The sequence below is a fragment of the Arthrobacter sp. JDC6 genome (assembly GCF_056484025.1).
Map to the genome: position 1 here is coordinate 167,875 of NZ_CM151278.1, position 57,671 is coordinate 225,545.

At 65.1% G+C, this 57,671-nt stretch carries 41 protein-coding genes and 6 rRNA genes (2 of these 47 only partly in view); 35 read left to right on the plus strand and 12 right to left on the minus strand.

The features are described from left to right. Together ACV095_RS00830 and ACV095_RS00835 are read right to left on the minus strand one after the other, a co-directional pair. Positions 1-16, minus strand: the 5' end (the start) of a protein-coding gene (locus ACV095_RS00830; protein ID WP_478222688.1) for an acyl-CoA dehydrogenase family protein. The gene continues 1,985 nt to the left of window position 1, outside the view; only the first 16 of its 2,001 coding nucleotides appear in the window; its start codon is at positions 14-16; the stop codon falls past the left edge of the window. A gap of 61 nt (positions 17-77) precedes the next feature. Then, complete coding sequence (locus ACV095_RS00835) at positions 78-380, minus strand: hypothetical protein (RefSeq protein WP_026266177.1); 303 nt, start codon at positions 378-380, stop codon at positions 78-80. 269 nt (positions 381-649) lie between these two features. Between ACV095_RS00835 and ACV095_RS00840 the strand changes: the two genes are divergently transcribed. From ACV095_RS00840 to ACV095_RS00855, 4 genes are all read left to right on the plus strand, one after another. Further along, entirely contained in the window at positions 650-2,107 is a 1,458-nt protein-coding gene (locus tag ACV095_RS00840) for a DUF3375 family protein (RefSeq protein WP_268002180.1), read from the plus strand. Continuing rightward, the gene (locus ACV095_RS00845) at positions 2,100-2,912 is read left to right on the plus strand and encodes a DUF4194 domain-containing protein (RefSeq protein WP_478222689.1); all 813 of its coding nucleotides are present in this window, start codon (positions 2,100-2,102) and stop codon (positions 2,910-2,912) included. Before ACV095_RS00840 ends, ACV095_RS00845 begins: the two co-directional genes overlap by 8 nt. Continuing rightward, positions 2,909-6,382 (plus strand): ATP-binding protein, encoded by a 3,474-nt coding sequence (locus tag ACV095_RS00850; RefSeq protein WP_478222690.1) that lies wholly within the window; start codon positions 2,909-2,911, stop codon positions 6,380-6,382. Before ACV095_RS00845 ends, ACV095_RS00850 begins: the two co-directional genes overlap by 4 nt. 217 nt (positions 6,383-6,599) lie before the next feature. Further along, the gene (locus tag ACV095_RS00855) at positions 6,600-7,229 is read left to right on the plus strand and encodes a hypothetical protein (protein WP_478222691.1); all 630 of its coding nucleotides are present in this window, start codon (positions 6,600-6,602) and stop codon (positions 7,227-7,229) included. Between the two features lie 54 nt (positions 7,230-7,283). Here the strand turns inward: ACV095_RS00855 and ACV095_RS00860 are convergent, their stop codons facing one another. Continuing rightward, on the minus strand, positions 7,284-7,778 hold the full coding sequence (locus tag ACV095_RS00860) for an FBP domain-containing protein (RefSeq protein WP_478222692.1): 495 nt from the start codon (positions 7,776-7,778) through the stop codon (positions 7,284-7,286). Between the two features lie 353 nt (positions 7,779-8,131). Here ACV095_RS00860 and ACV095_RS00865 point away from each other — a divergent pair, with 353 nt between their 5' ends. The 7 genes from ACV095_RS00865 (at position 8,132) to ACV095_RS00895 (ending at position 16,561) form a co-directional block, all read left to right on the plus strand. Beyond that, positions 8,132-9,220, plus strand: a complete 1,089-nt coding sequence (locus ACV095_RS00865; protein WP_478222693.1) for an iron-siderophore ABC transporter substrate-binding protein — start codon at positions 8,132-8,134, stop codon at positions 9,218-9,220. Between the two features lie 13 nt (positions 9,221-9,233). Then, positions 9,234-10,313 carry a FecCD family ABC transporter permease gene (locus ACV095_RS00870; RefSeq protein WP_478222694.1) on the plus strand — a complete coding sequence of 360 codons (1,080 nt, stop codon included), beginning with the start codon at positions 9,234-9,236 and terminating at the stop codon, positions 10,311-10,313. Next, positions 10,313-11,344: a FecCD family ABC transporter permease gene (locus ACV095_RS00875; RefSeq protein WP_156400195.1), complete on the plus strand. Its 1,032-nt coding sequence runs from the start codon at positions 10,313-10,315 to the stop codon at positions 11,342-11,344. The genes ACV095_RS00870 and ACV095_RS00875 overlap by 1 nt, the downstream gene beginning before the upstream one ends. A 1-nt stretch (position 11,345) precedes the next feature. Continuing rightward, complete coding sequence (locus ACV095_RS00880) at positions 11,346-12,158, plus strand: ABC transporter ATP-binding protein (protein ID WP_478222695.1); 813 nt, start codon at positions 11,346-11,348, stop codon at positions 12,156-12,158. 59 nt (positions 12,159-12,217) lie between these two features. Continuing rightward, positions 12,218-13,240 (plus strand): siderophore-interacting protein, encoded by a 1,023-nt coding sequence (locus tag ACV095_RS00885; RefSeq protein WP_478222696.1) that lies wholly within the window; start codon positions 12,218-12,220, stop codon positions 13,238-13,240. A gap of 180 nt (positions 13,241-13,420) precedes the next feature. Continuing rightward, positions 13,421-15,616, plus strand: a complete 2,196-nt coding sequence (locus ACV095_RS00890) for a CBM96 family carbohydrate-binding protein (protein ID WP_478222697.1) — start codon at positions 13,421-13,423, stop codon at positions 15,614-15,616. A gap of 99 nt (positions 15,617-15,715) precedes the next feature. Then, on the plus strand, positions 15,716-16,561 hold the full coding sequence (locus ACV095_RS00895) for an SGNH/GDSL hydrolase family protein (protein ID WP_026266174.1): 846 nt from the start codon (positions 15,716-15,718) through the stop codon (positions 16,559-16,561). A 14-nt stretch (positions 16,562-16,575) separates the two neighbouring features. Here ACV095_RS00895 and ACV095_RS00900 read toward each other — a convergent pair whose 3' ends face one another. Continuing rightward, a complete protein-coding gene (locus ACV095_RS00900; RefSeq protein WP_018771909.1) occupies positions 16,576-16,881 on the minus strand; it encodes a YciI family protein in 306 nt (101 codons plus the stop codon). A gap of 60 nt (positions 16,882-16,941) precedes the next feature. Here ACV095_RS00900 and ACV095_RS00905 point away from each other — a divergent pair, with 60 nt between their 5' ends. Continuing rightward, positions 16,942-17,439, plus strand: coding sequence for a MarR family winged helix-turn-helix transcriptional regulator (locus tag ACV095_RS00905; protein ID WP_026266173.1), 498 nt, complete (start codon positions 16,942-16,944; stop codon positions 17,437-17,439). 43 nt (positions 17,440-17,482) lie between these two features. Beyond that, complete coding sequence (locus tag ACV095_RS00910) at positions 17,483-18,244, plus strand: SGNH/GDSL hydrolase family protein (protein WP_018771907.1); 762 nt, start codon at positions 17,483-17,485, stop codon at positions 18,242-18,244. Positions 18,245-18,274: 30 nt separating this feature from the next. On the opposite strand, the gene ACV095_RS00915 is transcribed toward ACV095_RS00910, so the two are convergent. Genes ACV095_RS00915 through ACV095_RS00925 form a run of 3 tightly spaced genes read right to left on the minus strand, consistent with a single transcriptional unit; the run spans position 18,275 to position 20,998 of the window. After that, on the minus strand, positions 18,275-19,051 hold the full coding sequence (locus ACV095_RS00915) for an FAD:protein FMN transferase (protein WP_478223492.1): 777 nt from the start codon (positions 19,049-19,051) through the stop codon (positions 18,275-18,277). Positions 19,052-19,079: 28 nt separating this feature from the next. After that, positions 19,080-19,529 carry an FMN-binding protein gene (locus ACV095_RS00920; protein ID WP_018771905.1) on the minus strand — a complete coding sequence of 150 codons (450 nt, stop codon included), beginning with the start codon at positions 19,527-19,529 and terminating at the stop codon, positions 19,080-19,082. Continuing rightward, positions 19,526-20,998 (minus strand): ferredoxin reductase family protein, encoded by a 1,473-nt coding sequence (locus tag ACV095_RS00925; protein ID WP_026266171.1) that lies wholly within the window; start codon positions 20,996-20,998, stop codon positions 19,526-19,528. Before ACV095_RS00925 ends, ACV095_RS00920 begins: the two co-directional genes overlap by 4 nt. 318 nt (positions 20,999-21,316) lie before the next feature. Here ACV095_RS00925 and rpmB point away from each other — a divergent pair, with 318 nt between their 5' ends. The 15 genes from rpmB to ACV095_RS01000 all read left to right on the plus strand — a co-directional run bounded on the left by rpmB (position 21,317) and on the right by ACV095_RS01000 (position 44,423). Then, positions 21,317-21,553 (plus strand): 50S ribosomal protein L28, encoded by a 237-nt coding sequence (gene rpmB, locus ACV095_RS00930; protein ID WP_013602738.1) that lies wholly within the window; start codon positions 21,317-21,319, stop codon positions 21,551-21,553. Beyond that, positions 21,553-21,720, plus strand: a complete 168-nt coding sequence (rpmG, locus tag ACV095_RS00935; RefSeq protein WP_013602737.1) for a 50S ribosomal protein L33 — start codon at positions 21,553-21,555, stop codon at positions 21,718-21,720. Before rpmB ends, rpmG begins: the two co-directional genes overlap by 1 nt. Positions 21,721-21,722: 2 nt before the next feature. Further along, on the plus strand, positions 21,723-22,028 hold the full coding sequence (gene rpsN / locus ACV095_RS00940) for a 30S ribosomal protein S14 (RefSeq protein WP_009358853.1): 306 nt from the start codon (positions 21,723-21,725) through the stop codon (positions 22,026-22,028). 642 nt (positions 22,029-22,670) lie between these two features. Next, positions 22,671-24,193: ribosomal RNA gene (locus tag ACV095_RS00945) — 16S ribosomal RNA — on the plus strand. A gap of 540 nt (positions 24,194-24,733) precedes the next feature. Beyond that, positions 24,734-27,863: ribosomal RNA gene (locus tag ACV095_RS00950) — 23S ribosomal RNA — on the plus strand. 173 nt (positions 27,864-28,036) lie between these two features. Next, a 5S ribosomal RNA gene (gene rrf / locus ACV095_RS00955) occupies positions 28,037-28,153 on the plus strand. Together the 16S, 23S and 5S rRNA genes form the textbook arrangement of a ribosomal RNA operon. A gap of 103 nt (positions 28,154-28,256) precedes the next feature. Beyond that, positions 28,257-29,264, plus strand: coding sequence for a LacI family DNA-binding transcriptional regulator (locus ACV095_RS00960; RefSeq protein WP_478222698.1), 1,008 nt, complete (start codon positions 28,257-28,259; stop codon positions 29,262-29,264). 93 nt (positions 29,265-29,357) lie between these two features. Further along, positions 29,358-32,390, plus strand: a complete 3,033-nt coding sequence (locus ACV095_RS00965) for a glycoside hydrolase family 2 TIM barrel-domain containing protein (RefSeq protein ID WP_478222699.1) — start codon at positions 29,358-29,360, stop codon at positions 32,388-32,390. A 597-nt stretch (positions 32,391-32,987) separates the two neighbouring features. After that, positions 32,988-34,510, plus strand: a 16S ribosomal RNA gene (locus ACV095_RS00970). Between the two features lie 540 nt (positions 34,511-35,050). Continuing rightward, positions 35,051-38,180, plus strand: a 23S ribosomal RNA gene (locus ACV095_RS00975). Positions 38,181-38,353: 173 nt separating this feature from the next. Further along, positions 38,354-38,470: ribosomal RNA gene (gene rrf, locus ACV095_RS00980) — 5S ribosomal RNA — on the plus strand. 283 nt (positions 38,471-38,753) lie between these two features. After that, a complete protein-coding gene (locus ACV095_RS00985; RefSeq protein WP_011693739.1) occupies positions 38,754-39,038 on the plus strand; it encodes an HU family DNA-binding protein in 285 nt (94 codons plus the stop codon). A gap of 163 nt (positions 39,039-39,201) precedes the next feature. Further along, on the plus strand, positions 39,202-41,379 hold the full coding sequence (locus tag ACV095_RS00990; RefSeq protein WP_478222700.1) for a bifunctional copper resistance protein CopD/cytochrome c oxidase assembly protein: 2,178 nt from the start codon (positions 39,202-39,204) through the stop codon (positions 41,377-41,379). Further along, positions 41,379-43,385 carry an NHL domain-containing thioredoxin family protein gene (locus ACV095_RS00995; RefSeq protein ID WP_134164963.1) on the plus strand — a complete coding sequence of 669 codons (2,007 nt, stop codon included), beginning with the start codon at positions 41,379-41,381 and terminating at the stop codon, positions 43,383-43,385. Before ACV095_RS00990 ends, ACV095_RS00995 begins: the two co-directional genes overlap by 1 nt. Positions 43,386-43,553: 168 nt before the next feature. Then, positions 43,554-44,423, plus strand: a complete 870-nt coding sequence (locus tag ACV095_RS01000; protein WP_478222701.1) for a type IV toxin-antitoxin system AbiEi family antitoxin domain-containing protein — start codon at positions 43,554-43,556, stop codon at positions 44,421-44,423. A 57-nt stretch (positions 44,424-44,480) separates the two neighbouring features. Here the strand turns inward: ACV095_RS01000 and ACV095_RS01005 are convergent, their stop codons facing one another. The 4 genes from ACV095_RS01005 to ACV095_RS01020 form a co-directional block, all read right to left on the minus strand. Continuing rightward, the gene (locus tag ACV095_RS01005; protein ID WP_196804800.1) at positions 44,481-45,473 is read right to left on the minus strand and encodes a hypothetical protein; all 993 of its coding nucleotides are present in this window, start codon (positions 45,471-45,473) and stop codon (positions 44,481-44,483) included. 167 nt (positions 45,474-45,640) lie between these two features. Next, on the minus strand, positions 45,641-47,413 hold the full coding sequence (locus ACV095_RS01010; protein ID WP_478222702.1) for a helicase HerA-like domain-containing protein: 1,773 nt from the start codon (positions 47,411-47,413) through the stop codon (positions 45,641-45,643). Between the two features lie 48 nt (positions 47,414-47,461). Continuing rightward, a complete protein-coding gene (locus tag ACV095_RS01015) occupies positions 47,462-48,013 on the minus strand; it encodes a GNAT family N-acetyltransferase (protein WP_018772073.1) in 552 nt (183 codons plus the stop codon). A gap of 36 nt (positions 48,014-48,049) precedes the next feature. After that, complete coding sequence (locus ACV095_RS01020; RefSeq protein ID WP_478222703.1) at positions 48,050-49,999, minus strand: FAD/NAD(P)-binding protein; 1,950 nt, start codon at positions 49,997-49,999, stop codon at positions 48,050-48,052. Between the two features lie 391 nt (positions 50,000-50,390). On the opposite strand from ACV095_RS01020, the gene ACV095_RS01025 reads away from it, so the two are divergent. The 7 genes from ACV095_RS01025 to ACV095_RS01055 are packed head-to-tail and all read left to right on the plus strand — an operon-like array spanning position 50,391 to position 56,698. Beyond that, the gene (locus ACV095_RS01025; protein WP_051081460.1) at positions 50,391-51,356 is read left to right on the plus strand and encodes an amino acid ABC transporter permease; all 966 of its coding nucleotides are present in this window, start codon (positions 50,391-50,393) and stop codon (positions 51,354-51,356) included. Next, the gene (locus ACV095_RS01030) at positions 51,356-52,165 is read left to right on the plus strand and encodes an amino acid ABC transporter ATP-binding protein (RefSeq protein WP_478222704.1); all 810 of its coding nucleotides are present in this window, start codon (positions 51,356-51,358) and stop codon (positions 52,163-52,165) included. The genes ACV095_RS01025 and ACV095_RS01030 overlap by 1 nt, the downstream gene beginning before the upstream one ends. A 10-nt stretch (positions 52,166-52,175) precedes the next feature. Then, positions 52,176-53,237 (plus strand): transporter substrate-binding domain-containing protein, encoded by a 1,062-nt coding sequence (locus tag ACV095_RS01035; protein ID WP_478222705.1) that lies wholly within the window; start codon positions 52,176-52,178, stop codon positions 53,235-53,237. Beyond that, complete coding sequence (locus ACV095_RS01040; RefSeq protein ID WP_478222706.1) at positions 53,234-54,070, plus strand: DUF1684 domain-containing protein; 837 nt, start codon at positions 53,234-53,236, stop codon at positions 54,068-54,070. The genes ACV095_RS01035 and ACV095_RS01040 overlap by 4 nt, the downstream gene beginning before the upstream one ends. Next, a complete protein-coding gene (locus ACV095_RS01045; RefSeq protein ID WP_478222707.1) occupies positions 54,067-55,158 on the plus strand; it encodes an LLM class flavin-dependent oxidoreductase in 1,092 nt (363 codons plus the stop codon). Before ACV095_RS01040 ends, ACV095_RS01045 begins: the two co-directional genes overlap by 4 nt. An 11-nt stretch (positions 55,159-55,169) precedes the next feature. Further along, the gene (locus ACV095_RS01050; RefSeq protein WP_478222708.1) at positions 55,170-56,543 is read left to right on the plus strand and encodes an NtaA/DmoA family FMN-dependent monooxygenase; all 1,374 of its coding nucleotides are present in this window, start codon (positions 55,170-55,172) and stop codon (positions 56,541-56,543) included. After that, entirely contained in the window at positions 56,540-56,698 is a 159-nt protein-coding gene (locus ACV095_RS01055; protein WP_478223494.1) for a hypothetical protein, read from the plus strand. The genes ACV095_RS01050 and ACV095_RS01055 overlap by 4 nt, the downstream gene beginning before the upstream one ends. A 256-nt stretch (positions 56,699-56,954) precedes the next feature. Here the strand turns inward: ACV095_RS01055 and dctA are convergent, their stop codons facing one another. Continuing rightward, on the minus strand, positions 56,955-57,671 hold the 3' portion of the coding sequence (dctA, locus tag ACV095_RS01060; protein ID WP_134164971.1) for a C4-dicarboxylate transporter DctA. 594 nt of this gene lie beyond the right edge of the window; only the last 717 of its 1,311 coding nucleotides appear in the window; its start codon lies off the right edge, out of view; it ends in the stop codon at positions 56,955-56,957.

The following is a 57,671-nucleotide window of genomic DNA, read 5'->3' on the forward strand; positions in this document are numbered from 1 at the left end:
CAGTTGCGGAGGTCATGGGTTATCTCCTTGGCCGGAGTGGCCGGTGTAGCCATGGATCCGCCGGGTTGGAGAACCCTTCAGCTGTCCCTCAAGATTACCCGCGGGTAGGTTCCGGTGCTAGGGGATGGCTGCGCCTGGAAATCGCCGGGCAGTTCCACGGTGGAGGCCCGGTGGACCAGCCGGTCCCAGCCGGAGTTGATCCCGTGGACCACCGCCAGGAGCGTATTGGCCACCACCATCCAGGTGAGCTTGCCCACCCCCAGCAGCGCCAGGGCAACCAGCCCCGCCGAGAGGACGAATGCGGCCAGGACTGCGCCGAACACCAGCGTCCCGATAAAGACCAAGGTGGCTGTTTCCACTGAGCTTAGATCGAACTGCATGAATCCCCCTGCTGCGACGTTGCTTTGCATAAGACTGCGGTGGCGAAGACCAGTAGCAGAAGCGTAGGGGGACAGCTGCGCGGCCAGCCAGACCCGGCACGGGCGGGGGAGCCTGTTGATATGGGATCGAAATGCTACCGGCAGGTAGGTCACGGAGCGGTCGCGGCGGCTGCGTTAACCTTGTAGTTGGCAGTTTTCCGGTTCGTCCCCTGCGTGCCGCCCCTGCCCGGTCCCCGTTCAGCCCCCGTTCAACAGTCCAAGGAGAGTGCGTGCCCCGCTCCGCCAGGTCATCCGCTGACGCCATCAGCGCCCGGCTCCGGGACCTCGAACTCCTCACCAAGGGGCCCGCGTGGGCACTGACGCGTTCGGCGCCCTGGGTGATCGCCGTGCTCCAGGCTTCCTTCACCCGCACCCGGCCGCAGGTGCCGCTCGAGGAATTCCATGCCGACGTCGACTCCTTCCTTGAGGAGCTCCGGCGCCAGGATCCGGGCCTGGGCGGAGGGGCCAGCGGAAAGGCGTTCGGGGATGAGTGGACCCGGCGGCAGTTCCTGACCCGGCGGAACCAGTCAGGCCAGATCGTCTACGAGGCCACCGAGCCTGCAGCACGCGTGCTCGCCTTCCTTGACAGCCTTTCCAGCGAGCGGTCCACGTTGAACGGTTCCCGGCTGGGCACCCTGCTGGGGGACGTGGAAAAGCTCGCCAACGAGACCAACCCGGACCAAAGTGCGCGCCTCGAAGCCCTGGAAGAGGAAATCGAAGAGCGGCAGCAGCTGATCCAGGACATCAGCACGGGCGACTTCGACGGCCTGCTTGACGACGACGAGGCCGTGGAGGCCGCCGGAAACATCCTGGACCTGGCCGCCAGTTTGCCCGCGGACTACAAAAAGATGCGCGACCGGATCGAGGAACTGGTGGGCGGACTGCGCAACCAGATCATCGAGGAGTCGCTGACCAAGGGCGCCACCATGGCCCAGGTCCTGGAGGCGGACAAGCGGCTCCGCCAAAGCCCGGAGGGCAGGACGTTCCGGTCCTTTACCGCCTTCCTGGAGGACCCGCAGCAGCAATTGCGGTTCCGGTCCGCGATTGGGGAGGTCCTGAGCCGCCAGTTCGCGGATGACCTGTCACCTGACGACCGGGAGACACTGAAGAACCTGGTGGCCGAGCTCCGGCAGCAGCACAGCCAGATCCAGCGCATCTACGGCAAGCTCAGCGAAAGCCTGAACACGTACGTCCAGAGCGACGACTTCCGCCAGTCGGTCCGGCTCCGGAAGGTCCTGCGTGAGGCAGAACAGGCCATCCGTTCACTCCCGTACGAGCGTGAACGGCCCGGCCTGGTTCCCGGCCCCGTCCTGTACAACGCAGGGTTTGAGTCACTGTCCATGGTGAAGCTCTTCGACCCCGACGAGTTCGCGGCACCACCCAGGCTGGCCGATCCCATTGCGTTTACCGACTCGGACCGGGTGCGCTCGCCGCGGACGGGCAAGGCCAGGCCCGACGTCGTCCGGTCCGCCATGGCTGGGGCTGCCACGCTCGCCGACGCCTGGCAGCAGCTGCCGCCCGAAGAGCAGCACATCAACACCATCCGCGCGCTGCTGTCCGAGGCCCTGCACGCCGGGGCCGACTTCAACCGCAGCGCCTGGGATGGCCTGGACTTCGAACAGATAGACGGCTCCACCCGCAGGGCCTACCTGCCCGTGGTTACGCTCGCAAAGGATCCACATGACTGAAGTTTCAAACGCTGAGGGCCCAGAGCTGATCGAAGACCAGCCGCGCGGCGAACGGGCGGGGGCGGCACCGGGCGTTGAGCGCACCTTCGCAGTGTCCCCGCGCGATACCTTCGTCGACGGCGCTGCCCTGTTCCCCGGCGATACCGGCGTCCTGTCCATGAAAGTGCGCCAGGCCCTGGTGAAGCTGTTGAAGGGCCCGTACATCGACGGCGGCCGGGACGAAAAGCTCTGGACGGTACTGCTGGACAACCAGGTGATCCTGCGCAGCCGCCTGTCCGAGCTGTTCCTGACCCTGCAGCTGGACCACGAGCGGAAAATCGCGGTCCTTCGCCCCGTGGACCCGGACGTCATCGGCGGGAGCGCCCGGTCCAGCATCCTGCGCCAGCAGCGTGCCCTCAGCCGGGTGGAAACCATTGTGCTGCTCCGGCTCCGCCTGCTGCTGGACCGGCACGTCACGGCCCAGACCGACCCCACCATCACCCGCGAGGAGATCACGGACCTGGTGGCGCACTACCAGCCCGCCGGCCAGCAGGACGCCCTGCGCGACTCCGATGTGGTCACCCGTGCCATCACCAAGCTCCTGGCCCGCCAGCTCCTGCTCCCCACCGGACTGGACGACGTCTACACCATCTCCAACGCCCTGCCCCTGGCCCTGCCGTTCGAAAACATCGGCGACATCCCGGCCCACATCGAAGCCCTTGTAGCCGCCTCGGCTGACCAATCAGGAACGGAGCCGCTCCTGGACCTGGAGGACACGGCCGCCGCGGAGACGAACGGAACCACGTCCGAGGAGGATGACCAGTGACCATCGCAAGCATGCTCCCGCTGGGGGATGTCACCAACCCGGGCCAGATGCGGCTTGCGTTGGTGCAGGTGGTCAACTGGGGGACGTTCCATGGAGCGCACACCATGCATGTTGACCGGAACGGAACCCTGCTGACCGGTAACTCGGGCGTGGGTAAATCCACGCTGTTCGACGCGATGCTGCGGGTCTTCGATGCGCGGCCGCGGTCAAACGAGGCGGCGGCGCAGCGGTCGGGCGGTGCCGTGGAGGACAAGCGGACCACCTTCACGTACATGCGCGGCAAGGTGGGGGACAAGGCGGTGGGGGAGGGCTCGGCGAGTGCGTTCCAGCGCCCGGGTGCCACCTGGTCCGCCGTCGCCCTGACCTTCGACAACGCCGCCGGGACGCGGGTGACGGTGTCGGCGCTGTTCGACCTGCCCAAGAACGGCACGGAGTCCAGCGTGGGCCGGTTCTACCTGATCGACAACGTGCCCCTGGACCTTGAGGCGGTTGAGGGCATCGCCGACAAACGGTTCACCAAGGGCGCGCTTGAGGCGATCTTCCCGCACGCCCAGGTCTTCGACGTGCACAAGGCGTTCGCGGAGCGGTTCCGCCGGCTGCTGGGGATCAACTCGGACCAGGCCCTGCCCCTGCTGCGCGTCATCCAGGCCGGCAAGGGCCTGGGCGGCAGCGTCAACACCTTCTTCCGCGACCAGGTGCTGGATGCCCCGGCAACCCTTGCCGCCGCCGATGACGTGGTGGAGGAGTTCAGCAACCTGATGTCCATCCGCCAGCGGCTGGAGGATGTCCGGCAGCAGCGCGACCAGCTGGCGCCGGTGCCGGGACTGAACCGCGAATATGCGCAGTCGCTGCTGGACGCGAACCGGCTGCGGGAGCTGGTGGGTGGGGAGTTCGAGGCGTACAGGCAGCAGCTCGCCGTCACCGTGCACCAGAAGACGCTGGTCCGTTTCCGCGAGCTGGCGCAGGCGAAGGCGAAGGAACTCGGCGCCGAGCGTGCGGTCCGCGACAACCTGGCCAAGGAACTGCGGCAGCTGGAAACCGAGTACAACAACCAGGGCGGCAACGCGATTTCCGCGATTGAGCAGTCGCTGGAGAACGCCCGGGTTGGCCTGAAGCTGCGGCGCCAGGTGGAGGAGGCGGCGCAGCAGGCATTGGCCGACGCCGGGCTGCAGCTTGAGTGGAGCGCGGCCGGCTGGGAGCAGGCACACGAGCAGGCGGCGGCACGGTCGGCCGAGCTGAAGGATGATTCGCAGGCCCTGCAGGAGCTGCGGTTCGAGGCCTTCGACGCCCACGCCAGCCGCAAGCGGGAGCTGGCGGCTGCCGAGCAGGAACTCGTGTCGTTGAAGACGCGCAAGTCCCTGCTGCCGCCGTCGAGCATTGAAAACCGTGCCGCCATCGCCGCTGCCACCGGTATTGCGGAAGACCGCATGCCCTTTGCCGGCGAGCTCATGGACCTCGCAGACGGCGAGGAACGGTGGCGCCCCGCTGCCGAGCGTGCGCTCCGCAGCCTGGCCACCACCCTGCTGGTGCCCGGTGAGCACTTCGGCGCAGTCACCCGCTACCTGAATGACCACAACGTCCGCGGCGCGCTGCGGGCAGTGGACGTCTCCAAGCCGCTCGCCGGCGGCGCGCTCGCTGTGGAGGACGTGCGCGACGGCGACCTGCTCACCAAGCTGGATATCCTCGAGTCCGGCGCGGCGGCCGAAGCCGGCGGGTGGGTCCGTGAGCGCATCGCGCTGGACTTTGCCTACCCCTGCGTGGAGGACCCGGACGAGCTGGCAGCCCTGGACAAGGGCCTGAGCCTGGGCGGCGTGGTCAAGCGGAACCGCCACACGGTGGAGAAGGACGACCGCTTCACCAGCCGCCAGGACTACGTCCTGGGCTTCGACAATGCCGCCAAGCTGGAACTCGTGGCCGGCCAGGTGGAGGACCTCCGGCAGGAAGTGGCCAAGGCCGCCGAACTGGCGCAGAGCCGCGAGGACTCGCACCAGGGCATGAGCCGCCAGCTCGACGCCCTGCGCCGGATTGCCGAAGACGACCGGCCCTGGGAACAGGTGTCCGCGGCCGTTGCTGCCGATGAGCTCACCAGGATCGAGCAGCGGCTCAAGGACGCACTTGCCGCGCAGGCGGACCTGGAGCCCCTGCGCGCCACCATCGAGGAGGTCCGGCAAAAGCACCAGACCAGCACCGAGTCCGCGGCCGTCCTGCAAAGCGAATACAAGGCATTGGACCGCCAGCTCACGGCTGCGGATTCACTGCTGGAAGCGGCGCGTGACCGCCTGGCCCAGGCGCCGCCGTCGGACGCTACCGTGACGGCGCTGGAACCGTACTTTGCGGAATTCGGCGACGTGACCGAAATGCACGAGCTGGACAACCTTGCCAACCGCGTCCGGACCACCCTGCTGGGCGAACTGCACACTGCTGAATCACGGGGGCAAGGGACAGCCGAGCGGCTCACCCGGATTTTCGAAGGCTTCGTCCGGGAGTGGGGCAGCGCCATTTCGGCGGACCACGGCACCAGCATCGGCGCGGCCAGCGAATTCGAAGCCCGCTACCATGCCATCGTCAACGACGGCCTGCCGGCGCAGGAGGCGGAGTTCCGGCAGTTCTTCAACCAGCGCACGCACGAATCCTTCAGCACCCTGCTGCACCTGCTGGACGAGGAACGCCGCTCCATCACCAGCCGCATCCTGCCCCTCAACGGCATCCTCTCCCAGGTGAACTTCCATGAGGGCAGTTACTTGGAGCTGGATATCAAGCAGACGCTGCCGCCCACTGCCAAGCAGTTCAAGGACGCCATCCAGAACGCCTTGAAGGCCCGCCACGCTCGGCCGGCCAGGACGGACGCCGCCAGGGGGGAGGGGCCGGACGGTGACGACGCCGAGCTCACCGCGCGCTACAAGTCCCTGGAGACCCTGGTCAAGAGGCTTGGCTCGCAGGCGCCGGAAGACCGGCGGTGGCGGGCGGAGGTGCTCGACGTCCGCGGCCACCTGTTCATCCAGTGCAAGGAGCACCGGGAAGTGACCGGCCCGGCGGCTGGCAAAAAGAAGGGCGGCGGCACGAAGACCGAGGTCTTCATGCACGCAGACACCGGTTCCATGTCCGGCGGCGAGCGGCAGCGGTTCACCGCGTTCATCATGGCCGCGGCCCTGAGCTACCAGCTGGGGATCGCCGAGCAGGGCTTCACCACCTACGGCACCGTGATGATGGACGAAGCGTTCGTGCTCGCCTCCGAGGAATTCGCCGGCGCCGGCATCAAGGCCCTCCACGAATTCGGGTTCCAGCTGCTGCTGGCTGCCCCGGAAAACGTCATCGATCTGTCCCGGCACCTGGGCTCCGTCACCGAGATCCTCCGTGACCGCCGCACCAACCGCTCCGGCGTCCTCACGGCCCCGGTGATCCGGCCGCGTCCGGGGGAGGAAGGAGCCTGGCGCTCCGAGGCAAACCCGGTGGATATCGTCCTGCGCTGAAACCGGATCCAGCAATATAACAAATTGATGGATTTATCGCTCCGGCCGTGGTGGCCGGTCTTTTCGCTGTGCCACTCTGGGCTTTACCAACTCACCTCGCCAGAGTAAATCCCATAGGTACTGCAGGATGCTGGGTCCGCACTTTCTCCGAGAGAACGATGGCGTCCTCTTGAAAGGCACCCCCATGCGCCCACGGCACCCCGCTCCAATCCTCCTTGTGATAACAGCCGCAGCGGCGCTGTCCCTCGCCGCCTGCGCGGACTACGCCCCCGCAGGTAGCGGGGGCGCGTCCACGGAGACTGCCGTTCCGCCGCCCTCGCCTGCTCCCACGTCCGCGCCCACTCCTGCCGGGATGGTGACCTATACCTTCCCCGAGGGCCGGCTGTCCTTTGCCCATCCGGCGGACTGGCGCGTGGTACATGAGCAGGTTTCCGCATCACCCCCGGTGGAAACGGCCGCCGTCATTGATGCCAACGGCGCCGGGCGGGTCAACATCTACTACAGCCAGGTGGGTGACGCCGTTGCCGGTCCTGATGCCAGGTTTGTCCTTGCGGCGGACCCTGTGCCGGGACTGGTGGGCCACGCAGTTCCCACGCCCCATTCGTCGTTCTTCACCGATCACGTCAAGGGTGCCGTTGAGTACCGCATGGGGCTGACGGCGGGATTGCCGGTGTCACCGGACGGCAAGGTGCAAAACGGGCCCGTCATGCTCGGCGACCGCATTTTGGCCGCAGACGTGCTGTTTACCGGTCCGCCGTTTGCCAATGACGAGGCGGCGAAGGCGTGGTACTGGGGCGGGGACGGCCAAAAACTGAAGGCGTTGCTGATGAGCTTCTCCTACCGCTGAGGCACATGGGGAAGCCCTCCGTCACCGGAGTGATGGAGGGCTTCCGCTGCCCGCCTACTTATTCTGCACGCGGGCCAGGAACTGCGCGGTGCGGTCCTGCAGGCCCTGGATCTGGCGTACCACGACGGCCGCCGGATCGGGGTTGATCTCGTTGGCCGGCGGTTCCTTGCGGACGTTGCCACAACACAGGAAGTCGGCGCAGATCAGGGTCCCCACGGTGTTGCCGTCGCGTCCTGACTGGCCTGCGCGCCTTGCGACCCAAAGGAGCACGTCCTCCTTCGAGAACACATCCCGGCACAGTTCGCACAATACCGAGCGGTTCTTCCCGGCTCCTCCTTCGGGCGCCCGGAGCAGGATGCCCGTGAGGCCCTTGGGGCCGGGAACCACCAAGTACCCGCGCAGCGGCATCTTTTCATCGCGCCAGCCCAGGAACTCCAGGCTGTCCCAGTCCAGGGCGTCGAAGTTCCTGGGCAGTGTCAGCTTGGCTGCTTCTGAGCGGCTGGCGTTGACGAAGGATGAACGGATTTGTTGGGGCGTGACTGATTGCATGGCTGAACTTTCGTAAAGGGTGGGCGGCCCTAAGCCGGGCCGGGGTAACAGGGGAGTCAGTCAGTCTCCGCGGAGCAGGCCAAAGCGGCCACCCCGCTTCCCATGGCAGCGGCGGCCGGAACGACCTTTTGCATGCGCATTGTTCCCGTTGTTCCGTTTCTGTTCAGCGTGCCCTGGTAAGGGTGCCCTGCCGGCAAGGCAATCCTGCCAAATGTGCCCCGCCCTGTCCAAGAACCTGATGGCGGATGTGGCCTTTGTCACGTTGCGGGATTAGGTGACAAAAATGTTGCGTAATCGACATTTACATAGGTTAGCCTTACTTAAGTTTCCAGCAGCCTGATCCAAGGAGCCCCGTGACGTCCCCCCTCTTTTCCGGCCCTCTCTCCACCCGCCGGACGCTTTTCTCTTCCGCCGGCAAGGCGGCTGCGGTGCTCGCCGCGGCAGCCTTGACCCTGTCCGCCTGCAGCACGGGTCCGGCCTCTTCAGTGGCTGGCACGGGCGGCACCGGCAGCAGCACCCAGTTCCCGGTGACCATCGGCCATGCATTCGGCCAAACCACCATCGAGAAGCAGCCCGCGCGCGTGGCGACGGTTTCATGGGTGAACGACGACGTCGCGATTGCCCTCGGCGTGGTGCCCGTCGGTATCCCCAGGAACGAGTGGGGTGGCAATGACAAGGGGTCCACCCCCTGGAAGGACGCGGCGCTCGAAAAGCTGGGGGCCGGATTCGGATCGGCCAAGGCCCCCGTCCAGTACTCGGAGGCGGACGGCATCAACTTCACGGAAATCGCCAAGCTCGCCCCGGACGTCATCCTCGCCGCCTACTCCGGCCTCACCGAGGAGGACTACAGGAAGCTCAGCGAAATCGCCCCCGTGGTGGCGCACCCGGAAGTGGCCTACGGAACCTCGTGGCAGGACTCCACCACCATCATCGGCAAGGCCCTGGGCAAGGAAGCGGAAGCGGCCAAGCTGGTCTCCGACACCGAGACCACCGTTAAGGACAAGGTCTCCCAGTACCCGCAGATCCAGGGCAAGAGCTTTATCTACGGCAACCTGGAGCCCGCCCGGGGTGACGGCGTCAACGTCTACACCGCCAACGACAACCGTCCCCGCTTCCTCACCGAAATCGGCATGACCCTGGCCCCGGTGGTCGCGGAGAACTCCAAGGGTTCCAAGGAGTTCTACCTTTCCTGGTCCGCCGAGAAGACGAACGAACTGCAGTCGGACATCTTCGTCACCTGGGTTCCCGACGCGTCCACCGCGGAGGCCATCAAGGCTGATCCGCTGCTCGGGCAGATCCCGGCCATCAGGAAGGGCGCCCTGGTGGCCGACCAGGACAACACCCTGACCCTGTCCATCTCGGCGTCGTCGCCGCTGAGCCTGCCGTGGTCGCTGGATACGTTCCTGCCGCAGTTGGCCACGGCGGCGGATGCAGTGAAGTAGGGGCCGCGCCTTCATGGGTACGACGACGGTACGTCCGGCCGCCGGCACGGGCACCCAGGTGCGGGCCGGGGCAGCCGCTGCTCCCGTCTGCGGTGTTGCGCCGGGAACGCGAGCCGCCTGGCTGACCGGCGCCGTCGTCGTGCTGGCGCTGGTGGCCGGGGCATCGCTGGCCGTGGGGGCCCGGGAGGTTCCCCTTGCGACGGTATGGCAGGCCCTTTCCGCGTTCGATCCCGCCAACGGTGACCATGCCGTGGTGCTGGCCCGCATTCCGCGCACGGTCCTGGGCCTGCTGGCCGGCGGCGCGCTGGGCCTGGCCGGGGCCGCGATGCAGGGAGTTGCCCGCAATCCGCTGGCCGACCCCGGCATTCTTGGCGTCAACGCCGGAGCCGCCCTGGCGGTGGTCGCCGGCATTTACATCTTCGGTGTGGCCACCTTCTCCGGCTACGTTTGGTTCGCCTTGATTGGGGCCGCTGCTGCCGCAGTGGTGGTATACCTCATCGCCTCGCTGGGCAGGGAGGGAGCCACCCCGGTCAAGCTCGCGCTGGCCGGAGCCGCGCTCAGCGCCGGACTGTCCTCGCTCATGAACATCATCCTGGTCTCCAGCCAGGACACCCTGGACAGGTTCCGCTTTTGGCAGGTGGGCGGCATCGCGGGCCGTGACTGGACCGTACTCCTGCCCGGCCTGCCGATCCTGGCCGCCGGTGCGCTCATCGTGCTCCTGGCCGGCCGCACCCTCAACAGCCTGGCGCTGGGGGACGACATCGCGCGGGGGCTTGGCCGGCGCGTCGGGCCCTCGCGGGCCCTGGTGGCCCTGGGCATCGTCCTGCTCTGCGGCACCGCCACGGCATTGGCGGGCCCCATCGGCTTTGTGGGCCTGGTGGTACCGCATGCCGTGCGTGTCCTCACCGGGCCCGACTACCGCTGGATCCTGGCCTTCTCCCTGGTGGCGGCTCCGGTCCTGCTCCTGGCCGCCGACATTCTTGGGCGGGTGGTGCTGCCGCCGGGCGAAGTCCCGGCCGGCATCATGACCGCCCTCATCGGTGCGCCGGTGTTCGTGTGGCTGATCCGCCGCGGAAAGGGGGCCGGGCTGTGATGGCCAAGGGGGCCGGCAACCGGACCGCCGTGCTGGGCGCCGCCGTCGTGCTCCTGTTTTTCGTATCCGTCCTGCTGGGCAGCTACACGGTGACCGTTCCGGACTTCTTCGCCATCGTCTTCAACCATGTGACGGGCGGCGCCAGGATTCCGGGCGCCAGCTTCATCGTGATGGAGAACAAGCTTCCGCGGGCCGTCATCGGCACCATGACCGGGACTGCCTTCGGGCTGGCCGGCGCCCTGTTCCAGACCATGCTGCGGAACCCCCTGGCCAGCCCCGACGTCATCGGCATCAGCTCCGGGGCCAGCGCGGCGGCGGTGGTTGCGATTGTCATCTTCGGCGCCTCCGGTGCGCTGGTTTCCGGGGCGGCGCTGGCGGGTGCACTGGCCGTGGCAGGCCTGATCCATGCGATCTCCAGCGGCGGTGCCACCCGCAGGGCAGGCCGGGGGAGCGCCGCCGGAAACCGGCTGGTCCTTGCCGGCGTCGGGATCGCTGCCGCCCTGCACGCAGTGGTCAGCTTCCTGATGACCCGCGCTGACATCCGCACTGCCGCCGACGTCCTGGTCTGGCTCAATGGATCCCTGAACTCCGCCAACTGGGACCGGGCCGGCGTCCTGTTCCTGGCGCTCGCGGTGCTGGTTCCCGCCGTTGTGCTCATCGCCGGTCCGCTCCGCATCCTGGAACTGGGTGATGATGCCGCGGCCGGGCTGGGGGTCCGCGTCAATGCCGCACGCCTGGCGCTGGTGGCCATCGCGGTATCGCTCGCGGCAGTGGCGACGGCGGCCGCAGGGCCGGTGTCGTTCGTCGCCTTCCTGGCCGCTCCCATCGCGCGCCGCTTCGCCGGCAAGGCCAGCCTGCCGGCGTCGGCCCTGGTGGGCGCCCTGATTGTCCTGGCGGCAGACTATGTTGCCGCCAACCTGGCACCCCTGTTCCTAAACGGCACCGTCCTGCCGGTGGGTGTTGTCACCGGCGCGCTCGGCGCCCCCTTCCTGCTGTGGCTCCTGGTCACGGCCAACCGAAAGGATGCCTGACGTGGCACTTCTCGAAGCACGCGACCTGACGCTCACGTACGGCCAGCGCTGTGTGGCGGACGGGCTCAACGTCCGGATTCCCGAGGGCAGGGTGACCATGATCGTGGGTGCCAACGCGTGCGGAAAGTCCACCCTGCTCCGCGGGCTGTCCCGGCTCCTGAAGCCCGCCGGCGGCACCGTGACCCTGGACGGCAGGGACATCCACACCCGTCCGGCCCGTGAACTGGCCCGGACCCTCGGCCTGCTTCCCCAGCACCCCACCGCCCCGGACGGCATCACCGTCCGAGACCTGGTGGGACGCGGGCGCTACCCGCACCAGGGTTTCTTCCGGAGCAGGAGTGACAAGGACGACGCCGCCGTGCAGCGCGCGCTGGAAGCCACCGGGACGCTGGACCTCGCCGGGCGTGACGTGGACGAACTGTCCGGCGGCCAGCGGCAGCGGGCCTGGATTGCCATGGCACTCGCCCAGGAAACCGACGTCCTGCTGCTGGACGAACCCACCACCTACCTTGACCTGGCCCACCAGGTGGAGGTCCTGGACCTGGTAACGGACCTCAACCGCAGACGGGGTATCACCGTGGCAATCGTCCTGCACGACCTCAATCTGGCGGCCCGCTACGCGGACCACGTCATCGCCATGAAGGACGGCACCGTGACAGCGGTGGGGTCCCCGCGCGAGGTGGTGACGGAAGGACTGGTCCGCCACGTCTTCGGCCTGGAGAGCCGGGTCATCCCGGACCCCGTTTCGGCCACCCCGCTGATCATCCCCATCGGCCGCCACCACACTGCCTACGAACTGGAGCCCGTCCCATGACGACCCGCGACACCGCCCGAGCACAAACGGCAACTGCACAACCGGCAAGTGCCCAGCCGATGACCACCCAGCCGATGAGTCTCGCCTTTGAGGTCACCGTTTCCTCCGTCCAGCAGCTCAGCCCCACCTTCCGCAGGATCACGTTCGGTAGCTACGCGCTGCGTGACTTCGGCGTCCAAGGCCACACCCTGGACCTCCGGATCAAGCTCCTGATTCCGTCCCTGGCCCCGGACGGCTCGCAGCTGCCGCTGCCGGCCGTCAACACCGGCCAGCCCGGCTGGTATCGGGATTGGCTGGCCATGGACCCGGAGGTGCGCGGCTCGATGCGGACCTACACCGTCCGTGAGGCGCGGCTGGACGCGGTCTATCCGGAGATCGACGTGGACTTTGCGATGCACAAGGACGGGCCGCACAACAGCGGGCCGGCCGCGGACTGGGCCCTGAAGGCCAAACCCGGTGACGCCCTCACCATCATCGGGCCCAACAACCGTGCCGCCCACTGCATCACCGCCGGGACATACTCCGGCATCGAATGGCGGCCCGGCCTGGCCCAGCGCATCCTCCTTGCCGGTGACGAAACCGCAGTTCCCGCCATCTCCGCCATCCTCGAAACCCTCCCGCCGTACATGAGCGGGCACGCCCTCCTGGAGGTTCCCCAGGCCGGCGACTTCCTTGAACTGCAGTCCCCGGCGGACATCGAGATCACGTGGCTTGCCCGCGGCGCCGTCATCGGCCGCTCCCGGCCGCACGGCCAGCTGCTGCAGGAGGCCGTACGCACAGCAGTCCCCGTGCCGGGCTGGGTGGGCATCAAAGCGGACGGCGGCGGCGCCGGCCCGGAGCCCGAAGACGTCAACGTGGACACGGACATCCTCTGGGAAACCCCCGCACGCCTCGAAACGGGGGACATCGGCGCCGCCGGCAACCCCGGAATGCCCGCCGGCGCCATGCCCTTCTACGCCTGGATCGCCGGCGAAGCCGCCGTCATCAAGGACCTGCGGCGCTACCTGGTGCGCGACGTGGGGATGGACCGGAAACAGGTGGCCTTCATGGGTTACTGGCGGCAGGGCAAAGCCGAAGGCTAACCCCGGCCCGCTCGGCGCCTCCGCGCAGTAACACAAATTTTCAGCAATTGCCAATTAAGGAAATTGCTGTGTCATAGGGTGTGACACGCGTATGCTTCGGATATTTCAACTGGAACATTAAGGTCTCATTCCATGAAAACTATCCTGCGGCCAGCTGTTTCCGTCCTGACACTCTTAGTCATGCTCGCCTCACTTGCCGTAGTGGGCAGCGTGGCGAACGCGGTGGGAGCGCTGACATTCGCGCCGACCGCCGACAGTTATGTCCAGGCCGACCGGCCAACGGAGAACTTCGGGACCAGTGTGCGTTGGTCCACGGAGGGCCGGACAAGCATCTCGCGGAGCAGTCTCCTGCGGTTCAACGTCCAGGTCCCCGCCGGGGAACACGTCGTCTCGGCAAAGCTGCGGGCATATTCTGAGGCGGCGGCAACGTCGACCGAGTTTGTGGACGTTTACACCACCAGCGGCACATGGGCCGAAACGGGCGTCACCTGGAACAACGCACCGGCCCGCGGGAGTTGGCTGGCCAAGGCCGGCGGGTTCGCCACGGGGGCCTGGGTGGAATGGGACGTTACCAAGGGCGTCGGCGCCACCGGCGGCGAGCAGAACTTCCGGCTCGAATCCAGCGCGCAGAAATGGCTGGGCTTCAAATCGAACCAGGCCCTGGACGCGGCACTCCGCCCAAAGCTGGTTGTCACCACCGCCGCTGACGCCGTGGTGACAAGCCCCGCCCCGACGCCAACCCCCACCCCTACCTCCACCCCTGCGCCCGCGCCCGTTGATGCGGGCGGAGTCCAGGCTGCTGCCACGCAGAACTGGGGCGCACCTGTGGCCGGGGACGAGTTCAACTACACCGGAGCCCCGGACGCCACCAAATGGAGCGTGTACAACAGCGCAGGGCACGCCGGCCAAGGCATCCGCAGCCCGCAGCAGGTAACAGTGGACGGTTCCAAGATGGTCATGAGCGGGACCCCGGACGGGACCACTGCCGGCATGTCCGCGAAGTTCGCCAAACAAAAGTACGGGCGGTGGGAAGTCCGCGCCGCCGGGTCGGGCGACAATGAGTACCATATGGTTTCGATCCTGTGGCCGGACAGCGGAAACTGGCCTTGCGACGGCGAAGTGGATTACGCGGAAACAACGGGCGCCTGGAACGTGATCAACTTCTTCCAGCACTTCTCCTGCAGCAACTCCCAGACCAGGGCCAGCAAGACGCTGGACGTGACCCAGTTCCACAACTACGCAGTGGACTGGTCCCCCGCCGGGATGGTCGGATACGTGGATGGCGTGAAATGGTTCGAGGACACCGACCCCACCCACCAGCCTCCGGGCAGTATGCACCAGACGCTGCAACTGGACTGGTTCCCTGATTCCACTGCTGACGGTGCTGCGGAAATGCGCGTGGACTGGATACGTGTCTACCCGGCCGCCGGCGGGACGAGCCCCACCCCGACTCCAACCCCCACCCCGACTCCAACCCCGGCGCCTACCACGCCGCCGGCGGGTGATTCCTTCGAGTTCGCCGCTGTTGGCGACATGAACCCCTCAGGAAATACGTCCACGAGTTCGGCGTCCGGCAAGAACGCTGCCAGCATCATCAGCGGCCTCAACGATGGTTCGTTGGATAATTTCCTTGCCATCGGCGATTTCCAGTACGACAAGGGGACCTGCTCGGCGCTTGGAGCGTGGAACACGCTGTGGGGCGGGTTGAAAGCCAAGACGTACTGGACCACGGGCCCCAACCACGATGTGGAGCCGGGTGTGAACGATGACGTGGACCGGTTCATGGACGGCCAGTGCGTCAACACCACCAAGTCCGCTACCAGCACCACTCTGGGCCGGTTCCAGGATGCGCTGGAGTGGTATTCGTTCGATAAGGGGAACTGGCATATCCTGGTGGCGCCCACGGCCACATGGCGCTACAACGTGGCCCGGGCGCAGGCGATGACCGCCGAAATGGACGCTGACCTGAAGGCGGCCAAGGCCGCGGGGAAGCATCTGGCGGCCGTCTACCACGACCCGTATTTCACGTCCGACACATCCAGCCACACACGCTTCACCCAGGCGAAGCCCTGGATCGACATGTTCTGGAACAACCGGGTGAAAGTCCTGCTGTCCGGGTCCCAGCACAACTATGAGCGGACCTGCCCGGTGAACAACGCCGACCAATGCGTCCCCGACGGCATGCAGCAGTTCCAGGTGTCCACCGGCGGTATCGGCCTCCGATCGTTCGCGAGCAACCCGGCCTACGTCCAGCGGAAGTTCAGTGATACCTGGGGCCACCTGAGGATGAGCCTGAAAGCGGACGGCTCCTACACCTGGGAGTTCCGTCCGGTTTACGGAGGAATGCAGACGGACAGCGGGTCCCGGACGCCATAAGCGCTCCACCGGATCCCGCAACGCTTTCCCAGGCTCCCGCTCACTTACTGTTCATCCCGGCGTCGTCCTTGCTTTTCCCAGCGCCGCTACGTTGGGGCGGTGGTGACTGGATCCTTGCTTCCTGACTCCGGGCGGCGGGTGTTTGTGGCCCTTGGCGACTCCTTCACCGAAGGCGTGGGGGACCGGGATGAGCGGCTGCCCAACGGGGTGCGGGGGTGGGCCGACAGGGTTGCCGAGAAGCTCGCCAAGGCGCAGCCGGGGTGGAAGTACGCCAACCTGGCCATCAGGAGCAAGCGGCTGCGGCACATCATCGACGAGCAGCTGGAGCCGGCACTGCGGATGCGGCCAACACTGGTGACCTTGTACGCCGGCGGTAACGACATCCTGGACCTGAAGACCGATATGCCCGCGCTCATGGCGGACTATGAACAGCTTGTTGCCCAGCTCGCCGGCACGGGGGCCACAGTGGTCCTCTTCACGGGGTTCGACGTCAAGGTTTCCGCGCTCCTGGAGCCGTTGAAGAAACGCAACGCCTACTACAACCAGCGGGTGCGGGACATCGCGGAAAAGTACGGGGCCGTGCTGGTGGACTACTGGTGCCTGGATGCCTTCCACGACGCCAGGATGTGGGACTCTGACCGGCTCCACATGTCCAAGGCCGGGCACAAATACCTGGCCGGGCAGGTGCTGGACCAGCTGGGCGTGCCGCACAAGATCAAACCCAGGGACTGGGAGCCACCACCAAGGTTGGGCCTGCGCGAATGGGAACGGCGCCAGCGGCGCTGGGTCCATGACTGGGTCCTGCCGCTCTTTGGCCGCAAGCTCCGCGGGGTGACGCTGGGGGACAGGCTCAGCCCGCGCTGGCCCAAGCCTGTGAAGGTGCCGCGGAAAGGTGGCCTGAAGAAGCTCGCCGCAGAAGGGTACGACGGCGGCAGCCCACCCTAGCGGCCTGCGTCACCTTAGGTGGTTTGCGCGGGCGGGGTGTCCAACAGGTTTTCGAACCCCGGGGCCACCCGGCCGGCGTGGAACTCCAGCACCTCGAAGTCGGCCACGCCGTTGATGTAGAACGGGTCCTGCGCAAGGCTCGCGTCAAGGGTTTCCCGTTCAGCCTGCGAGAGCAGCAGCCCTCCAGTGCGGGGAATCTTGCGGCCGGCGGCAATGAAGACACCGTCGTCGAACGCCTTTTGCAGCCAGGCGATGTGGGCGTCGTTGTGGAAGTCGACGATCTCCTGCGGCACGCGGTAGGTGAGGGAGACAACATACATGGGGCAAGCCTACCGGTGCCGCTTCCAGCTACTTGAAAGATCAATCGTAGAATGGGGGCCATGACCGAACCCCGCTGGCTCAACGCTGACGAACGCCGCGCCTGGCTGGCGCTGGTGAGCATCAATACGCTGCTGCCGGCGGCCCTCGACACCAGGCTGCATGCGGCCGGGAAGCTGTCGCTCTTCGACTACACGGTCCTTGCCATGCTGTCCGAGGCAGACGACCGGTTCCTGCCCATGAGTGAGCTCGCCGCCCGCAGCAGCGCTTCACTGTCCCGGCTTTCGCATGTGGTGACCAAGCTGCAGAAGCGCGGCTGGGTGGAGCGGCGTCCCCACCCCCATGACGCAAGGGTGACCACCGCGCACCTCACGGAGGAAGGCATGGCCACCATCGTTGGGCTGGCCCCGGGCCATGTTGAGGACGTCCGCGACCTGTTCCTCGATGCCCTGACCGGGCAGGATGTGCTGGACCTGGCGCGGATCGGCGAGAAAGTGGTGGGACGCCTGGACAAGGACCACTGGATCCTGCGCGAAACCCAGCCTGACCAAGCGACATAACCGGCGATTGGTTGCTTCCGGCAACGGATGGCAAACTAACCGCATGGATTTCACTTCCCGGTTCGTGGCCCTTGGCGACTCGTTTACCGAAGGCGTCGGTGACGACGACCCCACCCGCCCCAACGGGGTCCGCGGCTGGGCGGACCGGGTGGCGGAGCAGCTCTGCGCCGCTGATCCGGATTTCGGCTACGCCAACCTGGCCATCCGCGGCAGGAAGCTTCGGCAGATCGTGGCCGAGCAGGTGGACGCCGCCGTCGAACTTAAACCCACGCTGGTGAGCATCTACGCCGGGGCCAATGACATCCTCCGCCCGCGCGTGGACATCGATGACCTCCTGGTGGAGTACAACGACGCCGTCGGGAAGCTGGCGGCCACCGGCGCCACTGTGGTGATGTTCACGGGTTTCGATGCCCGGGGTTCAAAGGTGTTCGGCACCATGCGCGGCCGCACCGCCATCTACAACGAACTGGTCCGCGGAATCGCAGGGGACCACGGCGCCCTGCTGGTGGATTACTGGCGCTTCAGCGAGTACTACGACTGGGGCATGTGGGCCCACGACCGGATGCACATGTCCGCCGCCGGCCACGCCAACATGGCCAAGCGCGTCCTCGAGGTCCTTAAGTACGACCATTCCATCGACGTCCCGCCGATGACCCCTGTTCCGGAGTTGAGCGGCGCCGACGCCCTCCGCGCCAACGCCCGGTGGTTCCGCGAGTACGCCGCGCCGTGGGTGGTCCGGCGCGTCACCGGCAAGTCGTCCGGCGACAACCTGCAGCCCAAGTACGCCCAGCTCACCCGGCTGTAGCGGTTGTAGCGGCGGTGGGGCGCGGGCGGTTCAGGCGGGATGGAAGGCCGGAGTCGCCAGCGTGGAGCCGTCAGCGCGGATCGCCAGCACGGCAACATCCCAGGTGTCCGTGGCGCGGTTCAGCATCTGTGTTCCGCCGGCGACGATCGCCGTGGCCAGCACGTCGGCGGTGACAATGTCCGCGGCGGCCACGGTGACCTGGACAAACCCGGCGCCGCGTCCCACCCGCCAAATGTGCTCACCGCGTTCAGCGGAGCCGGAGGTGGCGATCGCACTGTGCCGGCTGCCCGCGCCCAGTGCGTAGCCGGTAATCAGGGTTTGGCGGTCCGCCGGATCCACGATGCCGGCTTTCCAGGGCTCGGCGCTGCCGGGGCGTGGTGAGCCGCTGACCAACACGTCGCCCCCGGCATTCAGGCACCAATCGTGCCGGCCCAGGGCCTTGAGCGACGTGCCCACCTCGCGGATGGCATGACCCTTGATGATCCCGGACAGGTCCAGGACGCCGTCAGGCCGTTCCGGGGTGAAGGCGCCCTCCGTGCGCAGCCGCCATTCGTGCGCCTCGGCGTACCGCTCTCGCATCCGGGCTGAGGCGCCCCGCAGCATCAGCTCGCCGCGGGCCAGCCTGGCCGCTTCCGAATCCGGGCGGTACAGGCTGAATTGTTCGTCCAGGTCGCGGAAAAGGCGTTCGACGACGGCGGTGGCGGCAGCCAGCTCATCGAGCCCAGGCTGCCCTTCCGCAGGGGAGCTGACGGGCAGCGTCAGCCCGATGACCGTGCCCATGCATTCAAAGGTGCGGGCCTTCAGCATGGCGGCGGGGGTTGCGGCGTCCAGGGGGCTAGAGGTGGGCTGCATCGATGGCCGCCTGGACTGAGGTCAGGTACGCGTCGCTGGTAATGGTGGCGCCGCTGACGGTCTGGACATCCGCCGACTGCGCCGCGAGGACCTTGCTCCGGAGCAGGGGTGCCGCGCGGTTGCTGATCTGGATGGATTTGCCATCGGTGTTGGTGAGCTGGAGGGCGGTGATATCCGTGATCTTCCCGTTGGCCACCGTAATCTGGACCTGCACGGGACCGAACCGGGTCTGCACGGCGGTTCCCTTATAGGTGCCGGAAGCCGAGGTGCCCGAAGAGCCGGACGTACCCGTACCCGTCGAGCCCGTGGTGCCTGTCGCCGTCGTGCTTGATGCGACGGTGCTGATGCCGCCTGCCTGGGTGCCTGTTTGCCATCCCGCCAGGAGGATCCCGGCGGAGGCCAGGGCCGCTGCAACTGTTCCGCGTATTTTCACCAGTCAAACCTTTCGTGATGGATCTGTTCCCCGGAGACGCCGGCTTTCCCGGCATCCGCCATGACGTTGGCCGCCCACGCCGCCGGGCCGCAGACGTAGACGTCCGCATCCGCGATGTCAGGCACGTAGGAGGTGAGGCTGTAGCCGTTCCGCACGGCGTCCCCGGGAAGCCAGGTGGAGTGGCCGTGGGCCCTCGGCCCGGTGAGGTGGAAGAGCCGGACCCCCCTGGCCTGGCAGAGGTCGAGGATTTCGCTGCCCAGGTACAGCTCCTGGTCGGTGTGGCCGCGGAGCAGGACTGTCGCCTCGCCGGGAGCAAACGGCGTGGTTTCCAGCAGTGCGCGCAGGGGTGTGATGCCGATGCCGGCCCCGATCATCACCACCTTGTTCCTGGTCCTGGCAGCCGTGCTGAGCAGTCCGTAGGGACCCTCCAGCGCCACCTTGGTCCCCTTCCGCAGCCGCAGGAGCTGGGCGGAGCCGCTGCCAAGGTTCCGTACGGTGACCCGCAGCGTCCCCTGGCCGTCCGGGCCCTGGAAGACGGGTTCGGCGGACAGGCTGAACGGGTGGGGATGCCACCACAGTCCCGGAGCCAGGAAGCGCCAGATGAAGAACCGTCCGCCCGTGCCCGCCAGCTGGTCCAGTTTCCGGCCATTCATGACGATGTTCACCACGCCCGGCGCCACGGCCTCCACGCGGGCCACCGACAGTTGGTGCCGCGCCGTGGCCAGTACCGGTTCCAGTACCCGGAAATACACCAGGGCAGCGCCGGTGTAGATGCAAATGGCCAGCCAGTACCAGCGCTGCCATGTGCCTGCCGCAAAGAGGCCTCCCACGCTGAACTGGTGGGGCAGCGACGTTGCCACCGCGGCGTAGGTCAGGAGGTGCACCACATACCAGAACTCGTACGGGAAACGACGCCGCACAGCCACCAGGGACGTGACGACGACCGCGATGAACAGCGCCATGGAGACAAACGCCAGCCACATGTCCGGCACCTGCACCCAAAGGTTGACGGACTCGGTGAACGGATCCAGTCCTTCGGCCATGCCGTACCCAGCCGCGACCAGGAGGCCGTGTGCCAGAAGCAGGTACAGCGAAGGCTTTCCCAGCTTCCCGTGGAACTCCAGCGCGCGGTCGTGGCCGATGGTGCGGTCAATGAAGGGAATCCTCGCGGCCAGCAGCAGCATGAGCAGGACCAGGTCCATGCCCGCCAGCCCGGCCACGATGCCCGCCGCCGTGAACAGGGACGCCGGCGACGTGATCGCGGTGGCCCCGCCGTCGGCAAGCCAGAGGGCAATTGCGGCGGCAACGGAGGCCCAGGCAATGACCGTCAGGAGGTCCGTCCGCAGCATGCGCTGCCGGTACTGCCGGGCAAACCAGCCACGGGCGGGCCTCTTCGCTGAAGGTGATGAAGGCTCCGGGCGGCCGGAGCTGCTTGCGGCCGGAGATGCCGGCAGGAGCTGCGTGTTCATGTATCCAAGGTGCTTGGCGAAGCTATGTGCCTGCTGTGAAAAGGACCAACCTGTGGCTGTGACCTTCCGGCGGCCCTTATACACCCGATGACCCCCGATTGGTCTTTAATTGCGCCAACTCGTAGACTTGGTAGGCGCTAAGTGCGCGGAGCGTGCGCAATTGCTCCGGTTGCCCGGTAATTTTCTCCAGGGTGGCCGGTAGTTAGGGGCTCAAGTTGCGTGACTAACCGTTGCCCTTCTGCATTTTTGGGTCGCCCTTAGCAGCATGGTCCAGCAGCAGATATGCGGATCATTACTTTCAATTCTTGAGGAGAAGTCATGGCAGCACACTGCCAAGTGACCGGGGCCGAGCCGGGCTTTGGGCACAGCATTTCGCACTCGCACCGCCGCAACAAGCGTCGGTTCGATCCGAACATCCAGAAGAAGCGCTACTGGGTTCCGTCCCTGCGCCGTAACGTCACGCTGCAGGTCTCTGCACGTGGCATCAAGACCATCGACGTACGCGGCATCGACGTAGTCGTCGCCCAGATCCTGGCTCGTGGGGTGAAGCTCTAGTGGCTAAGGACAAGGACGTACGTCCGATCATCAAGCTCAAGTCGACCGCGGGTACGGGTTACACCTACGTAACCCGCAAGAACCGTCGTAACGATCCGGACCGCATGGTCCTGAAGAAGTACGACCCCAAGATCCGCCAGCACGTCGAATTCCGAGAGGAGCGCTAAACATGGCTAAGAAGTCCAAGATTGCTCGCAACGAGCAGCGCAAGGTCATCGTTGAGCGTTACGCTGCAAAGCGCCTCGAGCTGAAGAAGACCCTGGTTGACGAGAACGCAACCGACGAAGCACGCGAAGCAGCCCGCCTGGGCCTGCAGAAGCTGCCCCGCAACGCGTCCCCGATCCGTCTGCGTAACCGCGACATCATCGACGGCCGCCCCCGCGGTACCTTCCAGAAGTTCGGCATCTCCCGTGTCCGCTTCCGCGACATGGCCCACAAGGGCGAACTCCCGGGCATCACCAAGTCTTCCTGGTAATCCAGCACCGCTGAATCCAGCTGCTTGAGAAGGGCCGGCAACCTTAGGGTTGCCGGCCCTTTTGCTGTCTGCCGTGATGGCTGCCGGATGTGCGGCAGCGCACACAGCGGAATTACGACGGCGGGAGGCCGGCGGGTGCCCCGCATGGCCGTTCCTGCCCCGGAATCCCGGGGAATTGCAGCCATTGGATGAGCGGTTTGCGGTGGGCCACGAGTGCGTGTATTGTTTTCTAAGTCGCCGCGGGGGAGACAGCCAAGAGCTGGTAACCGCGGGTGGCCAAACCCCCAAATTCAAGACCAAATTCTGGTCGCTCCTTAGGGCGCCGGAAATTGGTGGGGGACCGTCTTCTGGTCTGATGGGAATCCTGAGAAATGGATTTGCGTCGGGGTGGTTGATCGGGTAAGTTTGGAAAGTTGCTCCGGAGCGAGCCTGGACGTTGGTTTGGGTGGTGCCGGGTGTGTCTGTTGTTTGAGAACTCAATAGTGTGCCAAGTTTGTTGATACCGATTATGTATGTAATTGGTTGATTGTGCTGTGCCGCCACCCCGTGGTGTGCATGGTGTTTTTAGCTGGTTTCAAATTTTGTGCAGCTGTTTCTGCCGTTATTTCCGGTGGTTGTGGTTGTGTCTGTTTTTGTTTTACTTCAACGGAGAGTTTGATCCTGGCTCAGGATGAACGCTGGCGGCGTGCTTAACACATGCAAGTCGAACGATGATGCCAGCTTGCTGGTGGATTAGTGGCGAACGGGTGAGTAACACGTGAGTAACCTGCCCTTGACTCTGGGATAAGCCTGGGAAACTGGGTCTAATACCGGATATGACCTTCCATCGCATGGTGGTTGGTGGAAAGCTTTTGTGGTTTTGGATGGACTCGCGGCCTATCAGCTTGTTGGTGGGGTAATGGCCTACCAAGGCGACGACGGGTAGCCGGCCTGAGAGGGTGACCGGCCACACTGGGACTGAGACACGGCCCAGACTCCTACGGGAGGCAGCAGTGGGGAATATTGCACAATGGGCGAAAGCCTGATGCAGCGACGCCGCGTGAGGGATGACGGCCTTCGGGTTGTAAACCTCTTTCAGTAGGGAAGAAGCGTAAGTGACGGTACCTGCAGAAGAAGCGCCGGCTAACTACGTGCCAGCAGCCGCGGTAATACGTAGGGCGCAAGCGTTATCCGGAATTATTGGGCGTAAAGAGCTCGTAGGCGGTTTGTCGCGTCTGCCGTGAAAGTCCGGGGCTCAACTCCGGATCTGCGGTGGGTACGGGCAGACTAGAGTGATGTAGGGGAGACTGGAATTCCTGGTGTAGCGGTGAAATGCGCAGATATCAGGAGGAACACCGATGGCGAAGGCAGGTCTCTGGGCATTAACTGACGCTGAGGAGCGAAAGCATGGGGAGCGAACAGGATTAGATACCCTGGTAGTCCATGCCGTAAACGTTGGGCACTAGGTGTGGGGGACATTCCACGTTTTCCGCGCCGTAGCTAACGCATTAAGTGCCCCGCCTGGGGAGTACGGCCGCAAGGCTAAAACTCAAAGGAATTGACGGGGGCCCGCACAAGCGGCGGAGCATGCGGATTAATTCGATGCAACGCGAAGAACCTTACCAAGGCTTGACATGAACCGGACCGCTGCAGAAATGTGGTTTCCCCTTTGGGGCTGGTTTACAGGTGGTGCATGGTTGTCGTCAGCTCGTGTCGTGAGATGTTGGGTTAAGTCCCGCAACGAGCGCAACCCTCGTTCTATGTTGCCAGCACGTGATGGTGGGGACTCATAGGAGACTGCCGGGGTCAACTCGGAGGAAGGTGGGGACGACGTCAAATCATCATGCCCCTTATGTCTTGGGCTTCACGCATGCTACAATGGCCGGTACAAAGGGTTGCGATACTGTGAGGTGGAGCTAATCCCAAAAAGCCGGTCTCAGTTCGGATTGGGGTCTGCAACTCGACCCCATGAAGTCGGAGTCGCTAGTAATCGCAGATCAGCAACGCTGCGGTGAATACGTTCCCGGGCCTTGTACACACCGCCCGTCAAGTCACGAAAGTTGGTAACACCCGAAGCCGGTGGCCTAACCCCTTGTGGGAGGGAGCTGTCGAAGGTGGGACTGGCGATTGGGACTAAGTCGTAACAAGGTAGCCGTACCGGAAGGTGCGGCTGGATCACCTCCTTTCTAAGGAGCACCTCCAACTCTTCTGTGCTGGTGAATGCCGGTGTGGGGGGTTGTCAGGAAGCAAGCCCGCAGCATGGACGATTGTTCCGTGGCGGGTGCTCATGGGTGGAATATCAACAAATAGGTGCCTGGTGGCACGGACCGGTGTGGTTAGTACGAATGTTTTGTTCTTCTCTTCGGGGGAGGGCGGGTGTTCTGGAACGCGGCTGGTTTGGGTTGCTGGGTAGTGTTTGGCACACTGTTGGGTCCTGAGGCAACAGGGCCGGGGAGGGGTTGCTGCGGCTTTGGTCGTGGTGGTTCCTTGTCGGGTTTGTTTGTTTCTGGTTTCCCTGCCGTGACGTTCCGTGCGCCTGTTGTGGGTGTGTGGGGTGTGTGGTGTGGGGTTGTTGTTTGAGAACTACATAGTGGACGCGAGCATCTTGTATAAGAAGCAATTTCCAAGATTAATGAACCTGGATCTGGCTGCGCTGTTGATGCCCTTTGGGTGTTGGGGTGTGGTTGGTTTCTGTGGTTCTCTCGAGAAATGTTTTTGATCTTTGTGGTCAAGTTTTTAAGAGCACACGGTGGATGCCTTGGCATTAGGAGCCGAAGAAGGACGTAGGAATCTGCGATAAGCCTGGGGGAGTCGATAACCGGACTGTGATCCCAGGGTGTCCGAATGGGGAAACCCCGCCGAGCGCGCGAGTGACTCGGTGACCCGTACCTGAACACATAGGGTGCGTGGGGGGAACGCGGGGAAGTGAAACATCTCAGTACCCGCAGGAAGAGAAAACAATAGTGATTCCGTTAGTAGTGGCGAGCGAACGCGGATCAGGCTAAACCGTTCCATGTGTGATAGCCGGCGGGCGTTGCATGGTCGGGGTTGTGGGACTTTCCATACCAGTTCTGCCGGGCTGGTGGGGTGTGATGTGCGCGCATAGGTGAACGGTTTTGAAAGGCCGGCCAGAGAGGGTGTTAGTCCCGTAACCGTAATGTGTTTGTACCGCCTGTGAGAGTATCCCAAGTAGTACGGGGCCCGAGAAATCCCGTGCGAATCTGTCAGGACCACCTGATAAGCCTAAATACTCCCTAATGACCGATAGCGGACCAGTACCGTGAGGGAAAGGTGAAAAGTACCCCGGGAGGGGAGTGAAACAGTACCTGAAACCGTGTGCTTACAATCCGTCGGAGCCAGTCTGATTCTGGTGACGGCGTGCCTTTTGAAGAATGAGCCTGCGAGTTAGTGTTACGTCGCGAGGTTAACCCGTGTGGGGCAGCCGTAGCGAAAGCGAGTCTGAATAGGGCGTGTGAGTGGCGTGATCTAGACCCGAAGCGAAGTGATCTACCCATGGCCAGGTTGAAGCGACGGTAAGACGTCGTGGAGGACCGAACCCACTTCAGTTGAAAATGGAGGGGATGAGCTGTGGGTAGGGGTGAAAGGCCAATCAAACTTCGTGATAGCTGGTTCTCCCCGAAATGCATTTAGGTGCAGCGTTGCGTGTTTCTTGCTGGAGGTAGAGCTACTGGATGGCTAATGGGCCCTACAAGGTTACTGACGTCAGCCAAACTCCGAATGCCGGTAAGTGAGAGCGCAGCAGTGAGACTGTGGGGGATAAGCTTCATAGTCGAGAGGGAAACAGCCCAGACCACCAACTAAGGCCCCTAAGCGTGTGCTAAGTGGGAAAGGATGTGGAGTTGCCCAGACAACCAGGAGGTTGGCTTAGAAGCAGCCACCCTTAAAAGAGTGCGTAATAGCTCACTGGTCAAGTGATTCCGCGCCGACAATGTAGCGGGGCTCAAGTACACCGCCGAAGTTGTGGCATTCACATTTTAGCTAAGCCCTTGTGGTTCAGGCGTGTGGATGGGTAGGGGAGCGTCGTGTGGGCGGTGAAGTCGCGGTGTAAACCAGCGGTGGAGCCTACACGAGTGAGAATGCAGGCATGAGTAGCGAAAGACGGGTGAGAAACCCGTCCGCCGAATGATCAAGGGTTCCAGGGTCAAGCTAATCTGCCCTGGGTAAGTCGGGACCTAAGGCGAGGCCGACAGGCGTAGTCGATGGACAACGGGTTGATATTCCCGTACCGGCGAAAAACCGCCCATGCTGAGCGGGGGATACTAACTGCCCGAAGCCTGCCCGAGCGCCCTTGTGGTGTGAGGGTTTTGGTGGAGCGCAGGACCTGATCCCGGGAGGCAAGCGTATTAACAGGTGTGACGCAGGAAGGTAGCCGAGCCGGGCGATGGTTGTCCCGGTCTAAGGATGTAGGGCGAGTGGTAGGCAAATCCGCCACTCATGGTGCCTGAGATCTGATGGGACCCCCGTTTGGGGGGATTTGGTGATCCTATGCTGCCGAGAAAAGCATCGACGCGAGGTTTTAGCCGCCCGTACCCCAAACCGACACAGGTGATCAGGTAGAGAATACCAAGGCGATCGAGAGAATTATGGTTAAGGAACTCGGCAAAATGCCCCCGTAACTTCGGGAGAAGGGGGGCCCCAACCTTGATACACCCTTTGCGGTGTGGAGGGGATCGGGGCCGCAGAGACCAGGGGGAAGCGACTGTTTACTAAAAACACAGGTCCGTGCGAAGTCGCAAGACGATGTATACGGACTGACTCCTGCCCGGTGCTGGAAGGTTAAGAGGACCGGTTAGCCGCAAGGCGAAGCTGAGAATTTAAGCCCCAGTAAACGGCGGTGGTAACTATAACCATCCTAAGGTAGCGAAATTCCTTGTCGGGTAAGTTCCGACCTGCACGAATGGAGTAACGACTTCCCCGCTGTCTCAACCATAAACTCGGCGAAATTGCAGTACGAGTAAAGATGCTCGTTACGCGCAGCAGGACGGAAAGACCCCGAGACCTTTACTATAGTTTGGTATTGGTGTTCGGAGTGGCTTGTGTAGGATAGGTGGGAGACGTTGAAGCCCGGACGCCAGTTCGGGTGGAGTCATCGTTGAAATACCACTCTGGTCACTTTGGACATCTAACTTCGGCCCGTAATCCGGGTCAGGGACAGTGCCTGATGGGTAGTTTAACTGGGGCGGTTGCCTCCTAAAAAGTAACGGAGGCGCCCAAAGGTTCCCTCAGCCTGGTTGGCAATCAGGTGTCGAGTGTAAGTGCACAAGGGAGCTTGACTGTGAGAGAGACATCTCGAGCAGGGACGAAAGTCGGGACTAGTGATCCGGCGGTACATTGTGGAATGGCCGTCGCTCAACGGATAAAAGGTACCTCGGGGATAACAGGCTGATCTTGCCCAAGAGTCCATATCGACGGCATGGTTTGGCACCTCGATGTCGGCTCGTCGCATCCTGGGGCTGGAGTAGGTCCCAAGGGTTGGGCTGTTCGCCCATTAAAGCGGTACGCGAGCTGGGTTTAGAACGTCGTGAGACAGTTCGGTCCCTATCCGCTGCGCGCGCAGGAAATTTGAGAAGGGCTGTCCTTAGTACGAGAGGACCGGGACGGACGAACCTCTGGTGTGTCAGTTGTACTGCCAAGTGCACCGCTGATTAGCTACGTTCGGATGGGATAACCGCTGAAAGCATCTAAGCGGGAAGCTCGCTTCGAGATGAGATTTCCATACACCCTCGGGTGTGAGAGGCCCCCAGCCAGACCACTGGGTTGATAGGCCGGATGTGGAAGCGAGGACTAACGACTCGTGAAGCTGACCGGTACTAATAGGCCAACAACTTACACCACACAGATACATACAAACTCTGCTTGCGTCCACTATGTGGTTCCCAACCAACAACCCCCCAACACACGGGGTTGTCACGGCACGGAACCACCACAACTGAAGAACAACACCACAATGTTGTAACCACGAGTCTTCCCACCCCCGAACAAAACACTGGGCGGGCGGGTACAAGGGTTACGGCGGTCATAGCGTGGGGGAAACGCCCGGTCCCATTCCGAACCCGGAAGCTAAGACCCACAGCGCCGATGGTACTGCACCCGGGAGGGTGTGGGAGAGTAGGTCACCGCCGGACACACATTGGTCGAGGCCCCAACCACCAGGTTGGGGCCTCCCACATTTAACCCACCAACACCGGTATCAATACGGGCCTTCACCACCGCCTAGACTTACCGTTTATGACCCCCCGAACGCCGAGTCCCAGGGACCGGCGTGCAACCATCCTGGATGTGGCAGCCGCTGCAGGCGTATCGCGCCAAACCGTCACCCGGGCCATGAATGACATGGCAGGCATCAGCGCGGAAACCCGCGCCCGGGTCCAAAAGCTCGCAGCAGAAATGGGCTACAGCCCCAGCCGCTTCGCCAAGGGCCTTGTGCAGGGCGCGCGGATCTCTGTTGGCCTCGCCATCCCGGACCTGACCAACCCCTATTTCCCGGCCTTTGCCTCAAGCGTGGTGGAGGCCGCCACGGAGCGCGGTTGGAACGTGGTGGTGGACGACTACGGCCACGGGACCGGCAGCGCCGTTGACGCCGCCGCGCGGCTTGCGCCCCAGGTCGATGCACTGATCGGATACCTTGCACCCCACCAGGACGAGGCGCAGGCGCTGATGGGCCGCCGTCCCGTCGTCGCCCTTGACTCCCCGGACGCCGGCACCGCCGGCAGCATCTCCTTTGACTACCGTCACGCTGGCAGGCTCGCCCTCCGCCATCTCGCGTCCCACGGGTGCAGGAGCATCCTCTTCCTGGACTCGGACCAGGGCGGCCCCGCCGGCAGCCGGAGCGCGGCCGCCGCCGCGGTGGCAGCGGAGGCAGGCATCCAGCTCGCCCGCCTCCAGGCACAGCCATCGGCGGCCGCGGCACGGTCGGCGGTGGCCCTCTATCTGGCCGGAGGCGGGAGCCCCGATGGCATCCTCGCCTTCAACGACCTGATGGCAGCCGGCGCCTTGAAGGCACTGCGGGAGTCAGGCACCTCCGTCCCCAATGAGTGTGCCGTCATCGGCATGGACGGAATACCGCTGGGGGAACTGCTCACACCTGAGCTGACCACCCTCGCACTGGACCTGCGCGCCGTGGGCCGCGCCGCCGTCGGACTCCTGGATGGTTTACTCACAGGTGCCATCCAGGACCGCACCCCAGGCGCCCACCTGACCCTGCAGCACCAGCTGGTCGTCCGGCAATCAGCCTGACCCCTACTCAAATCATGACCGAGCGGATAGGCTGGCTGTGCCGCTACGTGAACGTTCACGTAGGCCCTTCCGAAACTCCCCTCAAGGACCTCCATGCCAGCCCACACCCCTGCCGCAACTGCCGGCCACGGCTCCGCTCCGGCGACCAGACCCTCCTACCGCAGACTCGATCCGGCTGCCGCAGACGTCGCAGAATTAGCCTCGCTGGGACCCGGCCGGGGAAGCCTCCCGGCGCGGGCCTACCTGGAGTCCGACGCACCCCGGCTCCTACTCAACGGAGAATGGCAGTTCCGGCTGAGCCCGGGAATCCGGACGGCCCCACACGACGACTGGCAGCAGGGCAATGACCTCTCCGGCTTCACCCCGCTGCCCGTCCCCTCCAGCTGGAACATGCACGGGCACGGCTCTCCGGCCTACACCAACGTGCAGTTTCCCTTCCCGGTGGAACCTCCCTGCCCACCGGACGCCAACCCCATCGGCGATCACCTGGTGACCTTTGAGGCCGGCCCGGAGTTCTTCCCGCACGCCCTGCTCCGCTTCGACGGCATCGACTCGGCCGGAACCGTGTGGCTGAACGGAGTGGAGCTCGGGACCACCCGCGGAAGCCGCCTGGCCCACGAATTCGACGTGTCCGGCATCCTGGTCGAGGGAGCCAACACGCTGGCCGTGCGGGTGGCCCAGTTCTCCGCCGCCAGCTATGTGGAGGACCAGGACATGTGGTGGCTCCCGGGGATCTTCCGGGACGTCACCCTGCAGGCGCGGCCGGTGGACGGCATCGACGACGTCTTCGTCCACGCCGGCTATGACCCGGGCACGGGCGAGGGCACGCTCCGCGTCGAGGTGAGCCGGGCCGGGCGGGCGATTGACGCCGTCGTACGCATTCCGGAACTTGGCCTGGAACTTCCAGCAGGGGCGGAGCAGCGTGTCCCCGGCGTGCAGCCCTGGTCCGCCGAAGTTCCCCGCCTCTATGGCGCAACGGTCAGCACCCCGGGCGAGACCGTTGCCCTGCAGGCGGGTTTCCGCAGCATCGTCATCGAGGACGCGCAGTTCAAGGTGAACGGCCGCCGGATCCTGCTCCGGGGAGTGAACCGCCACGAGCACCACCCCCGGCTGGGCCGTGTGGTCCCACGGGACGTGGTGGAGGCGGAGCTGCGGCTGATGAAGCAGCACAACATCAATGCCATCCGGACCTCGCACTACCCGCCGCACCCGGAGTTCCTGGCGCTGGCAGACCAGCTGGGTTTCTACGTGGTCCTGGAATGCGACCTGGAAACGCACGGCTTCCACAGCGCCGGCTGGGCACAGAACCCCAGCGACGATCCGCAGTGGGAGGAGGCCCTGCTGGACCGGATGCAGCGAACCCTTGAGCGCGACAAGAACCACCCTTCCGTGATCATGTGGTCGCTGGGCAACGAGGCCGGCACCGGCCGGAACCTTGCGGCGATGTCCCGCTGGGCCAAGGACCGTGACCCGTCCCGTCCCCTCCACTACGAGGGCGACTGGTCCTCACCGTACGTGGACGTCTACTCCCGGATGTATGCCAGCCAGGCCGAGACGGCGCTCATCGGGCAGGGCATCGAGCCGGCGCTTGAGGACGCCGAACTGGACGCTCGGCGCCGAGCCATGCCGTTCGTGCTGTGCGAATATGTGCACGCCATGGGAAACGGGCCGGGCGGCATGACCGAGTACCAGGACCTGTTCGACACGTATCCGCGGCTGATGGGCGGTTTTGTCTGGGAGTGGCTGGAGCACGGGATCCTTGTTCCCTCCCCGGGCGGCGGCGAACACTTCGCTTACGGCGGGGACTTTGGCGAGGAAGTCCACGACGGCAACTTCGTCACGGACGGGCTGGTGGATGCCAACCGCAAACCCCGTCCCGGGCTGTTGGATTTCAAGAAGGTCATCGAGCCTCTGGGCATTGACGTTTCCTCCTCATGGGCCAGCTTCACGCTGCGGAACCGGCAGGACTTTGCGGACACCTCCGCCTACCGCTTTGAGTACAAGGTGGAGGACGACGGCGGGACACGGCTGGAGGGAACGGTGGCCGTTGCGCCGCTTGCGGCGCAGTCCACGGCTGTTGTTGAGCTGCCGGCGGAGGTTGCCGCGTGTGTGGCGGGGTTGGCGCAGGACGCGGGTGCGGTGCTCACCGTCAGCGCTGTGCTGGCCACCGATACTGGGTGGGCTGCCGCAGGCCACGAGGTTGCTTGGGGGCAGGCTGTCCGCCTTGCCTCACCAGGCACGGGGGTGCAGGCCCGGGACCTGGTGGAGGCCGGCCAGGACGAACTGCAGCTGGGTACCGCGGTGTTCAACCGGGCAACCGGCATGCCCACATCCATTGGCGGACTTCCCGTGGAAAAGTTCGGCCTGGTCCTGTGGTGGCCCCCGACCGACAACGACCTCGGCCGCGAGTGGGGAAGCCCTGACGAACGGCCCCTTGCGACGCAGTGGAAGGACGCAGGACTCCACCGGCTCCACACCCGCCTGCTGGGCATCCGGGCGGAATCCTCTCCTGACGGCGGAGAGTACCTGCGCGTCAGCACGCGCATGGGTGCCGCGGACAAGCAGTTCGGTGTGCTGGTGGATTACCTGTGGACCGCCAGCTCCGACTCCCTGGGACTACGGACCCAGGTCAGGCCCGTGGGGGACTGGGTCAACGCCGGCTTCGAGGTGGAATGGGCGCGGATCGGGCTGGAGCTGGTGCTGGGTTCCCGGACCACCGGGGTGCGGTGGTTCGGCCAGGGCCCGCACCAGGGCTACCCGGACACCGGCCAGGGTGCGCGGACGGGATGGTTCGAGCTGCCCCTTGCCGCGCTGGACGTTGAGTACGTCCGTCCCCAGGAGTCGGGAGCCCGGTCCGGCGTGCGGTCCGCTGTCCTGCACACCGGCGGAAGGGAGCTGCACCTTTCCGGCGAGCCCTTTGCCCTCACAGTCCGGCCGTACAGCATGCAGGCTCTGGATGCCGCAAACCACAGGCCGGATCTGGTGCCGGACGGGCGGAGCTACATCTACGTGGACCATCTCATGCGTGGCGTTGGCACCGCCGCCTGCGGCCCCGGCGTTCTGGAGCCGTACCGGCTGAAGCCGAGGCAGGCCGACTTCGAAGTGGTCCTCAAGGTACTGGGGTAGGGAAGTCCCGGCTCCCCCTTCGGCTACTCCCTCGGCTCCTCTTCGGATGTGAGCCACTCCATAGAAGCAGCAAACGAGCTTCAGAAGCGGAAATCTCTTGCCCACGCTGCCGGAAACCGCGGAATTCCGGGGTTTCCGGCAGCACAAGAGGCCCCCGGGGGTCGATTTGCGGTTGGGTGTGGGGGCGGGTATTGTTTTCTGAGTCGCCGCCGCTGAAGCGGAAAGATAGCGGCCAAACCCCTTACTGTACGGCCTGGAAATGGTTCGCCTCTTGGCGTGCCGGACGCGGGTGGGGCTGGTTTCGGAGTGGAGTGGATCGCGGTAACGCTGATTTGCGAAGCTTGTTGGAACCGGGTAAGTTTGGAAAGTTGCTCCGGAGCGAGCCTGGACGTTGGTTTGGGTGGTGCCGGGTGTGTCTGTTGTTTGAGAACTCAATAGTGTGCCAAGTTTGTTGATACCGATTATGTATGTAATTGGTTGATTGTGCTGTGCCGCCACCCCGTGGTGTGCATGGTGTTTTTGGCTGGTTTCAAATTTTGTGCAGCTGTTTCTGCCGTTATTTCCGGTGGTTGTGGTTGTGTCTGTTTTTGTTTTACTTCAACGGAGAGTTTGATCCTGGCTCAGGATGAACGCTGGCGGCGTGCTTAACACATGCAAGTCGAACGATGATGCCAGCTTGCTGGTGGATTAGTGGCGAACGGGTGAGTAACACGTGAGTAACCTGCCCTTGACTCTGGGATAAGCCTGGGAAACTGGGTCTAATACCGGATATGACCTTCCATCGCATGGTGGTTGGTGGAAAGCTTTTGTGGTTTTGGATGGACTCGCGGCCTATCAGCTTGTTGGTGGGGTAATGGCCTACCAAGGCGACGACGGGTAGCCGGCCTGAGAGGGTGACCGGCCACACTGGGACTGAGACACGGCCCAGACTCCTACGGGAGGCAGCAGTGGGGAATATTGCACAATGGGCGAAAGCCTGATGCAGCGACGCCGCGTGAGGGATGACGGCCTTCGGGTTGTAAACCTCTTTCAGTAGGGAAGAAGCGTAAGTGACGGTACCTGCAGAAGAAGCGCCGGCTAACTACGTGCCAGCAGCCGCGGTAATACGTAGGGCGCAAGCGTTATCCGGAATTATTGGGCGTAAAGAGCTCGTAGGCGGTTTGTCGCGTCTGCCGTGAAAGTCCGGGGCTCAACTCCGGATCTGCGGTGGGTACGGGCAGACTAGAGTGATGTAGGGGAGACTGGAATTCCTGGTGTAGCGGTGAAATGCGCAGATATCAGGAGGAACACCGATGGCGAAGGCAGGTCTCTGGGCATTAACTGACGCTGAGGAGCGAAAGCATGGGGAGCGAACAGGATTAGATACCCTGGTAGTCCATGCCGTAAACGTTGGGCACTAGGTGTGGGGGACATTCCACGTTTTCCGCGCCGTAGCTAACGCATTAAGTGCCCCGCCTGGGGAGTACGGCCGCAAGGCTAAAACTCAAAGGAATTGACGGGGGCCCGCACAAGCGGCGGAGCATGCGGATTAATTCGATGCAACGCGAAGAACCTTACCAAGGCTTGACATGAACCGGACCGCTGCAGAAATGTGGTTTCCCCTTTGGGGCTGGTTTACAGGTGGTGCATGGTTGTCGTCAGCTCGTGTCGTGAGATGTTGGGTTAAGTCCCGCAACGAGCGCAACCCTCGTTCTATGTTGCCAGCACGTGATGGTGGGGACTCATAGGAGACTGCCGGGGTCAACTCGGAGGAAGGTGGGGACGACGTCAAATCATCATGCCCCTTATGTCTTGGGCTTCACGCATGCTACAATGGCCGGTACAAAGGGTTGCGATACTGTGAGGTGGAGCTAATCCCAAAAAGCCGGTCTCAGTTCGGATTGGGGTCTGCAACTCGACCCCATGAAGTCGGAGTCGCTAGTAATCGCAGATCAGCAACGCTGCGGTGAATACGTTCCCGGGCCTTGTACACACCGCCCGTCAAGTCACGAAAGTTGGTAACACCCGAAGCCGGTGGCCTAACCCCTTGTGGGAGGGAGCTGTCGAAGGTGGGACTGGCGATTGGGACTAAGTCGTAACAAGGTAGCCGTACCGGAAGGTGCGGCTGGATCACCTCCTTTCTAAGGAGCACCTCCAACTCTTCTGTGCTGGTGAATGCCGGTGTGGGGGGTTGTCAGGAAGCAAGCCCGCAGCATGGACGATTGTTCCGTGGCGGGTGCTCATGGGTGGAATATCAACAAATAGGTGCCTGGTGGCACGGACCGGTGTGGTTAGTACGAATGTTTTGTTCTTCTCTTCGGGGGAGGGCGGGTGTTCTGGAACGCGGCTGGTTTGGGTTGCTGGGTAGTGTTTGGCACACTGTTGGGTCCTGAGGCAACAGGGCCGGGGAGGGGTTGCTGCGGCTTTGGTCGTGGTGGTTCCTTGTCGGGTTTGTTTGTTTCTGGTTTCCCTGCCGTGACGTTCCGTGCGCCTGTTGTGGGTGTGTGGGGTGTGTGGTGTGGGGTTGTTGTTTGAGAACTACATAGTGGACGCGAGCATCTTGTATAAGAAGCAATTTCCAAGATTAATGAACCTGGATCTGGCTGCGCTGTTGATGCCCTTTGGGTGTTGGGGTGTGGTTGGTTTCTGTGGTTCTCTCGAGAAATGTTTTTGATCTTTGTGGTCAAGTTTTTAAGAGCACACGGTGGATGCCTTGGCATTAGGAGCCGAAGAAGGACGTAGGAATCTGCGATAAGCCTGGGGGAGTCGATAACCGGACTGTGATCCCAGGGTGTCCGAATGGGGAAACCCCGCCGAGCGCGCGAGTGACTCGGTGACCCGTACCTGAACACATAGGGTGCGTGGGGGGAACGCGGGGAAGTGAAACATCTCAGTACCCGCAGGAAGAGAAAACAATAGTGATTCCGTTAGTAGTGGCGAGCGAACGCGGATCAGGCTAAACCGTTCCATGTGTGATAGCCGGCGGGCGTTGCATGGTCGGGGTTGTGGGACTTTCCATACCAGTTCTGCCGGGCTGGTGGGGTGTGATGTGCGCGCATAGGTGAACGGTTTTGAAAGGCCGGCCAGAGAGGGTGTTAGTCCCGTAACCGTAATGTGTTTGTACCGCCTGTGAGAGTATCCCAAGTAGTACGGGGCCCGAGAAATCCCGTGCGAATCTGTCAGGACCACCTGATAAGCCTAAATACTCCCTAATGACCGATAGCGGACCAGTACCGTGAGGGAAAGGTGAAAAGTACCCCGGGAGGGGAGTGAAACAGTACCTGAAACCGTGTGCTTACAATCCGTCGGAGCCAGTCTGATTCTGGTGACGGCGTGCCTTTTGAAGAATGAGCCTGCGAGTTAGTGTTACGTCGCGAGGTTAACCCGTGTGGGGCAGCCGTAGCGAAAGCGAGTCTGAATAGGGCGTGTGAGTGGCGTGATCTAGACCCGAAGCGAAGTGATCTACCCATGGCCAGGTTGAAGCGACGGTAAGACGTCGTGGAGGACCGAACCCACTTCAGTTGAAAATGGAGGGGATGAGCTGTGGGTAGGGGTGAAAGGCCAATCAAACTTCGTGATAGCTGGTTCTCCCCGAAATGCATTTAGGTGCAGCGTTGCGTGTTTCTTGCTGGAGGTAGAGCTACTGGATGGCTAATGGGCCCTACAAGGTTACTGACGTCAGCCAAACTCCGAATGCCGGTAAGTGAGAGCGCAGCAGTGAGACTGTGGGGGATAAGCTTCATAGTCGAGAGGGAAACAGCCCAGACCACCAACTAAGGCCCCTAAGCGTGTGCTAAGTGGGAAAGGATGTGGAGTTGCCCAGACAACCAGGAGGTTGGCTTAGAAGCAGCCACCCTTAAAAGAGTGCGTAATAGCTCACTGGTCAAGTGATTCCGCGCCGACAATGTAGCGGGGCTCAAGTACACCGCCGAAGTTGTGGCATTCACATTTTAGCTAAGCCCTTGTGGTTCAGGCGTGTGGATGGGTAGGGGAGCGTCGTGTGGGCGGTGAAGTCGCGGTGTAAACCAGCGGTGGAGCCTACACGAGTGAGAATGCAGGCATGAGTAGCGAAAGACGGGTGAGAAACCCGTCCGCCGAATGATCAAGGGTTCCAGGGTCAAGCTAATCTGCCCTGGGTAAGTCGGGACCTAAGGCGAGGCCGACAGGCGTAGTCGATGGACAACGGGTTGATATTCCCGTACCGGCGAAAAACCGCCCATGCTGAGCGGGGGATACTAACTGCCCGAAGCCTGCCCGAGCGCCCTTGTGGTGTGAGGGTTTTGGTGGAGCGCAGGACCTGATCCCGGGAGGCAAGCGTATTAACAGGTGTGACGCAGGAAGGTAGCCGAGCCGGGCGATGGTTGTCCCGGTCTAAGGATGTAGGGCGAGTGGTAGGCAAATCCGCCACTCATGGTGCCTGAGATCTGATGGGACCCCCGTTTGGGGGGATTTGGTGATCCTATGCTGCCGAGAAAAGCATCGACGCGAGGTTTTAGCCGCCCGTACCCCAAACCGACACAGGTGATCAGGTAGAGAATACCAAGGCGATCGAGAGAATTATGGTTAAGGAACTCGGCAAAATGCCCCCGTAACTTCGGGAGAAGGGGGGCCCCAACCTTGATACACCCTTTGCGGTGTGGAGGGGATCGGGGCCGCAGAGACCAGGGGGAAGCGACTGTTTACTAAAAACACAGGTCCGTGCGAAGTCGCAAGACGATGTATACGGACTGACTCCTGCCCGGTGCTGGAAGGTTAAGAGGACCGGTTAGCCGCAAGGCGAAGCTGAGAATTTAAGCCCCAGTAAACGGCGGTGGTAACTATAACCATCCTAAGGTAGCGAAATTCCTTGTCGGGTAAGTTCCGACCTGCACGAATGGAGTAACGACTTCCCCGCTGTCTCAACCATAAACTCGGCGAAATTGCAGTACGAGTAAAGATGCTCGTTACGCGCAGCAGGACGGAAAGACCCCGAGACCTTTACTATAGTTTGGTATTGGTGTTCGGAGTGGCTTGTGTAGGATAGGTGGGAGACGTTGAAGCCCGGACGCCAGTTCGGGTGGAGTCATCGTTGAAATACCACTCTGGTCACTTTGGACATCTAACTTCGGCCCGTAATCCGGGTCAGGGACAGTGCCTGATGGGTAGTTTAACTGGGGCGGTTGCCTCCTAAAAAGTAACGGAGGCGCCCAAAGGTTCCCTCAGCCTGGTTGGCAATCAGGTGTCGAGTGTAAGTGCACAAGGGAGCTTGACTGTGAGAGAGACATCTCGAGCAGGGACGAAAGTCGGGACTAGTGATCCGGCGGTACATTGTGGAATGGCCGTCGCTCAACGGATAAAAGGTACCTCGGGGATAACAGGCTGATCTTGCCCAAGAGTCCATATCGACGGCATGGTTTGGCACCTCGATGTCGGCTCGTCGCATCCTGGGGCTGGAGTAGGTCCCAAGGGTTGGGCTGTTCGCCCATTAAAGCGGTACGCGAGCTGGGTTTAGAACGTCGTGAGACAGTTCGGTCCCTATCCGCTGCGCGCGCAGGAAATTTGAGAAGGGCTGTCCTTAGTACGAGAGGACCGGGACGGACGAACCTCTGGTGTGTCAGTTGTACTGCCAAGTGCACCGCTGATTAGCTACGTTCGGATGGGATAACCGCTGAAAGCATCTAAGCGGGAAGCTCGCTTCGAGATGAGATTTCCATACACCCTCGGGTGTGAGAGGCCCCCAGCCAGACCACTGGGTTGATAGGCCGGATGTGGAAGCGAGGACTAACGACTCGTGAAGCTGACCGGTACTAATAGGCCAACAACTTACACCACACAGATACATACAAACTCTGCTTGCGTCCACTATGTGGTTCCCAACCAACAACCCCCCAACACACGGGGTTGTCACGGCACGGAACCACCACAACTGAAGAACAACACCACAATGTTGTAACCACGAGTCTTCCCACCCCCGAACAAAACACTGGGCGGGCGGGTACAAGGGTTACGGCGGTCATAGCGTGGGGGAAACGCCCGGTCCCATTCCGAACCCGGAAGCTAAGACCCACAGCGCCGATGGTACTGCACCCGGGAGGGTGTGGGAGAGTAGGTCACCGCCGGACACACATTGGTCGAGGCCCCAACCACCAGGTTGGGGCCTCCCACATTTAACCCCAACTCCCCTTCATGGAACCGGACGCGGTGTCCCAGGAAACCCGGCAGGAAGCGCAAAGCCTTCCTCCAAGGGCTGAAAATGGGCCCCGGAATCGGTGATTAACCTCAAAAAGTCGCGGAAACACGCGGAATTTGCGGACCGGAAGCGCCCAAGCTGGTAAGTTTTCGGACAGTGGCTTGTGCGCATGCCGCGTGCAGGCTCCAGAATCAGAATCGTCCAGGAGGACATAAATGGCTAAGAACCGTAGTGAACTTGTTGCAGAGGTAGCAGGCAAGGCCGGCACCAGCCAGGCTGCCGTCAACTCCGTCCTCGATGCACTGTTCGAGGTTTTCGAGACTTCTGTCGCCGCGGGCGAGAAGATCACCATCCCGGGCTGGCTCGCCGTCGAGCGCACTGACCGTGCAGCACGCACCGGCCGCAACCCGCAGACCGGCGAAACCATCCAGATCGCAGCAGGCCACAGCGTCAAGCTGACCGCCGGCTCCAAGCTGAAGGCTGCAGTCTCCAAGAAGTAAAGCTTGTCCCTCCCGGCATGCAGCCGGCTGGAACAAGGAGCGGCAACCCATCGGGTTGCCGCTCCTTTGCTTTAACGGCCCGGCTCCAACTGCTCCCCGGCTCCAACTGCTCACTGGCATACAACCCGGATTCGCGGCGCAGGCAGGCGTAGCGGACAATGGAATGGTGTCTTCCGCCGCAACTCCACGTTCCACCGCGCCCCAGTCCGATCCTGGCAAGGGAGCTGCGGTCCGGGACGCCGGAAGCCGGGGGATCCCCGTGCCCTGGCAGCTTGCAGGCCTGGCAGCACTCTTCCTGGCCCTTGCAGCAGCACTGATCTTCTCCGGCGCTGCAGCGGCGCGCAGCGTCGCCGACCCCGGCGCCCTGGTGCGGTGGGGCCTGCCCGTCAGCAAGGCAATCCATAACGTCTCCCTGGCGACCGTCGTCGGAGGCCTGATCTTCGCCGTCGGCATCCTCCCCAAAAACCTGAACCCCCGGAACAGTGCCGTGCGGGGCCGGGACCGGGAAACTCCACCAGCCGGCGGTGCGCCCGAACATCCCGCCTTCACCCGCGTGCTCGCTGTGGCTGCCGTCGCGGGCGCCGTGTGGACCTTGTCCGCCATCGCAGTCCTGGTGCTCACCTATGCCGACGTAGCAGGGCAGGGGCTGTCCGGCGATCCCGCGTTCACCCAGGCCCTGGTGTACTTCATGACGGACATCGAAACGGGCCGGGCATGGCTTGCCGTCATCATCATTGCCGCCGTGGTGACCACCACGCTGTTCGGCGTCAGGTCCCTGGGCGGCCTCGCCCTGACCCTCATCCTGGCCTTCATCGGCCTGGTCCCCACCGCCCTGATCGGACACTCGTCGAGCTCTTCGGACCACGAGGGTGCCATCAACTCACTCGGCCTGCACCTGGTGGGCGTGAGCACCTGGGTGGGCGGCATCATCATCCTGGCCCTGCTGTCCGGGATCCTCACGGGGTCCAAGGCCGGGGCAGCCACGGATATCACCGAACCCACGCTCCGGCGGTTCTCCACCCTGGCCGGCTTCGCGTTCGTGCTGGTCTTCGCCTCGGGCATCATCAACGCCAGCATCCGCGTCACCAGCTGGCATGATCTCTTCGGCTCGGCGTACGGCCAGCTGATCCTGGCCAAGACTGCCGCGGCGGTGGTCCTGGGCGGCATCGGCTTCATGCACCGGCAGTGGGTCATCCCGCAGCTGGGCCGCAAGGGCTCCACCCTGTCCTCGCGGCGGGTCCTCTGGCAGCTGGTGCTGGCTGAGCTGCTGGTCATGGGCGCCACCTCGGGCATCGCCGTGGCCCTGGGCCGCTCGGCGCCGCCGCAGCCAACGGAAGTGGCGGCCAATGCCTCGCCCGCCTTCATCCTCAGCGGCTACGAGCTGCCCCCGGAGCTGACGCCCGAACGCTGGTTGACCGAGTGGCGGCTGGACTGGCTCTGGGTGGGCGTGGCCCTCTTCGGCCTGGCCACCTACTTCCTGGGCGTGGCCAAGGTCCGCCGCCGGGGCGATTCCTGGCAGTGGTTCCGGTCCCTGAACTGGGTCATCGGCCTGGTGGTCCTGACGTTCATCACGTCCGGGCCGCCGTCGGTCTATGGCCGCGTCCTGTTCTCCGCGCACATGGTGGACCATATGGCCCTGACCATGGTTGCCCCGATCTTCCTGGTGCTGGGCGCCCCCGTGACCCTGGCCCTGCGTGCGCTGCCCGCCCGCGGCGACGGCTCACGCGGGATGCGCGAATGGCTGCTGGTCTTCGTCCATTCGAAGTTCTCGCAGCTGGTCACCCACCCGCTGTTCGCCGCTGCCAACTTCGCCGGCTCGATCGTGCTGTTCTACTACTCGGACCTGTTTGGCTTCGCCATGCGCGAGCATGTGGGCCACGAGCTGATGAACCTGCACTTCCTGCTCACCGGGTACATCTTTGTGCTCAGCATGATCGGCACGGACCCGCTGCCGCGCCGTGCGCCGTACCCCATGCGGCTGCTCCTGCTGCTGGCCACCATGGGCTTCCATGCCTTCTTCGGGGTCTCCATCATGGGCGGCACCGGGCTGCTGGCCGCGGACTACTTCGGCAACCTTGGCCGCGCCTGGGGACCGTCGGCCCTCGTCGACCAGCAGACCGGCGGCGCGGTGGCCTGGGGCATCGGTGAGGTGCCAACGCTGCTGGTGGCGATCGGCGTCGCCATCATGTGGTCCAGGTCCGACCAGCGGGAGACCAAACGCGTGGACCGCGCGGCGGACAGGAATAACGACGCCGATCTGACCGCTTACAACGATATGTTTGCCAAATTGGCCGAACGCGACGCCAAGCTGGCTGAACGCAACAAGCTGGAAGGACGCTGATGAGCGAAACCGTACGCACGCATGCCCGGGTCCGGGCCTCCGAACTGGTAGGCCGCAACTGGCTGAACACCGGCGGCAAGACCCTGGACCTGGAGGCCCTGCGCGGCAAGATCGTGCTGCTGGACTTCTGGACCTTCTGCTGCATCAACTGCCTGCACGTCCTGGACGAGCTGCGGCCGCTGGAGGAGCAGTACTCCGATGTCCTGGTGACGGTGGGCGTCCACTCGCCCAAGTTCGAGCACGAGGCGGACCCGGTGGCGCTGGCCGCGGCCGTGGAGCGGTACGAGATCCACCACCCCGTCCTGGATGATCCAGAGCTGGACACCTGGAAGGCCTACACCGCCCGTGCCTGGCCCACCCTGGTGGTCATCGACCCCGAGGGCTACATCGTGGCGCACCTCTCCGGCGAGGGCCACGCGGACGGGCTCGCCGTGCTGATCCCCGAGCTCATCGCCGAACACGAAGCCAAGGGCACCCTCCACCGCGGCTCCGGCCCGTACGTGGCGCCCGAGGCAACCTCCGGCACCCTTCGCTTCCCCGGCAAGGCGCTGTTCCTGCCCGCCGGCCGCGGGTCTGCTTCAGGGGCAGCGTCCGACGGCGGCACGTCCGCAGGTGCCCCGACGTCCGGCACCTGGCTGGTCACCGACACCGGCCACCACCGGCTGGTGGAACTGGACACCGACTTCCACACGGTGCTGGCAACCTTTGGCTCGGGCACCAAGGGCTATGCCGACGGTCCCGCCGCCGGTGACACGGCCACCGCCCAGTTCAACGAACCCCAGGGCCTGGTCCTGCTGCCGGAAGATGTGGCAGCCAAGGTGGGCTACGACGTCGTAATTGCTGACTCCGTCAACCACCGCCTGCGCGGTCTTTCCCTCACGGACGGCAAGGCGTCCACGCTGGCCGGCAACGGGATCCAACGCCTGCTGGAGACCGGCCCCGCCCGCGTGGACGAGGACGCCGCGGGGTTCACGGGCAAGCTGAGCGAGCACCCGCTCGAAGTCTCCCTGAGCTCTCCCTGGGACGTGGTGTGGTCACGGAAGCTGAACGCCGTGGTGGTCGCGATGGCCGGTACGCACCAGATCTTCAGCTTCGACCCTGTGGGCGGCGAAGTGGACATCATCGCGGGCAACGGGCTTGAGGGCCTGCTGGACGGCGCCGCGCACGAATCCTGGTTCGCCCAGCCCTCAGGCGTGGCCGAGGACGCCGACGGCAACATCTGGGTGGCCGATTCGGAGACCTCCGCACTGCGGAAGCTGGTGGTTGACGATTCCGGGAAGGTCACCGTGGAGTCTGCAGTAGGCAAGGGCCTGTTCGACTTCGGCTTCCGCGACGGCCCGGCCGCCGACGCACGCCTGCAGCACCCGCTGGGCGTGACCGTCCTGCCCGACGGCTCCGTGGCGATCGCGGACACCTACAACGGTGCCGTCCGCCGCTACGACCCCGCATCCGGCACCGTGTCCACCCTGGCACGAGGTTTGGCCGAGCCCTCCGACGTGATCGTGGACCACACCCACTCGGCCGGTTCCGAGCCCCTGCTGGTAGTGGTGGAGGCCAACAAGCACCAGATCGTCTACGTGCCCATTCCCAAGGAAGCACAGCAGGTGGATGAGGGCGCATCCCAGACCCACCGGCCCAAGAGCCCGGTGGCGCCCGGCGCGCTGGACCTGACCGTCCGCTTCACGGCGCCCACGGGCCAGAAGCTCGACGACCGCTGGGGCGACCCCACCCAGCTGAAGATCTCCTCCACGCCTCCCGGGCTGCTGGTCTCCGGCGGCGGAACCTCCGTGGGACTGCAGCGCACCCTGGAGCTGTCCCCCGACGTGCCCGAGGGCGTGCTGCACATTACCGCCCGCGCCGCGGCCTGCGACGGCCCCGAGACCGAGGACGGCGAAATCCCCGACCACGCCGCCTGCCACCTGTACCAGCAGGACTGGGGCATCCCCGTGGTCCTTCAGGCCGATGGTGACACGGAACTGGTCCTGGACCTGCGCGGAATGGACTGACCCTCCGCTGGTTTTGCTGAACTGGCCCGGTTTTCAGGGCGTCGTGCCCTGAAGGCCGGGCCAGTCCTGTCTCTGCTCCCCGAAAACTGGGCCAGTCTGGACGCGCCGTTGTCCACATAGCCTCCGTTACTTCTGCCGCAGGCCAGGGCAGGCAGGCATTGTGGCCACATGGACCCTACGGAGATCCTCAGGTCGGCCGGGGGAGTACTGCTGCGGCGTGACGTGCTGGCCGCAGGGGCTACGGAAACGGCGCTTCGGCGGGCGGTCCGGAGCGGCCAGGTGGTACGCCTGGAGCGGGGCGTCTTGGCCGTTGCAGGCGCTGATCCGGAGCTGATGGCTGCCGGCAGGGCCCGCGGTCTCCTGACATGTGCCTCCGCGGCCCCGAAATACGGCCTATGGCAGCTGCGTTCCGCCGCGACGCCCCATTACTGGCACAGCAATGGGCGGAGTGCAGCCCGATGTGTCAGCCACAGGCTTCCCCTGACCCAGCAGCCGCAGCACAGGACGCTTGCAGCACTGCCCGACGTCCTGCTCCAGGCGCTGCTGTGCCTGCCGGAACTCGAATCCGTGGTCATGGTGGAATGCGCCTATAACCGCGGAGACATTGAGCCCGGCCATCTCTTCCGCCTCTTGGATGGCAATCGATGCGGCAAGGCCCGGCAGGTTCTGTCCAAGGTTGAGCGTGGCGCGGACTCCCTCCTGGAAACCCTGGCCCGGGTGCTGTTCAGGGATGCCGGGATAGCCACGGAGACGCAAGTGTGGATCGAGGGAATAGGACGTGTGGACTTCCTCCTGGAGGGATTCCTCATCGTCGAGATCGATGGAATCGCCTTCCACATGGAGCCACGGCAATACAAGAAGGACCGCCGCAGGGATAACGCCGCAATACGTCGGGGCCTGCCCGTGCTCAGATTCTTCTACGACGATGTGGTTTACGCGCCGGAGTCCGTCTTGGCGCAGGTGCGGGAGGTGCTGGCGCGGGGTTCGCTGCGGTGGCCGCAGCCGAACCAGCCCAGTTTTCGACAGGACTGGGTCTAAAACTCCGGGCAGCACGTCAACTAGGGGACCAAAACTGGGCCACTTTGGATGCAGGGCCTAGAAGCTCAGCATCGGGGTGACCTTGACGGTGTCGCCGGAGACGTCCAGGCGGGTGGTGAAGCTGAAGTCCACCTCTGCGTCCAGCGGGTACCAGGCCCCGGTGAACGAGTTCTGCTGGAGCGCCTCCACCTTGGCCTTGCCGTCCAGGGGCGCCACCACCCAGCGGCCGTCGAACGGCTCCACTGATACACCCGGGTACTTGGTCACGGTCCACCGGATGGTGCCGTCCTGGACCCTGTTGTTGCTGGTGTAGTAGAAGGGGCAGTCCGGCTGGAGCTTCTGTTCCTTGACGGCCTCCGCCGCGCAGCCGTCCAGGAACTCCCGGATCTTGGCTGCAACGTCGTTCTTCAGCTTGTCCGTGGCCTGGGTCAGCAGGTTGAGGGGCGCCACCGGGGCGTCCTTGGAGGTGACGGTGGCCCTGGTGGCGGGTGCCGAGAAGTACTGTCCGTCCAGGGACGCCTCGTATTCGCCCGGGTAGAACACGGCAAAGGAGTTGCGGCCGTTGGGCATATTGACCGGGACGCCGTTGACGTCAGCCTCGTTGCCGTTGACCACGGTGATATCAACGGTGGGCAGCCGGGACGGGACAAACGCCCAGGTGTTGAAGAACAGCCACTCGGTGCCGGTCTTCTGCAGGAGGAAGTCAGTGTGCAGCCGGCTGCCGTCGATGGTGTACTCCAGGGGCACCGTGACCTGGTTGTTCGGACGTTCCTCAGGGTCGCCGATCTTGATGTTCGCTACACGGGACGCCGCCGTCTGCAGCCCGGGGCCATCCAGCATTGCAGCATTGCTGGGCGGGACCGCGGCCCGCAGGAGTCCGAGTGCACGCCCGCCGTCTCCGCTCCTCAAAGCATCCAGGTATTCCCGTACCGGCTGCTGCGGGCTGGCCACGGTGTTGTTCACAACGTTGATGGCCACGATGGCTCCGGCGATGGCAAGCATGAGGCCCAGCAGCCATCCGGCCGCGATCCTCACCAACGCTTGACTCATCTGCACGTTCCTTACAGTAACGGCAGTGCGGACGCACACTAAAGTTGGCGTCCCCCCTATCTTGCCGGGCAACACCCGGTTAATGCCCGACGGCGGGTGGCCGGGCCGGCATTGACACGAGCCTTGGCGGTTCCCGGGACACCCGTTGCAGGGTGGGAGCGGCAGGGTCAGCGGCGGCGGCGCCGGGACGATGTGCCGAACACGCCGCGGAGCAGTTCGCGCCCCAACTGGGTGCCCATGGACCGTGCCATGCTCTTGAGTCCGCCGCCCAGGGCGCCGCCGAGCACTCCGCCGAGGTCGCCCATCATGCCGCCCGGTTGCGGCCCGGGCTCCCGCGACTGCGGCTGCCGGGACCGCGGTGCGCGCGGAGCCTTTGTCCGCCGTGGCGTTTCACGCGCCTCCCCGTCCTCCGCGCCGCCGTACTGGGGTTCAGGATCCTGCGCGGGAACCGGGGCCTGCGGCGGCCTGCTGCTGGGCCGGCCCAGGATTTCCTCCTCGATCCGGCGGGCTTCGGCGTCCACGTCGTAGCCGGCGGGCCCCGCAGGTTCCCCGGCCGGGGTGTCGGCCGCCGGACCCGTGGGCGCGGCCGCCTTGCCGGTGAGCTTTTCGTAGGCGGAGGGGTTGTCCACCGCTGTTCCGTACTTGCCCAGCAGCGCGGAACCGGCCACCGTGCTGCGCACCAGGGTCTCCTCGCTGGGGCCCATCAAGGACTCGGGTGCCCGGAGCCGGGTGAGGGCCACCGGCGTGGGCGCGCCCTTTTCGTTCATGACGGTAATGACGGCCTCGCCGATACCCGCCGAGGTGAGGGTCTCTTCGAGGTCGTAGTCGCTGACCGGGAACGTGGACACCGTGGCTTTGAGCGCCTTGGCGTCCTCGGGGGTGAACGCACGGAGGGCGTGCTGCACCCGGTTGGCCAGCTGGCCCAGGACATCGGCGGGGACGTCCTTGGGTGTCTGGGTGACGAAGAAGATGCCCACCCCCTTGGACCGGATGAGCCGGACGGTGGTGGTGATGGCGTCCAGGAAGGCCTTGCTGGCCCCGTTGAACAGCAGGTGGGCCTCGTCCAGGAAGAACACGAGTTTGGGCTTGTCCAGGTCGCCGGCCTCCGGAAGGTCCTCGAACAGGTCCGCCAGCAGCCACATCAGGAAGGTGGAGAACAGCATGGGCTTGGTCTGCAGGGTGGGCAGCTCCAGGCAAGTGACCACGCCGCGGCCGTCGGGGGCGGTGCGCAGCAGCTCGGCGGTATCGAACTCCGGCTCCCCGAAGAACTTTTCCAGCCCCTGCGCCTCGAGGCCCACCAGTTCGCGGAGGATCACCCCGGCGGTCGCCTTGGACAGCCCGCCCAGTTCCTCCAGCCGGTCCTTGCCCTCGTCCGAGGTGAGGAACTGGATGACGGCGCGGAGGTCCTTGAGGTCGATCAGCTCCAGGCCGTTCTTGTCCGCAAAATAGAACACCAGCTGCAGGCTCGATTCCTGCGTGTCGTTCAGTTCCATGATGCGCGAGAGCAGGATGGGCCCGAACGAGGACACGGTGGCGCGCACAGGAACACCGTTGCCGTCCCCGCCCAGCGCCAGGAACTCCACCGGAAACGCCTTGCCCTGCCACGGCTGGCCGATGCTTTGCGTGCGTGCGGTGAGCTTGTCGCTGCCGGCGGCGGCAGTCGCCAGGCCGGAAAGGTCGCCCTTGATGTCGGCCAGGAAGACGGGGACGCCGGCCGTGGACAGCTGTTCGGCCATCATGTGCAGGGTGACGGTCTTGCCCGTTCCGGTGGCGCCGGCCACCAGCCCGTGCCTGTTCATCATGGCCAGCGGCAGCCGCACCGGCGCGTCCTTGTGGAGCTCGCCGTCGATGATGGCGGCCCCCAGCTCGATGGTGGCGCCTTCGAGCGTGTAGCCCTTCTGGATGGTGGCAAGCTTCTCTGCTGTGGTTTTGGAGGCCATGGCGCCAGCATAACCGCGGCGGCCCCGGATGGGGGGGTGGCCGGGCGGTCAGTCCGGCCGGGAATTCCGCGGAACCGGGGCGAGCTCCTTGGTGAACGCCAGCGGTCCGATGGTTTCCGGATCGGCGTCGAGGTCGAACTGTGCCTGGTAGCCGGTGGTGAGGTAAAGGTCCTTGGCTTCGGGCTGCCGCGGGCCCGTGGTGAGGTACAGCCGGGTGTAGCCGCGGGCGGCAGCCAGGGCTTCCAGCTCGGCCAGCACCAGCCTGCCCAGACCACGACGGCGGTGGGCCGAGTGCGTCCAGATCCGCTTCAGTTCCGCGGTGGTTTCGTCATACCGGCGGAACGCGCCGCCGGCGATCGACTCGCCGTCCTCCTGGATGACCAGGAGGGCTCCGTGCGGTCCCTCGAATTCCGCGGCGGGGTAGCGGTTCAGTTCCTCTGCGGCAGCCGTGCGGCCGAACAGGTCCCCGTAGCGGGTGTCGTATTCGACGGCGAGCTCGTCCAGGAGCGGCCGGACGCGCGGATCGTGCATGGGCAGGCTGAGGACCACCAGGCTGGCGGGATCAAGCGGCCTGGGACGAAGGTGTGGTTCTGCGGTCACTGGTTATTCCTTGTCACTGGTCGTTATTGTTGCCGGTCAGTTCTGTCCGGCGGCGGCTGGTTCCGGAGTCATGGCGGCCGGGGCAGACACATCCCCGGCAGCCACGCCGCGGGCAGTGCGGAGGATGGTCCGGGCCAGGGCATCGTTCTCGCGGAACGGCGCGGCGTTCGTGTTGGGCCGGGCAAAGGCGCCCGCGCCCCAGCCCGATGTTCCCGGGCCGACGCCGAAAAGGGTGGTGTGCGGCTTGCCGCCGGCCCCCACCAGCTGGTGCTGCGGGGACACCAGGAGTTTCCCGGTGGAGTGGATGCCGTCGGAGGTCAGCAGCTGCTGCTCGCTGCCCAGGCCGCTCCCGTGCAGGGAGGCGAGCACGGGGTTCAGCGAGCGGGCCACGGACGTGGCCGGCAGCCGCGCCTCGATCAGGGCCTTCGCCGTGACGGTCACCCCGGACTGGGCGGACGAAGCAACAAAAAGCCCGGTGGCCTCATCGGCGGAGACCTGGAGGCCGGGACCCAGGAACTGCAGCAGGCCGGCCCGGTGCAGCGCCAGGACCTGGCGGAGCCGGTGCGGCGGCGGACCGGAGTCCACGAAGCTGAAGAAGCCGTGCCACCAGCCGTGGATGACCTGCTGCGAGCGTGCGTTCAGCCGCTCGGGCGGGACTACGCGCCCCACCTCCATATAGACGTGCAGCAGGGCCAGGAACAGGGCAAGGGTTTCGGGGTGGTCAGGGCTGTCCCGCAGTGCCAGGTCCTGCTCGATGTATCCGGCCACCGCGTCCTGGACTTCCGCGTGATCGCTGAAGCGGCGGCCGTCGAAGGGGCGGTCCAGCCGCTCCAGGTCCAGGTGCAGGCCGGCGTCAGGGACCGCTGCGGCCACCAGGTCTTTCCGCCCGGGGCTGTACCAGTCCAGTCCCGCATAGGGGGCGGCGAACCCGTCCCAGCCCATGGCGGCGCGTTCAGGGCTTCCGGTCAGAAGCTCGCGGTAATAGTAGTAGCCGGCTTCCTTGGCGATCAGGGGCCAGAGATGCCGGTGGAAGTCCAGCTCGCCATGCTGCTGCAGCAGCGCATCCACGGCGGCGGCCGTAAAGAACCGCAACGGCCCGGGAGCCTGCCCCCGGAGGGCAGCGGAAATCTTCGAGTGGTACGGCACTCCCCGCCGGGAGCCGGCCCACAGCACCGGTTCCCGTCCGGACGGAAGGTAGCGCAGCCCGCCGTCGGACGTTTCCTGGAACCTGCCGCCGCGCCCTTCCATCAGGAGGACCAGCAGGTCCACGAACGCCAGGCCCATCCCGGCGACGATGACGTCCTGTCCGGGGGCAATGGGGGAGTAGTCGACGTCGGTGGTGTAGCTGGGTGCCGCGTGGCAGCCGCCGTGCCGGGCGGCGAAGTCCGTGAAGCCGGCGGACACGGCGTCCGGGAGGGAATCGGTGTGGCCCAGGGCGGTCACCACGATGTCCGCGTGCAGGGTCCGCCCGTTGGCCAGCCCAACCTGGTGGCCGCCGCCTTTCAGTTCCGTAATGCCCACTGCGGTGGTCCGGTGGACCGTGACGCTGCGGCCCAGGGACCTGGCGGCGCGGCGGAAGAACCACTCCAGGTACTGGCTCTGCAGCTGGCGGGTGGGAAAGGTGGTGCCGGTCAGGGACCGCAGCTGGTCCCACAGCGGCTGGGGAAAATCCGGGACGTCGATGATGGAGGCGTCCAGGACGCCGGCGGCCCATTCGGCCAGCGCCGGACCCGGTGCGGCGGGGCCCTGGCAGTCCACCGACTGGTCCGTGAACATGGTGATGTCCGCGGCCATGGAGTTGAGGAGGAGCCCGGGGTCCTGGTCGTACCGCCAGATGCGGCCCGAGCCCGGGATGTGCGGCTCCACCACGTGGATCTGCAGCGGCCCGGCGAAGACGTCCGGCCGGTTGGCGGCGATCCGTTCCAGCACACCCGCCGTGCGCGGCCCGCCGCCGATGAAGACGATGGCCGGGATGGTGGCTGGCATGGGCTCTCCTGACGGCGAGTGGGTGCGGGGACGGCGCGGAAGTGGCCGTCGGAGTGCCCATGCTAGGCAGCCGTGACGACGGCGGTCGAGCACCTGGTCACGGCCGTTAACTCCGCGTCACGGCGCGTTAAGGGACGCAAAAAACCGACTCATGACGCCGTGCGAAGCCCCGTGAAGTATTGCAACCATGCGCCTTGCTGGCCCGTTCCGGCCGGTCCTAGATTTGCAGCCAGCACCCCGGGGCGAGCCGCCCCGACGCCGGGCAGTCCGGCTCCAGTCCAGGAATGAGAAGTGAGGTGGCCCCGTGAGTTCAGCAACCAGGGGGGCGCAGTCAAAGCAGCCGCAACCGGCACAGCCGCAACAGGAACAGCCCGCGGCAGCGTCACCGGCGGTGCCACCGGCAGCGCCACCGGGCAGGGCCGGCGTCCCGGAACGGGTCCCCGCGGACTATTCGTCGTACCGCGTGGTGGCCGCCAAGCATCCGTGGCGCTGGGTGGGGACTGCCGTCGTCGCCCTGGGTGTCCTGGCCGTGGCATGGTCGCTGGCCACCAACCCGCGCTGGGAGTGGGGCGTGGTGGCGCAGTGGTTCACGGCCCAGTCCGTGGTCAACGGCCTGCTGGAAACGCTGAAGCTGACCGCCATCTCCGGCGTCCTGGGGTTCGTGCTCGGCTTCATCCTGGCGCTGATGCGGCTCTCGGCGTCGCCGCTGCTGGTCTCCGTGTCCTGGACGTTCTCCTGGATCTTCCGGTCCACGCCGCTGCTGGTGCAGATGCTCCTTTGGTACAACCTGGGCTACTTGTACGAGAAGATCAGCCTGGGAATCCCCTTCACGGACGTCCGGTTCTTCGAGGTCCAGACCACCACACTGATCAGCCAGTTTGCGGCAGCAGTGCTGGGCCTGACCCTGAACCAGGCCGCCTACTCGGCCGAAATCATCCGCGGCGGCATCCTGTCCGTGGACCAGGGACAGCTGGAGGCCGCGGCCGCCCTGGGCATCCCGGCCTGGCGCCGCTCCACGCGGATCGTGCTGCCGCAGGCCATGCGCGCCATCCTGCCCACCGCGTTCAACGAGATCATCGGCCTGGTCAAGGGCACCTCGATCGTCTACGTGCTGGCCTACTCGGAGCTGTTCTACACGGTCCAGGTCATCTACAACCGCACCCAGCAGGTCCTGCCGCTGCTGCTGGTGGCCACGCTCTGGTACATCGTGATCACCTCCGTGCTGAGCGTCTTCCAGTACTACATCGAACGGCACTACTCCAGGGGCGCGGTGCGGAGCCTGCCGCTGACGCCCCTGCAGAAGGCCCGTAAATTCTTCGCCACCCACGCGGCAGTGCCCACCCGGAGGAACCCCTGATGACTGAGACCCTTACCGCCCCCACAGCCACCCGCGGCCTGGTGGAAATCACCGGCGTCCGCAAATCCTTCGGCGCCACCGAAGTCCTCAAAGGTGTCAGCCTCACCGTGGAACCGGGCGGGGTGGCCGTGATCGTGGGCCCCTCCGGTTCCGGAAAGTCCACCCTGCTGCGCACCATCAACCACCTGGAAAAGGTGGACGGCGGCCACATCACCATTGATGGACAGCTGGTGGGCTACAGACTCCGCGGCGACCGCCTGCACGAACTGCGCGAAAAGGAGATCCTGAACCAGCGCACCGACATCGGCATGGTGTTCCAGAATTTCAACCTGTTCCCGCACCTCACCGCCCTGGAGAACGTGGCGGAAGCACCCGTCGTGGCGCAGGGGCGGTCCAGGGAGGAGGCCCGCCGCCGCGGCCTGGAACTGCTGGACCGCGTGGGGCTCAAGGACCGGGCCGACGCCTATCCCCGCCAGCTCTCCGGCGGCCAGCAGCAGCGCGTGGCCATCGCCCGGGCCCTGGCTCTGGACCCCAAGATCCTGCTGTTCGACGAGCCCACCTCCGCCCTGGACCCGGAACTGGTCAACGAAGTGCTGGACGTGATCCGCGAACTGGCCACGTCCGGCACCACGCTGATCATCGTCACGCACGAGATGGGCTTTGCCCGCGACGTGGCGGACACCGTGGTGTTCATGGACCAGGGCCAGATCGTGGAACAGGGCACCCCCAAGGAAATTTTCAGCAACCCCCAGGAACCGCGCACCCGGAGCTTCTTCTCCAAGGTGCTGGAACCGGCCTTCAACATCTAAGGACCACCCCATGGCTTTCCCCACCCGCGGCCTCCGCCGCAGCCGCGCCCTCGCGGCGCGTCCCGCCGTCATACTCCTCGGCACCGCACTCCTTGGCACCGCCGCGCTCGCCGGTTGCGCCGACCCCGGCGCCTCCGCCGCCGGCAACGCCAGCGGTGGAGCGCAGACGACGGCGGCACGCAACGGCGTGGTCTACAACACCTCACCGGACCAGCAGCGGATCCGGGGCGAGAAGGACGCGGCGCTCGCCGCCAAGGTCCCCGGGCTGATCTGCAAGGACGGCAAGCTGACGGTGGCCACCACCGCCGGGTCCATCCCGCTGTCCTTCCACGCCACCGACGACAAGACGCCGATCGGCTCCGAACTGGACATCGCCCAGCTGGTGGCGGACAAGCTGGGCCTGGAGCTGGACGTGCAGGTGACGTCCTGGGAGAACTGGCCGCTGAAGACCCAGTCCGGCGACTTTGAGGCTGTGTTCTCCAACGTGGGCGTGAACAAGGACCGGGTGAAGCTGTTCGACTTCGCCAGCTACCGGGCCGCGTACATGGGTTTCGAGGCCAAAAAGTCCGCCACCTATGACATCAAGGGCGCGGACGACATCTCCGGCCTGAAGATCTCCGTGGGGTCCGGCACCAACCAGGAAAAGATCCTGCTGGCGTGGAACAAGGAGCTCGAGGGCAAGGGCAAAGCGCCGGCCACGCTGCAGTACTACTCCTCCGACGCGGACACCATCCTGGCGCTGTCCTCCGGCCGGACGGACCTGAACATCGCCCCCTACCCGTCCACCGTGTACCGCGAGAACACCCGGGACGACCTGAAGGTGGTGGGCAAGGTCAACGCCGGCTGGCCCTCCGAGACCCTGGTGGCCGCCACCACCCTCCGCGGCAACGGGCTGGCACCGGTCATTTCCGAGGCCCTCAATGCCGTCATCAAGGACGGCTCCTACGGCAAGGTGCTGGAGCGCTGGGGCCTGTCCGAGGAAGCGCTGCCGGAATCCAAGACCATCACCGAAGAGAACTTCGCGGCCACGCAGGCATCGGCCGGCGCGGCCCCGTCAGGGAAGGCATCATGACCGCACAATCCACCGGAACCGCCCTCGAATCCTTCGACGCCGACTGGCAGGAATGGCACGCCGCCCACGAACAGCAGCGCGCCCACCCGCACGGTTTCCTGGCGGTGACCCACCTGCACTGGCTGGGCAGCGAACCCGCCCGGCTGGAAGGCGTCCCGGGCACCTGGAGCGTGGCGGCCGACGTCGTCCGCGTCCTTTTGGAGCCGGGTGACAGCCTGCAGCAGGACGGCAGGGAGTTGAACACTGCGTCCGGGGCCACCGTTGAGCTTGGCCCCATCGAGGAGCGCGGCGGCATCAACCTGGTGTCCGGCGAGACCGTCATTGAACTGGCCAAGCGCGGCGGCGAATACATCGTCCGGCCCCGTCATCCGGAAAACCCGCTGTTGCAGGCCTACCAGGGCACGCCCGCCTACTCGCCCGATGCCGCGTATGCCGTGCGCGGAACCTATGTGCCGTTCGAGGCGCCGAGGCCCACCACGGTGGGCGCCGCCGTCGAGGGCATCCAGCATGTGTATGAGGCGCCGGGAGAGATCCGCTTCAAGCTGGCCGGCCGGGAGCTGGCGCTGACCGCATTCAACGGCCACGCCCCCGGCGCCCTGTCCGTGCTGTTCACAGACCAGACCTCCGGCAAGACCACTTATGCCGCCAACCGCTCGCTGTCCGTGGTGCCGGCCGCAGACGGGTCCGTGCTGCTGGACTTCAACCGGGCCGTGAACCTGCCGTGCGCGTACACGGACCTGGCCACCTGCCCGCTGCCGCCGGCGGAAAACCGGCTGCCGGTGGCCATCGAGGCCGGCGAAAAGATTCCCTACGAACGTCAGGACCAGCAGTGAGCATCTCTTCAACCCGCCAGGGAGGGTTCCTTGCCCTTGAGCTCGACGGCGCCGGCTGGGACGGCGCGCACCTCACCCGGGCCGTGCTGGCAGCAGAGTCCGCGGGCTTCCATGCAGCAACCTTCACCGACGCACCCGCTCCGGGCCGCGCCAACGCGCTGCAGCGGGCGGCCTTCGCCGGGCCCGCCACCCGGACCATCGCCCTGGTACCCGAGGTGGACACCGTCTACACCGAGCCGTTCCACATCTCCACCCAGCTGGCCAGCCTGGACTACGTGTCCGGCGGCCGGGCCGGGTGGATCGTGACGGCAGCCGAATCGCCGGAGGCTGCTGCCGCCGTCGGACGCCCGTCCGTGACCGGCGCTGCACTGGGTCAGGAGGCCGCGGCGTCCAGCGAGGTGTCCCGGCGGCTGTGGGATTCGTGGGAGGACGACGCCGTGATCCGCGACGTGGCCACCGGCCGGTACATCGACGTGGACAAGCTGCACTATGTCGATTTTGATACGGCGGTCGATTTCGAGACTCGTGCCGATTTTGCCGGCGCCGGCTATTCCGTGAAGGGGCCGTCCATCATTCCGCGGCCGCTGCAGGGGCAGCTGCCCGTGCTGGCGCCCGCGTCCCTGCTGGGGGAGGTTTCCGCGGACGCCGTGGATGCCGTGCTGGCGTCCGCACCTGCCGCCGAACTGCTGGCGGCAGAGGTCCGCGATGTGCGGTCCCGGGTGGCTGCCGGCGTTGCAGTGGTCGCCGAGCTCGACGTCGTCCTGGACTCCCGCGGGCAGGCCGCGGCGGGGCGGGTGGCTGGCTTTGGCTCCGGCCGTGCTAACTACGCCGGTTCCGCCGCCGGTCTCACGGACTTCCTCACGGAACTCCTGAAGGAGGCCGACGGCGTGCGCCTGCACCCGGCGTCGCTCTTTGTCGACCTGGAGGAACTGGGCCGCCTGGTCCTGCCGGAACTGCGCCGCGGCGGAGTCCTCCGCCCGGTGGTGCAGGACGGCACCTTCCGCGACCTGCTGGGGCTTTCACGCCCGGTGAGCCGCTACGCCACCGCCGCATCCACCGCCGCTGCGCCCGCCGGCGCGGGAAAGTAAGGGGAACCACCGTGACACAGCACAACCGTGCTAAATCCGACGTCTTTGTGCCGTCGGGCCAGATCCAGTTTGGGGTCTTCTTCCAGGGCGTGAACTCCGGCACCATCTGGAAGGCCGCCGAATCGGGCTCGCAGACGGACTTCGAATCGTTCCGCCGCATCGCCCAGACCGCCGAGCGGGGGCTGTTCGCCGCGTTCTTCCTGGGCGAGGGACTCCGCCTCCGTGAACACCTGGGCCGCCCGCACGCGCTGGACGTGGTGGGCCGGCCGGACGCGCAGACCATGCTGGCCGCACTGGCCTCGGTGACCCGGAACATCGGGCTGGTGGCCACCCAGAACACCACGTACAACGATCCCGCCGACCTGGCGCACCGGCTCGCGTCGCTGGACCTGATCTCGGGCGGGCGTGCCGCGTGGAACATCGTGACCACTGACAACGCCTGGACCGGGGCCAACTTCCGCCGCGGGGGATACCTGGACCACGCTGACCGGTACAAGCACGCCGAAGCGTTCGTGGAGACGGCCAAGAGGATCTGGGATTCGTGGGAAACCCCGGACGGTCCTGCCCGGCGGGTGGTGCACCAGGGCCAGCACTACACGGTGGACGTGACGCCGCGGCTGCCGCGCAGCGCCCAGTACCGCCCGGTGCTGTTCCAGGCCGGCGACTCGCCCGAGGGCCGCAACTTTGCCGCCCGGCAGGCTGATGTGATTTTCTCCGCGCACCCCAAGTTCGACGACGCCGTGGAGTTCCGCAAGGACCTCGTGGAGCGGTCCCTGGCCGCTGGCCGGGGTGCCAACGCCGTGCAGATCATGCCGGCCAGTGAGTTCATCCTGGCGCCCACCGCTGCGGAGGCGGCGGAGAAGAAGGAGTGGGTGCGGAGCCTGCAGATCGGCCCGCAGCAGGCCATCGCCTACCTGGAGCAGTTCTGGGGCCGCGAGCTGTCGGCCTACGATCCGGACGGACCGCTGCCGGAGATCGATCCGGTGGTGGAGGAAACGTCCGAGACCCGCGGCAGCGGCTTCCACGGCGCCAAGGCGCGGCAGCTGGCGGACCAGTGGCGGGCCGAGGCCAAGGACAAGGGGCTGTCCATCCGGCAGTTCGTCACCTCCCGCACTGCACGGGTGGATTCCACCTTCACGGGTTCGTACGTTGAGGTGGCGGACCAGCTGGCCGAGTTCGCGCGGGTGGGGGCGGTGGACGGATTCAACATCTCGCCGTGGCTCATTCCCTCCGGCCTGGACGACATCGTCAACCACCTGGTGCCGGAGCTGCAGGAACGCGGGGTGTACCCCACGGAGTACCGCGGGAACACCCTGCGGGAAAACCTTGGGCTGGAGACGCCCGTGCGTTCTTCGGATGCGGCTGCTGAGGCGGTCCGGGCGTGATGCGGCTGATGCGGCTGGCTGTTTTTGCTGGAAGGGACGACGACGGCGGCAACGTGGGTGCCGTCGTCGACCCTTCCGCGGGGGCCGATTCCGTTGTGGCTGGTTCGTCCGGGACCGTCAGCCTGCAGCTGACGCTGTGGGAGCAGTGGGTCTAGGGCCTCTTGCCGCCCTGCCTCGCAATGCCCAGGCTGACGGCGTGGCCCGAGGGCTGGGGCGCTAGTCGGTTTCCGGGCTCTGGCAGTAGAAGCAGGTGCCGGCGTCGCAGTCTTCTGCAGTTTCCTGTTCCGTTTGGCGCTCACTCATTTCGGGTCCTTTCCGTGCGGATTGTGAAGTAGTACCCCTTGCAGGGGTTTGCCCGGGACCCCTGCTGGGATCCCGGGCAAACACTGGTGGTGGTGGCCTGGCGGCCGGTTAGTGGGCCAGGGCCGGTTCGGCCAGCTGAACCTTCTCCGCCTCGGTGGGCACGAAGCCCGCCTGGAGCTCGGAGCGGAGCTTGACCATGTCCAGCTCACCCTGCCACTTGGCGATTGCCACGCAGGAGACGATGTTGCAGACCGTGCTGGTGAGGGCACGGGCCTCGCTCATGAAGCGGTCGATGCCCACGATGAGGGCCACGCCGGCCACCGGCAGGGTGGGCATGACCGTCAGCGTCGCCACCAGGGCCACGAAACCACTTCCGGTGACGCCCGCCGCGCCCTTGGAGGTCAGCAGCATCATGCCGAGCATCAGCAGGATCTGGCCCCAGCTGAGGTGGATGTCGCAGGCCTGGGCGATGAACATGGAGGCGAGGGTGAGGTAGATGGCCGTTCCGGTCAGGTTGAAGGAGTAGCCGGTGGGGACCACCAGGCCCACAACGCTGCGGTCGCAGCCGATCCGTTCGAGCTTGGACAGCAGGCGCGGCAGGACCGGTTCGCTGGAGGACGTGGCCAGGACGATCAGGAATTCATCCTTGAAGTAGCGCAGGATCTGCCACAGGCTGAAGCCGGTCACCTTGGCCAGGATGCCCAGGCCGACCACCACGAAGACGATGCAGGCGGCGTAGAAGGCAAGGATCAGCATGCCGAGGTTTCCGATGGAGTGGGCGCCGTACTTGCCCACCGTGAAGGCCATGGCCCCGAAGGCTCCCAG

What these genes read in the sequence shown, in the direction of transcription:
- ACV095_RS00960 (WP_478222698.1), top strand. Translation starts at nt 28,257, where the DNA reads ATGACCCCCCGAACGCCGAGTCCCAGGGACCGGCGTGCAACCATCCTG.
- ACV095_RS01030 (WP_478222704.1), top strand. Translation starts at nt 51,356, where the DNA reads ATGACTGAGACCCTTACCGCCCCCACAGCCACCCGCGGCCTGGTGGAA.
- ACV095_RS01040 (WP_478222706.1), top strand. Translation starts at nt 53,234, where the DNA reads ATGACCGCACAATCCACCGGAACCGCCCTCGAATCCTTCGACGCCGAC.
- ACV095_RS00845 (WP_478222689.1), top strand. Translation starts at nt 2,100, where the DNA reads ATGACTGAAGTTTCAAACGCTGAGGGCCCAGAGCTGATCGAAGACCAG.
- ACV095_RS01035 (WP_478222705.1), top strand. Translation starts at nt 52,176, where the DNA reads ATGGCTTTCCCCACCCGCGGCCTCCGCCGCAGCCGCGCCCTCGCGGCG.
- ACV095_RS00875 (WP_156400195.1), top strand. Translation starts at nt 10,313, where the DNA reads ATGGCCAAGGGGGCCGGCAACCGGACCGCCGTGCTGGGCGCCGCCGTC.
- ACV095_RS00900 (WP_018771909.1), bottom strand. Translation starts at nt 16,881, where the DNA reads ATGTATGTTGTCTCCCTCACCTACCGCGTGCCGCAGGAGATCGTCGAC.
- ACV095_RS00990 (WP_478222700.1), top strand. Translation starts at nt 39,202, where the DNA reads ATGGTGTCTTCCGCCGCAACTCCACGTTCCACCGCGCCCCAGTCCGAT.
- ACV095_RS01005 (WP_196804800.1), bottom strand. Translation starts at nt 45,473, where the DNA reads ATGAGTCAAGCGTTGGTGAGGATCGCGGCCGGATGGCTGCTGGGCCTC.
- ACV095_RS00860 (WP_478222692.1), bottom strand. Translation starts at nt 7,778, where the DNA reads ATGCAATCAGTCACGCCCCAACAAATCCGTTCATCCTTCGTCAACGCC.
- ACV095_RS00835 (WP_026266177.1), bottom strand. Translation starts at nt 380, where the DNA reads ATGCAGTTCGATCTAAGCTCAGTGGAAACAGCCACCTTGGTCTTTATC.
- ACV095_RS00985 (WP_011693739.1), top strand. Translation starts at nt 38,754, where the DNA reads ATGGCTAAGAACCGTAGTGAACTTGTTGCAGAGGTAGCAGGCAAGGCC.
- ACV095_RS00915 (WP_478223492.1), bottom strand. Translation starts at nt 19,051, where the DNA reads ATGCTGAAGGCCCGCACCTTTGAATGCATGGGCACGGTCATCGGGCTG.
- rpmB (WP_013602738.1), top strand. Translation starts at nt 21,317, where the DNA reads ATGGCAGCACACTGCCAAGTGACCGGGGCCGAGCCGGGCTTTGGGCAC.
- ACV095_RS00885 (WP_478222696.1), top strand. Translation starts at nt 12,218, where the DNA reads ATGACCACCCAGCCGATGAGTCTCGCCTTTGAGGTCACCGTTTCCTCC.
- ACV095_RS00965 (WP_478222699.1), top strand. Translation starts at nt 29,358, where the DNA reads ATGCCAGCCCACACCCCTGCCGCAACTGCCGGCCACGGCTCCGCTCCG.
- ACV095_RS00905 (WP_026266173.1), top strand. Translation starts at nt 16,942, where the DNA reads ATGACCGAACCCCGCTGGCTCAACGCTGACGAACGCCGCGCCTGGCTG.
- ACV095_RS01010 (WP_478222702.1), bottom strand. Translation starts at nt 47,413, where the DNA reads ATGGCCTCCAAAACCACAGCAGAGAAGCTTGCCACCATCCAGAAGGGC.
- ACV095_RS01020 (WP_478222703.1), bottom strand. Translation starts at nt 49,999, where the DNA reads ATGCCAGCCACCATCCCGGCCATCGTCTTCATCGGCGGCGGGCCGCGC.
- ACV095_RS00870 (WP_478222694.1), top strand. Translation starts at nt 9,234, where the DNA reads ATGGGTACGACGACGGTACGTCCGGCCGCCGGCACGGGCACCCAGGTG.
- ACV095_RS00995 (WP_134164963.1), top strand. Translation starts at nt 41,379, where the DNA reads ATGAGCGAAACCGTACGCACGCATGCCCGGGTCCGGGCCTCCGAACTG.
- rpsN (WP_009358853.1), top strand. Translation starts at nt 21,723, where the DNA reads ATGGCTAAGAAGTCCAAGATTGCTCGCAACGAGCAGCGCAAGGTCATC.
- ACV095_RS00925 (WP_026266171.1), bottom strand. Translation starts at nt 20,998, where the DNA reads ATGAACACGCAGCTCCTGCCGGCATCTCCGGCCGCAAGCAGCTCCGGC.
- ACV095_RS00910 (WP_018771907.1), top strand. Translation starts at nt 17,483, where the DNA reads ATGGATTTCACTTCCCGGTTCGTGGCCCTTGGCGACTCGTTTACCGAA.
- ACV095_RS00890 (WP_478222697.1), top strand. Translation starts at nt 13,421, where the DNA reads ATGCTCGCCTCACTTGCCGTAGTGGGCAGCGTGGCGAACGCGGTGGGA.
- ACV095_RS01000 (WP_478222701.1), top strand. Translation starts at nt 43,554, where the DNA reads ATGGACCCTACGGAGATCCTCAGGTCGGCCGGGGGAGTACTGCTGCGG.